This window comes from Rhizobium sp. BK181 (assembly GCF_014193305.1).
Classification (GTDB): Bacteria; Pseudomonadota; Alphaproteobacteria; order Rhizobiales; family Rhizobiaceae; genus Rhizobium.
The window spans coordinates 1-56313 of the sequence record NZ_JACHZA010000005.1 but is presented as its reverse complement, the minus strand read 5'-3'; the positions used below and the strand labels follow the sequence as shown (position 1 = coordinate 56313).

Genomic DNA, 56313 nt, shown 5'->3' with positions numbered 1-56313 from the left:
CTCGAACTGCTTGACCATTGTCGGCTGCGCGTTGGCGGAGATTGCGCCGGCAAGTGTGAAGGAGAGTACGAGAGCTATTCTTTTCATGGGCATTTTCCCCGCCGAAAGTGTGAGAGGTGCTGGCCTTAAGACAGACCGGCTGGAGCGAACGCGGGGCATTCAAGGCGGAGAGGGTTACCGAGACCTTAATGGCGGGCTGGGGGTAACGAACGTGTGACCGATCGATCGTCTGATGTGAATGGAAAGCCCAAAAACAAAAGAGCCGGCCACGTTTCCGGGACCGGCTTTGAATAAATGGTTGAAATAGATCAGGCCGAAAGCTTGGCCAGAACCTCTTCATCCACTTCGAAATTCGAGTAGACGTTCTGAACGTCGTCGTCGTCTTCGAGGCTGTCGATCAGCTTCAGCAGTGACTGGGCCCGTTCCTCGTCGACCGGCACGTTGTTCTGGGCGCGCCAGACGGCCTTGACGGTTTCGGCTTCGCCGAGCGAGGTTTCGAGCGCCTTGGCGACTTCGCCGAGGGCTTCGAAGCCGCAGGTGATGTAGTGGCCTTCCTCGTCGGTCTCGACGTCGTCGGCACCGGCTTCGATGGCGGCTTCCATCATCTTGTCGGCATCGCCTGCCTCAAGCTTGTAGGTGATTTCACCGACGTGGTCGAAGGAGAAGGAAACAGAGCCTGTTTCACCAAGAGCGCCGCCGGCCTTCGTGAAGATTGAGCGGACGTTGGAGGCGGTGCGGTTGCGATTGTCGGTCAGGGCCTCGACGATGATCGCAGTGCCGCCCGGGCCGTAACCCTCGTAGCGGACTTCATCGTAATTCTCGCCGTCGGCGCCGGCAGCCTTCTTGATGGCGCGGTCGATGTTATCCTTAGGCATGGACTGCGCCTTGGCGTTCTGGATCGCAAGACGCAGGCGGGCGTTCATCGAAGGATCAGGCAGACCGGCCTTGGCGGCAACGGTGATTTCGCGCGCGAGCTTGGAGAACATTTTCGACCGCACGGCATCCTGACGGCCCTTGCGATGCATGATGTTTTTAAACTGTGAATGGCCAGCCATGGCACCCCTGTTCACGTCATATTGTTAGGAATGGGCCGCCTTATAAGAGCGAAATGGGCCGTATTCAAGGGAAAACGGCTCCACCGCGCCTGTTGCTCATACAGCCCGAAAGGCGGAACAAAGCCCCGAAGTTGACGTTTCAAAGCACGGACCCTCGAAACGGAAGGAAGTGCTATGGCCAGTTTCAACGAAGCGCGGGAACACCCGGCACGCCAGCTCTGGGACCAGGTGAACGACATCCATGCAGGCATGCTCGGCGTGGATGGAGTGGACATGCACATGCAGCCGATGGCGCCGAATGCTGATCCGAAGACGAATACGATATGGTTCTACACGAAATCGGACGCAGCGATCGTGCGTGCCATCAAGCCGGGTACGCGGGCACATTTCTGCGTGGTCGGCAAGGATCACGACTACCATGCCTGCCTCGCAGGCAAGATCGAGGTGCGGCCCGACTCGTCAAAGATTGACGAATATTGGAACTCAGTTGTCGCCGCCTGGTATGATGACGGCAAGAAGGATCCGAATCTCACGATGCTCGCAATGCATGTCGACGACGCCGAGATCTGGGTTTCGACGGGTAGCAAGCTGAGGTTCGGCTGGGAGATCGCCAAGGCCAATCTCGACGATCACAAGATGCCCGATGTCGGCATCAGGCAGCACTTGCAGTTTGCTTGAAAGAACAGACCCGGCGCAGTCCGGGTCTTTTATTGCATGCCCTTTGCGACATAGATCAGCGGCTTTTTCGGCAAGGTGAGCAGCGACACGGAGATCGTGTTCGTCGGCGCGTAGCTGATGTCGAAATCGGGTCCGAACATCGACAGGAAGCTTTGCAGCGGGCGCGGTTGATGCATCGGCAGGATCAGCGAGGCGCGCAGGCGCTTGATGACGCGGCTCATGCTGTCGGAGCCCATTGTCAGGCCACCATCCACCGGCACCATCACGACATCCAGTCGGCCGATTTCCGTGTAGTGGGTTTCCGTCAGTTCGTAGTGCAGATGGCCAAGATGGCCGATGCAGAGGCCGGCAACCTCGAAGATGAAGATCGAGTTCCCATCCTGCTGCGGCGCGCCGAAACCGCCCCTGATATCGGTGGTGACATTGCGAATGTAGGTGTCGCCGACCACCAGGTTGATCTTGGCTTTTTCGCCCGGCACGTCACCCCATCCATGCAGCACATACTTGATGGCCGGGTCGGTCACCAGAGTATAGTGCGAGGAATGGGCGCGGTTCATGGTGACGACCATCGGCGCCTGCGGCGGCGAGTACCAGCCGCTGTAATCGGTCGCGATCGTCACACCGCCCGGCGTTTCAATGAGGAAGGTGGAGTGCCCAATGTAGTTCAGCGTAACCGATTGATTGGTGGCGCCGGCGTGGATGACTGGGGCCGGGCCTGTGAAACTCGCAAAGGTCGCTTGTGGGATCGATTGGGCGATAGCCTGGCACTGGCTGACGTTTCGCCGTTCCTCCTGAGCGGCGGCCACTTCCACGGCAACCAAGACCATCAGGCAGGCGATTGCGAAAACAAGAAAACGCGGCTTCATGCCACTTCCTCCAGCGCGCTCACGGGTAGGCTCGGGAGGATGCGGCAAGGCGCCGCAGTGGTCCAGTTGAAATGCCGGGACGCTGCTCACTTTTGCGTCATGGCAGACGCCTGCCTGAACTAGCGCCAGAACTCCGGAATGGTCTCCGCAAGCCGCGGGCCGAGCCGCAGTGGAGCGATCTTTTCAGCCAGGCCGGTCGCATCGGAGATCTCGACGCCGACGCCGCAGATGGTTGCCGGGCCGGTCGCCGCCTCCATGCGGCCTTTCGGCATCTTCGAGATGAACCGGTTCAGCGGCTCCTCCTTGTCCATGCCGAGCGAGGAATCGTAGTCGCCGCACATGCCGGCGTCAGACATGTAGGCGGTGCCGCCATTCAGGATCTGATGATCGGCGGTCGGGACATGGGTGTGCGTGCCGACGACGAAGCTGGCGCGGCCGTCGACGAAATGGCCGAAGCACTGCTTCTCGCTAGTCGCTTCGGCGTGGAAGTCGAAAATGATCGCATCGGCCTGTTCCTTGAGCGGGCAGGCGTCGAGGATCGCTTCGGCGGATTTGAAGGGATCGTCGAGTTCGGGATGCATGAAGACGCGGCCCATGACATTTGCGACAAGCACGCGTGCGCCGTTGCGGGCATAGAACAGCCCCGAGCCGCGACCCGGCGTGCCCTGCGGGTAGTTCGCGGGCCGCAGGAACTGGTCGTGACGTCCGGCAAAGGCAACGGCTTCCTTCTGGTCCCAGACGTGGTTGCCCGTCGTCACGACATCGGCACCGGCATTGATCGTCTCGAGGAAGATATCCTCGGTGATGCCGAAGCCGCCGGCGGCGTTCTCGCCGTTGACGACGACGAAATCTAGCTTGAGGTCGGAAATGAGGCCGGGGAGGCGGTTCCAGACGGCGGTGCGTCCGGTCTTACCCACCATGTCACCCAGAAAAAGCAGTCGCATTGCTATCCAATCCAAGAGGCAAAAAAGCGAAGTCCGCTTTCTGTCAGGAGGGCGTCCAGGCTGACATCGTGCGGCTCGTCGGGCACATGTGCCACTTCCTGGCAGTCGAATGCAATGCCGATCAGCTTGGGATGCTGGCCTTTTTGCCGCAAACGCTCGATGGCGCGGTCATAATAGCCGGCACCGTAGCCAATGCGGTGGCCGCGATTGTCGAAGGCGGAGAGCGGCACCAGCATGATTTCGGGATCGAGCACGGCGGCGTCCGCCGGCGGGCCGGAGGTGCCGAAGCCCGTGCTGACCAACGGCGCGCCGCGCACAAGTTCGCGAAACACTATCGTCTGCTTGTCGAGGATGGCAGGCACGCAAAGCCGGGCTCCACGTGCCTGGAAGCGCGCCAGAAGCGGCCGGATGTCGGCCTCCGAACGGATCGGCAGGAAGCCGGAGACGACAGTGCCCGGATCGAAGGCGACGGCCTCGCCGGCATGCTCGGCCATGGCCAGGCTCATCTCGATGCGCGTGGCCTCCGGGATCGCGTCGCGCAGTGTAAGCCGGCCGGCTCGCATTTCGGCTTTCTGTTCTTTTGGGGTCATACGGTCCATCACGCTGTTTTCAGCAGACGATAAAGGTCTTGCCGATCATTTCAACGGGACAATGCGACGTTTGGCCACCCGCCCAAGGCAAGCAGCTCAAATCGTGATGCTCGTCGGGATGGCAGAAGTGTCGGCCTGTGCCTCAACCGAATAGGCGTTTGCGCCTGACGCCTGCTGGCCGGTTCTTGCTCGCAAGTCACGCATCGCCTTGTCCATCAACTGCCGGACCTCCTGCAGGATGGCCTTGAACTCTTCCATCGTCTTTCGGTCTTCGGTGGAGATCCCTGCGGACGCCTGCTGTCCGTCTTCGACGACGCTCTGGTAGGCGTTGCGCGCCGCGGTTGCGCCGTCGGGTTCGTCCGTTTGGGCGGCGCTCGCGTCGGAGTTGTCCGCCGCCGCGGCCGCGTCTGTGCCTGATGTATCGGTTGCGGCAGCTGCCGACGCCGCTCCGGTATCGGCCGTTGCCGCAGAGGCATTGGCTGTGGAAGCAATGTTTATTGCACTAGCAGCAACAGCCGAGGCAAATTCCGCCGCAGCGGCGCTGATCTTGTGGGCAAGTTCGGCTGCAAGCCGGGCAACGACCTCCGGTGGGTAGCCGCCACTCTTCAGCATTTCGAGCTGCTGCTTGGCTTCCTCAAGCTTGCGTGCCGCACGGGCTTTGGCCGCTTCGGCCGATGTCGCCATGCTCTCACGCAGGCTTTCCTGTGCCCTTGCCGCATTCTGCAAGATCTTCAGGCGCGCGCTGGCGCTGTCGGTCGACGTAGTGAGATTGTCGGAGGAGTAAGTGGTGCGCAGGATGTTGAGCGCTGATGCGGAACCGACTTGCATACTATCCTCCGGATTGCACTATCCGGTGTAGTCTGCAACTTCAGGCTTGCGTGGGCCTGTGCCACCTATGTACGCGTGGCGAGCGTATGGATCGTTTGATTGAACAGCGGCATGCCGCCCGGTGACCAACCGAGGGCGCGGATTTTCGCCGTGTCCATCGGCGTCAGCTGTGACTTGTCGGCAGGAAGCGGCAGCCTGTTCAGGCAATCGCGCTCCCAGCGAATGTGTTCCAGGATGTCCCAGGTATCGAGCGTGACATCGGAGACGTTGAAGGTCTCGCCGGAGATACGATAGGTGTCCGCTTCCAGCATCAGCCGTACGGCCCCGCCGACGTCTCTTCCGTGAACCTCTGTTCCAGCACGTGATGGCAGATGGCGGCCAGCGAGGTAATCTTCAATCAGCTTGTCCCATTTGTTCGGCCGAAAGTCGCCGTAGACGCCAGTCAAGCGCAGGCTGGCCGTTGCGAAGCCAGGCGCCGCGAGATGCGCAAGGCTGCGTTCGGCGTCGAGCTTGACGTGGCTGTAGAGGGTCTCCGGCTTCTCAGCCATGCCTTCTATCAGCGTGGTTCCCGGTGCGTGCTCGCCATAGGCGGCGCGGCTCGAAATGAAGATGCAGCGGCGTGTACCGGCGCGTTTGGCCGCTTCGAAAAGCCGGACGCTTCCGTCAAGGTTAAGGCGCTTGAACGTCTCCGGGTCATCGCCCTCGCCGCCGCGGTATTTGCCGGGCAAGTGGTGGAAGGCGGCGTGCACGAAGAAATAGGCGTCGTCAAAGGCTTCGATATGATCACGCGTCGGATCGAGCGAGAGCGGGGCGAATTCGACCGGTCTTGAAAAGAAGCGGGGCAGGGGAGCGTGGCGGCCGCCGATGATCACGGTATAGCCGGCGGCGAGCAGTTCTTCGACGATATAACGTCCGACGAGACCTGTTCCCCCCGATACCAATACCTTCATGCCGCCTCGTCAGGGTTGGACATTGTCGATGGATCCGGCAGATCATCGTCGGCATAGAATGCATGCCAAAGGTCGATCAGCGGCCGCAGTTTATCGGCCTTCGGATGATTCGTCTCCCACGGCTTCTCATACTGGTAATGCAGGACGGAAATACTCCGCCAGTCCCAAAGCCGGGGCATGGTGAACCACACGTACTGGAGCATGTTGAAATAGACGGGCAGGCCGTGCCAATCCGGGAAAAACTCCTGCAGGAAGGTCTGGTCCGTCCGCTTCCAGAACACCCCCGGCCGATCCAGCCGTTCCAGCATTCGCTGGAATGTGTCTTCGGACGGCTGCGCGACGAAGACGCCGGAATTCAGCCGGTGGAAGTCCGCCAGGGATTCATAGACGTTCGGGGCGGCGGAAAACTCAGGATAGCGGAAGAGTTTGTCGATGTTTCGCAACACGATCGCGTCGGCGTCGATGAAGACGCAGCTGGCATATTCGGTCAATTGCCATAGGCGCAGCTTGCAGAAATTGTCGAGCGGCGAATGAAACGCAGGCTTGCGTCCCTTCGTGAAGGGAGCGGCGGCGTGCAGACTGGATCGAGCATGACGCTCATTGAACTCCGCTGACAGGGGCAGATGGTCGACCGGCACCAGGCGACAGCCGAGTTGCAGAAGCGGGTCAAGACTGGCTTGGTCGACGCCTGTCGTATGCAGGATGATGATGTCCGCTGGGGTGGCGGTTCGGCGCAACGATACCGCAAGCGCCTTGGCGCCCATGGCGTAATCGTCGTTGGTGACGAGCGTGACATAGGCGTGCCGAGGCTCACTCATGAAACGGACTTCAGTCTCTTGCCTTCCGGATCGCGGTTGATCGTCGCCGCAATGTCTTTCGTCCAGGCAGAGATCGCGGGGACGCGCGACCGATCGACGCGGTAGGCAAATTTCTTGGCGACGTCGACGATCTCGCTCAGAAGACCTGTCTGCAGGGTGATCGGATCGAGACCGAGCTTGCGGAATTTCTCGTTCTTGACGATGAGTTCGTTTTCCGGCGCTTCCTTGCGTGGGTTCGGCAGCCAGGCGATCTCGCCGCCGCTCAGCTTGGCGATCATTTCCGCCAGATCTCGCACCCGATGCGTTTCGGTCATCTGGTTGAAGATCTCGACACGGGCGCCTCGGGCAGGCGGGTTGTTCAAGGCAAGCTCGATGCAGCGGACCGAATCCTGGATGTGGATGAAGGCGCGGGTCTGGCCGCCGGTGCCGTGGACTGTCAGCGGATATCCGATCGCCGCCTGGATCAGGAAGCGGTTCAACACTGTGCCATAATCGCCGTCATAGTCGAAGCGATTGATCAGCTGCGGATGCCTACGCGTCTGCTCGGTGTGGGTGCCCCAGACAATGCCCTGGTGCAGGTCGGTGATGCGCAGGCCGTCGTTCTTGGCGTAAAAGTGGAAGAGCAGCTGATCCAGGCACTTGGTCATGTGATAGATCGAGCCTGGATTGGAGGGGTAGAGGATTTCCTGGCTAACGGTCTCGCCATTCGCCGTCTCGATGCCAACCGTCAGATAGCCCTCGGGGATCGCTGCGCCAACTGTCGAATAACCGTAGACGCCCATCGTGCCGAGGTGGATCAGATGGGCGTCGAGTTGGAGTTCGACAAGCGCATTCAGGAGGTTATGGGTGGCGTTGACGTTGTTGTTTACCGTGTAGTTCTTGTGGCGGTCGCTCTTCATCGAGTAGGGCGCCGCGCGCTGTTCGGCGAAATGAATGATGGCATCCGGCCGGTTCTCAGCTAGCCACTTCTTCAGCAGTTCGTAGTCCTTGGCGAGGTCGATCAGGTTGAAATGAATGCGCCGGCCGGTTTCGGCGTGCCAGATGCGCGTTCGCTCCTGGATCGAGTCCATCGGGGTCAGCGACTGAACCCCAAGTTCAGTGTCGATCCAGCGCCGCGAGAGGTTGTCGAGAATGTGAACGTCGTGTCCCGTGTCGGAGAGATGCAATGATGTCGGCCAGCCAATGAATCCGTCCCCGCCCATCACTGCAATCTTCATCGTGTCGTCTCCTGCTTGAATGTCTCTGTCAAAAATTACTTAGGAAGCGTGACAATTGTTCAATGCTTGCAAGGCGGAATGTCTTCCGCCAAAGAGGGCGCGTGACTTTGGAGAAAATTATGGCGGACAACGGTTTTTCGATTTCGGGTGAACTCACGGAAACGGGTCACCGGCTCCTGCAGCGGGTTTATTACGAGGACACCGATTTTTCCGGCCTCGTCTACCATGCGCGTTATCTTCACTTCCTCGAGCGCGGCCGCACCGATTACCTCCGTTGTCTCGGCGTCGAGCAGCGGGAGTTGATCAATGCCGACGAGGAAGGGCTTGTCTTCGTCGTCCACCGCATGGAGATCGACTTCAAGCAGCCGGCGCGGATGGATGATATCCTGACCGTCCTGACCCACACCGAAAAAGCCGGCGGCGCCAAGATGGTCCTCAATCAGGAGATCCGGCGCGGCGAAACGCTGCTCATCGCCGCCAAGGTGATCATCGCCGTCATCAATGCCAATGCCAGGCCGCGACGATTGCCGGAGACACTCGCCGAGAAATTTCTTGAAGGCAGCAAGCCGCTCCGCGGGCCCTGAGCCCTTGTCGCGCGCAATGTGATCGACACGGTTTGCGTGCGGCGATTCGCCTGGGTTGGTCGTGAACGCTGAAAAGACGCGGGATTCCGGCCTTGCATAAACATGAGTTTTGTGTGAAGGAATTTACGCGCTGGAAGATAAGCGCTGTTGTGGTCATCGAGCTAGATCTGACCAAGTAATCCAAGGGATAAATCTTTCTCCGATAGTTTCGCTGTCATGATCCGGCGCTAACGAACTGTTAACCATAATAGTGTCTTACTCGGATTGTCAGAGTTTGTGCGGTGCACGCCTTCCTTTGACCAAATTTGACGGCAAGGAAGGCGGATAAGAGCTTGGAAGCTTGACCAGGGCTTTGGGCGGCGGCCGCCAGACACTTCTTGCGAGATCACTTTGTGCCGCCCGGTCAAGTGCCGGGCGTTTGGATTCGGGGATTTTGGATCAATGGAACAAGTAGGATTGGCAGCAGCAACGGCCGACGTCAGCCTCTGGTCGCTGTTTATGCAGGCAGGTCTCGTCGTCAAGCTGGTCATGCTCGGGCTCATCGCAGCCTCGGTCTGGACCTGGGCGATCGTCATCGACAAATATCTGGCGTATGGTCGCGCACGGCGCCAGTTCGAGAAGTTCGAGCAGGTATTCTGGTCGGGCCAGTCGCTGGAAGAGCTTTATCGCACGCTATCGGAGCGCAACAATACCGGCCTTGCCGCGATCTTCGTTGCGGCGATGCGCGAATGGAAGAAGTCGTTCGAGCGCGGTGCGCGCTCCCCGATCGGTCTGCAGATGCGTATCGACCGCGCCATGGACGTTACGCTGGCGCGCGAATCCGAATTCCTCTCAGCCCGCCTCGGCTCGCTGGCAACGATCGGTTCGGCCGGCCCGTTCATCGGCCTCTTCGGTACGGTCGTCGGTATCATGACCTCCTTCCAGGCAATCGCCGGCTCGAAGTCGACGAACCTCGCGGTCGTTGCTCCGGGTATCGCTGAAGCGCTGCTTGCAACCGCAATCGGCCTTGTTGCCGCTATCCCGGCCGTTATCGCCTACAACAAGTTCACTGCCGACGCCGGCAAGCTTTCGGGCCGTATGGAAGGCTTCGCGGATGAATTCTCCGCCATCCTTTCGCGCCAGATCGACGAGAAACTGCAGCCGCGCCAGGCCGCGCAGTAATCGACGGGAACGGAGTCAACGATATGGGTATGGGTGCTCCAAGCGGTGGCGGTAGCGGCGGTGGTCGCGGTGGTCGTCGTCGCGGTGGCCACAGAGGTGGTGCCATCTCCGAAATCAATGTGACGCCGCTCGTCGACGTCATGCTGGTGCTTTTGATCATCTTCATGGTGGCAGCACCGATGATGACGGTCGGCGTGCCCGTCGACTTGCCGGAAACACAGGCCAAGGCGCTGAATTCCGAAACGCAGCCGATCACGATCTCGGTGAAGAACGACGGCCAGGTGTTCCTGCAGGAAACGCCGATCCCGGTGGAAGAGATTGCAGCGAAGCTCGAGGCGATAGCGACGACCGGCTACAATGAACGCATCTTCGTTCGCGGCGACGCGACCGCGCCCTATGGCGTGATCGCCGACGTCATGGCTCGCATCCAGGGTGCCGGCTACAAGAACATCGGCCTCGTGACGCAGCAGAAGAAGGACCAATAGCGAACGCTATGAAGGCCAGTATCGTCACATCTGCGGCTCTGCACTGTGCACTGCTTGCCTGGGCGCTGATCTCGATCGGCTCCCCGGAGCAGTTCAAGGTCGAGGATTTCGAGGCGATGCCCGTCGACCTCGTGCCCGTCGAAGAAATGACGCAGATGCAGCAGGGCGACAAGACGGCCAAGCCGAGTGAAAAGCCGGCGCCGAAGCCGACGGCCAAGCCGACCAATGTCGAAAACGCCGAGAACATGGGCGAGAACAAGGTCGACCTTAAGACGCCGCCGGTCCCGAACGCCAAGCCCAGCAATAACGAGAGCGCTGCTGCCCCCAAGGCCGTCGAAAAGCCTCTTCCTCAGAATGATCCCGTCCCCAACGACGTGAAGGAGATCATGAAGGAGGAGACGGACGTCGAGCCGAAGCAGGTCGCGTCCATTACGCCGCCGAAGCCCGAAATCACCCCGCCGACGCCGCCAAAGCCTGAGGAAACGCCACAGGAACAGCCGGAGCCACCGAAGCCGGACGCCGAGGCGCTGCCGGACAAGGTTCCGACTCCGGTCGTGAAGCCGCAAGCCAAGCCGCCGGAACAGAAGCCGGCCGAAAAGCCCCCGGAGAAAAAGACCGAGGATCAGGCGAAGGCGGACGAGAAGCCGACGGACAAGAAGAAGGCCGACAAGAAGCAGGAGAAGGCCAAGTCCGCCTCCTCCAAGCAGAGCGACTTCAACGCCGATGATATCGCGGCGCTGCTGAACAAGCAGGACCCGTCGAATGGTGGCGCCAAGAGTTCGACCGAGGTTGCATCGCTCGGTGCCAAGAAGGCTACCGGCGGCTCAAAGCTTTCGATGAGCGAGATGGATGCGCTGCGCAGCGCGATCGCCGGCAACTGGTCGGTTATTCCTGGGATGGAAGGTGCCAGCGACGTTCGCATCAAGGTCCACATGAAGCTGGACCCGGATGGCAACATCATCGGTTCGCCCGAGGTCGAAGCGGTTGGCGGCACCAACGAGGCGACGCGCATGGCGTTGGCAAGCGGTGCCAAGCGTGCCGTCATGAAGTCGTCGCCTTTCACCACTCTCCCAAAAGACAAATATGACGCCTGGGGCGAGGTTATCGTCAACTTCGATCCCAGCGATCTAGCCCTTTAAAATGCTGAAAGGCTTGTCCTCCATGACCAAGTGTTCCCTCATTCGCGCCTTGATGGTCGCCGTCGGCATGATAACCACTGCGGTTGTCGCCACGCCGGCCAACGCGCTTGTCGAAATCAACATCAACAAGGGTAACGTCGAGCCGCTGCCGATCGCGATCACGGACTTCCTGCAGGGCGACATGGGCGCGCAGGTTTCGCAGGTGATTGCCGCCGACCTTCAGCGCTCCGGCCTTTTCAAGCCGATCGACAAGAACGCCTTCATCGAGAAGATTTCCAACCCGGATTCCGCTCCGCGCTTCGAGGACTGGAAGGTCATCAATGCGCAGGCACTCGTGACCGGTCGTGTGACGCAGGAAAGCGACGGTCGTCTGCGCGCCGAGTTCCGTCTGTGGGACACGTTTGCCGGCACGCAGATGACAGGTCAGCAGTTTTACACGCAGCCTGAAAACTGGCGCCGCGTGGCCCACATCATCGCCGACGCGATCTACAAGCAGATCACCGGCGAGGAAGGCTACTTCGATACGCGTGTCGTGTTCGTTTCGGAGTCCGGCACCAAGCAGGAGCGCAAGCGCCAGCTCGCCATCATGGACCAGGACGGCTTCAACGTCCGCATGCTGACGAACGGCAGCGACCTCGTTCTCACGCCGCGCTTCTCGCCGAACCGGCAGGAAGTCACCTACATGTCCTTCGCCAACCAGCAGCCACGGGTTTACCTGCTGCAGCTTGAAACGGGACAGCGCGAAGTTGTCGGCAACTTCCCGGGCATGACCTTCTCCCCGCGCTTCTCGCCGGATGGCCAGAAGGTCGTGATGAGCCTTCAGCAGGAAGGCAACGCCAACATCTACACGATGGACCTGCGTTCACGCACGACGACGCGCCTGACCTCGACTGCGGCCATCGATACCTCGCCGTCCTATTCGCCGGACGGCGGACGGATCGTGTTCGAAAGCGACCGTGGTGGCAAGCAGCAGATCTACGTCATGAATGCCGACGGCTCCGGCCAGACGCGTATCTCCTTCGGCGACGGCAACTACTCGACGCCGGTCTGGTCTCCGCGCGGCGATCTCATCGCCTTCACCAAGCAGTCGGGAGGCAAGTTCTCGATCGGCGTCATGAAGCCGGACGGTTCGGGCGAGCGCATCCTGACGACGGGCTTCCACAACGAGGGCCCGACCTGGGCGCCGAATGGCCGCGTCATCATGTTCTTCCGCCAGGCCGCAGGTGCAGGTGGTCCGCAGCTCTACTCGATCGATCTGACGGGCTATAACGAGCAGCTCATCAAGACCCCGACCTACGCTTCCGACCCCGCCTGGTCGCCGCTTCTCGAGTAGAAAAGCCTGTGGATGTGCCTTTTTGTCGCCGCAAAAATCCCTGATTGGGGCGACTGAGGGACAAATCAACCATCTGTTAACCATAATTCTTGAATGCCGATTAACCCAATACGGTTACAGTCCGGCAACCTTAATCAAGTCGCAAGGAGACCGGCCATGAGCCGAATTCACACCCCGGCAATGAGCCGCATGCAGAATTTCGCCCGCAACCCCGTCATGATCGCGCTTGTCGCCGGTCTTGCTCTGGCCGGTTGCGCCAACAAGAAGAACATGGCCAACAGCGCCGGTGATCTCGGCCTTGGCGCCGGCGCCGCAACGCCGGGTTCGGCTCAGGACTTCACCGTCAACGTCGGCGACCGCATCTTCTTCGACACCGATTCCACCTCGATCCGCGCGGACGCCGCCCAGACGCTCGACCGTCAGGCTCAGTGGCTCGCTCGCTATCCGAAGTATGCCATCACCGTCGAAGGTCACGCCGACGAACGCGGCACGCGCGAATACAACCTTGCCCTCGGTGCTCGCCGTGCAGCCGCTACCAAGGATTACCTTGCTTCGCGCGGTGTTCCGGCTCAGCGCATGAAGACCATCTCCTACGGCAAGGAACGCCCGGTCGCCGTCTGCGACGATATTTCCTGCTGGTCGCAGAACCGCCGCGCGGTCACCGTTCTGGGTGGCGCCGGCATGTAATTGCCGGGAAATATTACAATTTCGAAAGGCGGCTCCATTGCGGGCCGCCTTTTCTTTTTGAACACACTTTGGCCAGTTTCCGTTGCTTTTTGAAAGCAATTGGAAAAATCTCCTGTTCGTGCCAAAGGGTGCGAAGAATCACTGGGACAGGACGAACCATATGAAAAAACTTGTCGTTGCGGGCATGCTGTGCCTCGCGGCCGTGGCCGGGGCGGGCCAATCGGCGAATGCGACGTCGATTTTGGGTTGGCAGATCGGCGGCAAAGCCGCGGATCGGCAGCCTCAGGCACCGGTCGTAAACGTGCAGGCCGGCGGAGCTGAAGTTCGCGTTCAGCAGCTTGAAGAGCAACTGCGCCAGCTGAACGGCCGCATCGAGGAGATGAGCTTCCAGCTGCTGCAGATGCAGGAAACGATCCGCAAGGCGCAGGAAGACAACGAATTCCGCTTCCAGGAGCTGGAAAAAGGCGGCGGTGGCAGCAGTGCCGGCGGTAGCACCAAGACAATGAAGAAGAGCGAGGCCGATGTGCCTCCTCCGGTTCAGGGTCAGAGCGGCGATGATGTCGCCCGCGTGATCCAAGCACCACAGGGAGCCGAAACGGCTCCCTCGACCGATGTTCCGACAAACGAGGGTCTCGGTCAGCCGCCGAAGCAGCTCGGCTCGATGGAGTTCGACAAGAACGGCAATCCGGTCGGCGGCTCGGTCAACGAGAATGCCACGGTTGGATCAGGCCCGGTTCCGGGTGTCGATTCCGGTCGTTCGTCGCAGACTGCGTCGCTCGGCAGCGAAGCCGATCAGTACAAGGCTGCCTACGGCCACGTTCTGTCCGGTGACTACTCGACGGCAGAGCAGGAGTTCACCCAGTATATCGCTCAGTATCCGAGCAGCGCACGGGCAGCCGACGCGAATTTCTGGCTTGGCGAGGCGCTCTACTCGCAGGGCAAGTATAACGAAGCCGCCAAGCGGTTTCTCGATGCGCACAAGAAGTACGGCAGCTCTGAAAAGGCGCCGGAAATGCTGCTGAAGCTCGGCATGTCGCTCGCAGCGCTCGACAATACGGAAACCGCATGCGCCACGCTGCGGGAAGTCCCGAAGCGTTACCCCAAGGCTTCGCGTGCCGTCATAACCAAGGTCGCCAGCGAGCAAAAACGCCTCGCCTGCTAAGGTCTTCCGGTTTTGTGCCCGGACGGCCCCCTTCTACCTGAGACGGCAGCGCGCCGTTTTCTTGCATCGCTGACCAAGCCCACGCGCATTCTTGTCGCGATTTCAGGTGGAAGCGATTCAACCGGCCTGCTTCTGGCGCTTGCCGAAGCTCTCAAGGCCACACCCAATTCAACAATCTCTCTTTGTGCTGCCACCGTCGATCATACCTTGCGAGCAGAATCGGCCGAGGAGGCGCGCGAGGTTGCAGCCTTCTGCAGCTCGCTTGGTATCCCGCACTTGGTCAAGGTGTGGCAGGGCGAAAAGCCCAAGGCAGGGATCATGGCGGCGGCGCGCGATGCTCGATACGCCTTGCTTGCCGATGCCGCCGAAAGCCTGAGCGCCGATATTGTCGTGACCGGGCATACGGCAGACGACCAGCGCGAGACGCTTGCCATGCGCAAGGAGCGCTCTCAGCAAGCCAGCACCGGTATTGCGGACCTCGTCCTTTTCGATCGAAGCCTCTGGATAGCTCGGCCACTGCTCAGCTGCAGACGGGAAGCTATTCGCGACTTTCTCCGTGCGCGACAGGTTGCCTGGATCGATGACCCGAGCAACGACGATCCGAAATATGAGCGCGTTCGGGTGCGCTTGCGGCTGGCGGGGGAAGCGGAGGTTGCGTCTGGCGCGGACGGGGCAATTGTGCGCGCGGCGCTCGCCACGTCGGCGGGCCGATGGTTGCATCAGTATTTTGCCCTGCATTCTCCTTGGATAGGTCAGGTGATGCCGGCCGGGCTCGCCGATCGAGAGACGCTTTGTTATGCCGTTCCACGCCTTGCGGCAGTGTTCGGCGGACAGGCATTCCCGCTCGGGCGAAAACAGACGGATGATGTGCTCGGTCTTGTTGAAAGTGGGAAGCCGGGCCGGATAACCGCGGGCAGGGTGGTCTTCGACCTTCGGCGCGACGGGCTCTTTCTTGTCCGCGAAAGCCGCGGCATTTTGCCGTTGACGTTGACGCCGGGTGCGCGCGGTCTCTGGGACAGCCGGTTCCTCGTTGAAAACGGATCTCCGGACGACATCACTATTCTTGCAGGTCAACACGGGCCCGTCAGCGGTCGACTGCCCAGGGATGTTGTTCGGCGAGCCTTGGCGGCGGCACCACGCATCGTTGATTTCGCAGGAGAAGATCCACTGGCGAGTGTTGGCGAGAAAGTACGGATCAGTCCCTATTTTTCGCCCTTCGACCGTTTTTTGACACGATTTGATTTCATCTTCGCAGATAGCCTTGCGGCTGCCTTTGGTACACGCCCCTATCCAAAACCGCCTTTAGGTCTTATTGACGGAAAATCTATCTAACAGTCCAGTTTGCCTTGGCATTCACCTGAGGCAATCCTATGTTAGAGGCCAAATAAGACGGTCGCCATGAGGCGGCTGTTCCAGTGCTGGGGAGTTCGATGAACCCTAACTTACGTAATTTCGCCTTGTGGGCAATCATAGCTCTGCTGCTGATTGCTCTGTTCAGCATGTTCCAGACGTCGCCGGCGCAGACCAGCTCCCGCGAAATCCCTTATTCGCAATTCTTGCGTGAAGTGGATGCGGGCCGCGTAAAGGAAGTCGTCGTCACGGGCAACCGCGTGTCTGGCAGCTATGTTGAAAATGGCACCACCTTCCAGACTTATACCCCTGTCGTTGATGACAACCTGCTCGATCGCCTGCAGCAGAAGAACGTCCTGGTTTCGGCGCGCCCGGAAACCGACGGTTCGTCGGGCTTCTTGAGCTATATCGGCACGTTGCTGCCGATGCTGCTGATCCTGGGCGTCTGGCTGTTCTTCATGCGGCAGATGCAGGGTGGTTCGCGCGGCGCGATGGGCTTCGGCAAGTCGAAGGCCAAGCTGCTCACCGAAGCGCATGGCCGCGTCACGTTTGATGACGTCGCCGGCGTCGATGAAGCCAAGCAGGACCTCGAGGAAATCGTTGAATTCCTGCGCGATCCGCAGAAATTCCAGCGTCTCGGCGGCAAGATTCCGCGCGGCGTGCTGCTGGTCGGCCCTCCCGGCACCGGTAAGACCCTGCTCGCACGCTCCGTCGCAGGCGAAGCAAACGTGCCGTTCTTCACGATCTCGGGCTCCGACTTCGTCGAAATGTTCGTCGGTGTCGGCGCAAGCCGCGTCCGCGATATGTTCGAGCAGGCCAAGAAGAACGCGCCTTGTATCATTTTCATCGACGAAATCGACGCCGTCGGTCGCCACCGTGGCGCCGGTCTCGGCGGCGGTAACGATGAACGCGAGCAGACGCTGAACCAGTTGCTGGTCGAGATGGACGGCTTTGAAGCCAACGAAGGCATCATCCTGATCGCTGCGACCAACCGTCCCGACGTTCTCGATCCGGCACTGCTGCGTCCGGGCCGTTTCGACCGCCAGGTCGTCGTTCCGAACCCCGATATCGTCGGCCGCGAGCGCATCCTGAAGGTTCACGCCCGCAATGTGCCGCTGGCACCGAACGTCGATCTCAAGGTTCTGGCTCGCGGGACGCCCGGTTTCTCCGGTGCTGACCTGATGAACCTCGTCAACGAAGCTGCCCTGATGGCCGCGCGCCGCAATAAGCGCGTCGTGACTATGCAGGAGTTCGAAGACGCCAAGGACAAGATCATGATGGGCGCCGAGCGCCGCTCTTCGGCGATGACCGAGGCGGAAAAGAAGCTGACGGCCTATCACGAAGCCGGTCATGCCATCACCGCGTTGAAGGTTCCCGTTGCGGATCCCCTGCACAAGGCAACCATCATTCCGCGCGGCCGTGCGCTGGGCATGGTGATGCAGTTGCCTGAAGGCGACCGCTACTCCATGAGCTACAAGTGGATGGTGTCGCGCCTCGTCATCATGATGGGTGGTCGCGTTGCAGAAGAGCTGACCTTCGGCAAGGAAAACATCACCTCCGGCGCATCGTCCGATATCGAGCAGGCCACCAAGCTTGCGCGTGCAATGGTCACGCAGTGGGGCTTTTCGGATGCGCTTGGCCAGGTCTCCTACGGTGAAAACCAGCAGGAAGTGTTCCTTGGTCACTCGGTTTCGCAGTCGAAGAATGTTTCTGAGGCCACCGCTCAGACGATCGACACCGAAGTCCGTCGCCTGATCGACGACGCCTATTCGGAAGCGCGCCGCATTCTCACCGACCACCACGAGGAGTTCGTGGCGATCGCCGAGGGGCTGCTCGAGTACGAAACGCTGACGGGCGAAGAGATCAAAGCGTTGATTCGCGGCGAGAAGCCGTCGCGCGATCTCGGCGATGACGCGCCGCCCAGCCGCGGTTCGGCCGTGCCGAAGACCGGCACGCGCCCAGCGACAAAGGGTGACGAGCCGGAGGCTGGCCTGGAGCCGCAGCCGCATTGATTTCTCTTGCAGAATGACCGAAAGGCCGGGTCCGTTAGGACGCCGGCCTTTCGCGTCGGTAACGCGATGTAATGGGTTTTCTTGCTAATTTACGTGATGGACACCGCGATTTATGTCATGCCGGTGACATAGCGAGGCCTCATTTGGGGCTCTTGTAGCGATAATTCCGCCTGTGGCGGCTCATTTTTACAAGCGGTAATGCGCAGCCCGAAGGCGCGCCAAGGCACAGGGGTGCATATGAAAAGACGCTATTTCGGTACGGATGGCATTCGCGGTCAATCCAACGTGTTCCCGATGACACCGGATCTTGCGATGCGAGTTGGTATCGCAGTTGGAACGATCTTCCGGAGAGGCAACCACCGTCATCGCGTCGTCATAGGCAAGGACACCCGCCTTTCGGGCTACATGCTCGAAAACGCAATGGTGGCCGGCTTCACCGCGGCAGGCGTCGATGCGTTCGTTCTCGGTCCTATACCGACACCGGCCGTAGCTATGCTGACGCGGTCCTTGCGTGCTGATATCGGTGTCATGATCTCCGCCTCGCATAATCCCTACGAGGACAACGGCATCAAGCTCTTTGGGCCGGATGGCTACAAATTGTCCGACGATCTGGAGTCGCAGATTGAGGATTTGCTTGAGAAGGATCTGTCCTCGCAGCTTGCGAAGTCGGATGACATCGGCCGCGCCAAGCGCGTTGACGGCGTTCACGACCGCTACATCGAGCACGCCAAGCGCACGCTGCCGCGCGACGTGACGTTGCAGGGATTGAGGATCGCGATCGATTGTGCCAACGGGGCCGCCTATAAGGTCGCTCCAGCTGTTCTCTGGGAACTCGGTGCCGATGTCGTGACCATTGGCAACGAGCCGAACGGCACGAACATCAATCTCAATTGCGGTTCTACCAGCCCGGTCGCGCTGCAGAAGAAGGTCGATGAAGTGCGCGCCGATATCGGCATTGCGCTTGATGGCGACGCCGACCGCGTCATCATCGTCGACGAGAACGGCGCGGTTGTCGATGGCGACCAGCTGATGGCTGTAATTGCCGAAAGTTACGCCGAGAGCCAGCAGCTTCGCGGCGGCGGCATTGTTGCGACCGTGATGTCCAATCTCGGGCTCGAGCGCTTCCTCGACGACAAGGGACTTGGTCTCGTGCGTACGATGGTCGGTGACCGCTACGTTGTCGAGCACATGCGTCAGCACAACTACAATGTCGGCGGTGAACAGTCCGGACACATCGTGTTGTCGGACTATGGCACGACGGGCGACGGCTTGGTGGCCGCGCTGCAGATCCTCGCCGCGGTCAAGCGGACCGGCAGGACGGTCAGCGAAGTGTGCCGTCGCTTCGACCCCGTGCCGCAGCTCCTCCGTAACGTGCGCATCTCCGGCGGCAAGCCGCTCGAGGATATTCAGGTGCAGAAGGCGATTGCCGATGCGGAGGCCGAGCTCGCAAAGAATGGCCGCCTGGTTATCCGCCCGTCCGGAACGGAGCCTCTGATCCGCGTCATGGCCGAGGGTGATGATCGCTCGCAGATCGAGCGGATCGTCAACGAATTGATCGGCACGATTTCGAACGTGCGCTCCGCGGCCTGAAGTCGACATTCACGCTTTTTGTCGGGTGCCGCCAGCGTCCCAGCTGGCGCGCGTCCGTTCCCGTAACATCATGATAAATATCTTGTAAATTTAATCGGACATTAACTCTAATTTGTAAGAGTCCAGGATGAATAAAGGTCAGACGCGGTCTAGTGGCGCGTGCTGGGTATTGATTGTTCCTGGAGAATACTATGAAGAGATTTTTGATTGCCGCGGCCGCGGCGCTGATGGGAGGTGTCCCGGCTTTCGCTGCCGATCTTTATGTCGACCCGGCGCCGCCACCGGTTCCCGTCTTTGGCGGATGGTACTTGCGCGGCGATATAGGCATGACCAATCAGCGTCTTGGCAGCATGCAGCACGAGCTGTTTGACGACGTTGATTTTCGCGAATTTGTCGATGACGGCAGCTTTGACAGCGGGCCGCTCGGTGGGCTTGGTGTTGGCTACCAATTCAACCAGTGGCTTCGTGGCGACGCGATCGTCCAGTATCGCGGCAAGACTGATTTCTCTGCGCTTGATCGTTATGGACACACCGATGCAACGGGCACGGCTGTCTGGGATGCCACGAATGACTACGACGGTGCCAAGTCGGAATGGCTGTTGATGGCCAACGCCTATGTCGATATCGGCACCTGGGAGGGCATCACGCCGTATGTGGGCGCCGGTATCGGTGCGTCACGCAATACGATCTCTCGTTTCCGCGATGTTAATGTCCCTACGCTCGGAGTTGCATACGGGGACAGCGACTCCACGTGGAACTTTGCATGGGCGCTGCACGCCGGGATCGGCTATCAAGTGACCGACCGCCTGACCGTCGATTTTGGCTACAGCTACGTTGACCTTGGTGACGCAAAAAGCGGCCGGCTCCGCTCCTATGATGACACCGTTAACACCGGCCCGATGCACTTCAACAACATTACCTCGCACGACTTCAAACTCGGCCTGCGCTACTCGCTGCAATAGCCAATTCGTTCATCGTTGCAGGAGCTTTCGACTTCAAGGCCGCCGTCACGGCGGCCTTTTTCGTGGTTTGAACCTCAATCGAAGTTAACAAATATGGTTAACCGCGCGTTAGCATCTCGCTGGAATAATACCGCATGGTCAGTCATGCGGGCACCGCTTTGCCCGGTCGGGAATTGCAATGAAATCGTCCATCACGATCCTCGCCACTGCGGCAAGCCTTGTCCTGCTTGGTGGGCGGGCGATGGCGGAGGAGCCCCCTATTGCTGAGGCACCGGAGATAAGCATTCCGGGCGACTCGTCCACGACCGGCTGGTATCTCCGCGGTGATCTTGGTTATGCTCCATGGACCGGCAACGAAACGCCGGACTACCGCTTCGATGACGGGGCTACCCACGAGTTCGATTCGGCACGCTTCTCGAAGCCCGTTTCTGGCGGTGCGGGGATTGGCTATCAATTCACCGACATCTGGCGCGCCGACCTGACGGGGGATTTCTTCAAAAGCGATTTTACCGGCACGGCCAACACAAATCTGCCTTGTGCCGCATCCTCGCCTGCCGGGACCGCCTGCACCTCCGGTGTGCGCGCCGATCTTCGGGCCTATGGCGTCATGACCAACGGCTATGCGGACCTTGCGACCGTTGCCGGCTTCACCCCATATGTCGGCGCCGGCATTGGGATAACCAACGTCAGATGGGGCAGCGTACGTTCGCAACCCGAGTGCGTCGATGCTGCTTCGGCCTGTTCGGCGGCAGCGTTTTCCCCCCAAGATTTTAACGGCGATAACAGCTGGCGCTTCACCTATGCACTGATGGCCGGCCTCAGTTATGAAATCACCAACAACATCAAGGTCGATTTGGGCTATCGCTTCTCCGATATTGCTGGCGGCAGCATGTTTACCGCCCCCTCCGGGACCAGCGGCCGCGACGACGGATTGACGCGGCACGAGATTCGTATCGGTTTGCGTATCGCCGGCTGGTAGTCCGCGACGCAGTGACGCGCGTAGACCAAAAAATCCTCCAGTTGCGACTCTTGCCCGTTGACTATGTCAGGCGCGATCTATATCCACGGCGGCGGGACACCTCTCCCCAACGAGAGGCTAATTACCTGGAAGGGTATACATATGGCCGCTGCCACCGCAAAGCCGGACGTCCGTCCGAATAACACCCATTTTTCTTCTGGCCCTTGCTCGAAGCGTCCCGGTTGGTCGCTCGAAGCCCTTTCCGACGCGCCGCTTGGCCGTTCGCACCGCGCGAAGATCGGAAAGACGAAGCTCAAGCAGGCCATCGATCTCACCCGTGACGTGCTCGAAGTGCCGGCGGATTACCGCATCGGCATCGTGCCCGCTTCCGACACCGGCGCCGTCGAAATGGCGCTATGGTCGCTGCTCGGCGAGCGCGGCGTCGACATGGTCGCCTGGGAAAGCTTTGGCGCCGGCTGGGTCACCGACGTCGTCAAGCAGCTGAAGCTGAAAGACGTCCGCAAGATCGAAGCCGGTTACGGCGAGCTGCCGGACCTTTCGACCATCGATTTCGACCGCGACGTCGTCTTCACCTGGAACGGCACCACCTCGGGCGTTCGCGTTCCGAACGGCGACTTCATCCCGGCCGACCGCAAGGGCCTGACGATCTGCGATGCCACCTCGGCTGCTTTTGCGCAGAACCTCGATTTTGCCAAGCTCGACGTTGTCACCTTCTCCTGGCAGAAGGTTCTCGGCGGCGAGGGCGCTCATGGCGTCATCATCCTGTCGCCGCGCGCTGTCGAGCGTCTGACGACTTACGCACCGGCCTGGCCGCTGCCGAAAATCTTCCGCATGACCTCGGGCGGCAAGCTGATCGAGGGCATCTTCACCGGCGAAACCATCAACACGCCGTCGATGCTCTGCGTCGAGGACTATATCGACGCACTGCTCTGGTCGAAGGATGTTGGCGGCCTGAAGGGCCTGATGGCCCGCGCCGACGCCAATGCCAAGGTCATCGCCGACTTCGTCGCCACCAATGACTGGATCGCCAACCTGGCCGTCAAGGCCGAGACGGCTTCCAACACCTCGGTCTGCCTGAAGATCACCGATAAGGACGTTCTGGCACTCGACGCCGACGGCCAGGCGAACTTCGCCAAGGGCATCGTCAGCCTGCTCGACAAGGAAGGTGTCGCCTACGACATCGGCCATTACCGTGACGCTCCGTCTGGCCTGCGCATCTGGGCCGGCGCCACGATCGAAACTGCAGACATGCAGAAGCTGATGCCGTGGCTCTCCTGGGCGTTCGAAACGCAGAAGGCGACGCTTTCCCAGGCTGCCGCCTGAGTTGATCGCATCCGGCTCCGCCGAACGGGCGGAGCCTCGCAATCCCGATTACATTCCATCGTTGAACCTTTTGAAGGAAGCCCCCAATGGCACCTCGCGTTCTCGTATCCGACGAACTGTCGGAAACTGCCGTCCAGATCTTCCGTGATCGCGGCGTCGAAGTCGATTTCCAGCCGCAGCTCGGCAAGGACAAGGACAAGCTTGCCGAAGTCATCGGCAACTACGACGGCCTCGCTATCCGCTCCGCCACCAAGGCAACGGAAAAGCTGATCGCCGCCGCGACCAACCTTAAGGTCATCGGCCGCGCCGGCATCGGCGTCGACAATGTCGATATCCCGGCCGCTTCCAAGCGCGGTATCATCGTAATGAACACGCCGTTCGGCAACTCGATCACTACGGCCGAACACGCCATCGCTCTGATGTTCGCCGTTGCCCGCCAGCTGCCGCAGGCGGATAGCTCGACCCAGGCCGGCAAGTGGGAAAAGTCGAAGTTCATGGGCGTCGAAATCACCGGCAAGACGCTTGGCGTCATCGGCGCCGGCAACATCGGCGGCATCGTCTGCAAGAAGGCGATCGGCCTTGGCATGCATGTTCTGGCATACGACCCCTTCCTCTCGGCTGAGCGCGCCCAGGAAATGGGCGTCACCAAGGTTGAGCTGGACGAGCTTCTGGCCAAGGCGGACTTCATCACCCTGCACGTGCCGATGACTGACAAGACCCGCGGCATCCTCGGCAAGGAAAACCTTGCCAAGACCAAGCCCGGCGTTCGCATCATCAACTGCGCCCGTGGTGGTCTGGTCGATGAGGCAGCGCTTGCCGAAGCCATCAAGTCCGGTCATGTCGCCGGAGCCGGTTTCGACGTTTTCGAAGTCGAGCCCGCCAAAGAAAGCCCGCTGTTCGGCCTGCCGAACGTGGTTTGCACTCCGCATCTCGGCGCGTCGACGACGGAAGCCCAGGAGAACGTGGCCCTGCAGGTTGCCGAGCAGATGTCGGACTATCTGGTGAAGGGTGCCGTTTCCAACGCCATCAACATGCCCTCGATCACTGCTGAGGAAGCACCGATCCTGAAGCCGTTCATCCGGCTCGCCGATGTTCTCGGTGCCTTCGTCGGCCAGGTGACGGAAGAGCCGATCAAGGAAATCGAGATCCTCTTTGACGGCGCGACGGCTGGCATGAATACGCGGGCGTTGACGAGCGCGCTGCTTGCCGGCCTGATCCGGCCGCAGGTCGCCGACGTCAACATGGTTTCGGCTCCTGTCATGATCAAGGAAAAGGGCATCGTCCTCTCCGAGGTCAAGCGCGACAAGACCGGCGTCTTCGATGGTTACATCAAGCTCACCGTCAAGACCGACACGATGACCCGATCGATCGCCGGCACGGTCTTCTCGGACGGCAAGCCCCGCTTTATCCAGATCAAGGGCATCAATCTCGATGCCGATGTCGGTTCGCACATGGTCTACCTCACGAACACCGACGTTCCCGGCATGATCGGCTTCATCGGCACCACGCTTGGTGCTGCCGGCGTCAATATCGCGAACTTCCAGCTCGGCCGCGACAAGCAGGGCGGCGATGCGATCGCGCTGCTTTATGTCGACGGTCCGATCGGCGACGAGGTGCTTGCCAAGCTGACGGCAAATCCGGCGATCCGTCAGGCAAAGCCGCTGGTTTTCGCAGTCGACTGAGTTTTGCTCCCAAGGCAATGAGAAAACCCGGCGCGGGAACCTGCGCCGGGTTTTCTCGTTTTGCCTGTTGATCACTCGCGTTGATAATCACTGTCGCGAGCGACTATCGTTCCTTTCACCTATTCGGGTGCGTCCATGACAAAGTCAGCCGTGATTATCGTCCTTGCGCTCTCATCTCTTGTGAGCCTGTCATCCTGCGCAAATACGGCGAATGGTCTTGCCAAGGACGGCCGGGAGGCGAGTAGTGCGCTGGATCAAAGCACGCATCGTATCCTGAGAGCCGGCGCGAACTGAGAGACGCTGCCGGCCTTCTACGCTTACGAAGCATCGGCCCGCCAGACCAAGCGGGCTTGCCGTTACTGCGGCGTGGCCGGAGCCGGAGCAGCGGGGGCCGGAGCGGCTGGAGCGGCAGGGGTCGCCGGAGCGCTCGCGGGCGCGTTTGCTGCAGGCGGTGATGCTGGTGCAGTCGACGCAGGCGGCGAAGCTGGCTCGGACGCCGTCGGCGCTGGTGCTGTCGAAGAACTCTGTGTTCTCGGCCAATATGTGGCCGCCAAGGCAACGATGACAACGATCGCTGCGAGCACAATCCAGATCGTCCTGCTCTTCGATGCCGGCGTGTTCACCGGGTTCGGCTTGTTGAAGTCATTCGTCATGTTACTCCTCCTCTAAACGTTAACTCCCAGACGGGTAAAATGTTCCGATACGCGCAAATCTTCGTGAAGGTTATGTGAGCCGCCAGGATGACGCGCTCGAATCCGCGAATGCTCATGGGCTTGCCGGTCCCATTGCAGGCAATTTTACAGTAACGTACTTCCAATTTACGCCTGCTCGTGTCTCGCTTCGGATCGCCTCTTCGCGTGGATTTGGATCTCGAGGGCGAGGCCGCGACCGGCTTGAGAGCCGTTGCAGAGAACCTTTCGATGTTGGAGGCCGGGTGCGAACGAGCATGATGGCAATTCCCTTTGCGGCCCTCTTCGCGCGCCACGTACGCGCACGCCTGCATGCCGCATTTCACCGGGGGCACTGGGCATTCGTCGCCGTGATGCTTTTAGCAGCGATGGGGAGCGAAAACGCTCACGCCCAAATGCCGCAGCCGTCCGACAGACAAGAGTTTCCACAGCGAGAGCTGGTGATCGGCACCAAGGAGGCACCACCCTTTGCGATGAAGGATGCCGATGGAAATTGGACAGGTATTTCCATCGACCTCTGGCGGGAAGTTGCCGAGAAGCTCGGACTGAAGTTTCGCCTTGCCGAGGAACCCAACGTCCAGAAACTCCTCGAAGCGACATCGCGAGGCGACTACGATGTTTCCGTGGCGGCGATCACCATCACCGCCGATCGCGAGCGTATCGTCGATTTCAGTCAGCCTTTCTACGACACAGGGCTGGGAATAGCTGTTTCGGTCAATAGCGTATCAGTATGGCGCGAGATCATCCGGACAATGATTTCGGCGGGCTTCCTGCAGGCGGCAGGAGCATTGATCGGCATCTCTCTGCTTGTCGGCGCGTTGGTGTGGCTGTTCGAGCGGCGTCATAACGACGATTTCGGCGGGCCGCTTGGACGTGGTTTGGGAGCAAGCATCTGGTGGTCGGCGGAGGCCATGACCCAGGCAAGCACCGGTCACCGCGGGCCGATCACGATCGCGGGCAGGGCGCTCGCGATTATTTGGATGGTGGTCTCGATCATCACGATCGCGGTCTTTACGGCCAGCGTCACCTCCGCGTTGACAACAAGGCAGATGCGTGGGCTCGTCAACGGCGTCGAGGATCTGCCGGGCGTGCGCGTCGGGACGCTTGCCAACTCGGCGACCATCGGTTTCCTGGACGGCGAACGCATCAAGCATCGGACATTTCCCCAGGTGGCAGACGGGCTGAAGGCGCTGGAAGCAGGATCGATCGATGCTTTCGTGTACGACAAGCCGTTACTTGCCTGGACCGTCGAACAACGCTTCTCCAGCACGGTTCAAGTGCTGGATGTCGATTTCGAACCTCAGAGCTACGGGCTCGCGATGCCCCTTGGACGGCCCTATCGCAAGGCGATCGATGTCGCCGTCCTTCAGGCGGTTCACGATCAGCGTTGGAAGCGGACGCTGTTTCAGTATCTGGGCGAGAAGCAGTAGCGCGGGCGACCGACGTCTCCGTTGTTGCCGTTCGCCGCGCGGTCTACTTCGCCGGCTTCAGGAGCCTCAGTGCGTTGATTGTGACGAGCACTGTCGCACCGGTATCGGCCAGGATCGCGGGCCACAAGCCGGTGATGCCAGCGATGGTCGTCACCAGGAAGACGGCTTTCAAGCCCAGCGCGATGCTGATGTTTTGGACGATATTGCGCATGGTGCGCTTCGAGAGTTCGATCATTGCCGCCACATCGCTGACACGTCCATGAAGGATGGCGGCGTCGGCAGTTTCCAGCGCCACATCGGTGCCGCCCCCCATGGCGATGCCGACATCGGCGGTTGCAAGGGCAGGAGCATCGTTGATGCCGTCGCCGACCTTGGCAACGATCAGTCCGCCGCGCTTCAGCTCGTTCACGATGCGCTGCTTGTCCTCCGGCATCAGTTCGGCTCGGACTTGGATGCCGAGTTCTTTGCCGATGGCCTCGGCAGCGCGGTGATTATCGCCCGTGAGCATGACAGTCTTGATACCCGCCACAGTCAGCGCTTCAAGACCGGACTTGGCGTCGCCGCGCGGCTCGTCGCGCATGGCGATCGCTCCTGCCAGCGTGTCGCCGACGATCAGCACCGAAACTGTTTTCCCATCGTCATTGAGTGCAGTGATACGCGCGGTCTGATCGGATGAGAGCGGAACTTGCTCGCCGGCAGCTTTCGGAGATCCGAAGAACACAGGCTGACCCTCGACTGTCCCGGCGATGCCTTTCCCTCCCAGGGCCTTGGCGCCGTTCACTGCGGGTACCGGGATACCTACAGCTGTTGCCCGTGCCAGGATCGCCAGCGCCAGCGGATGGCTCGAGCCTGTCTCAAGGGCGGCAGCATACCTCAGAACATCCGCTTCATCCTTTGCGAAAGCGATTACATCGGTGACCTGCGGCTTGCCTTCGGTTAGCGTGCCGGTCTTGTCGAGGGCGACGGCGGTGACTTTGCCGAGCGTCTCGAGCACTGCGCCGCCCTTCAGCAGCAAGCCGCGGCGCGCTCCCGAAGAAAGCGAGGCGGCAATCGCGGCTGGGGTCGAAATCACAAGGGCGCAGGGGCAGCCGATCAGCAGTATGGCGAGGCCCTTGTAGATCCATTCGTCCCAAGCGGCTCCCATAAGAAGCGGCGGCAGGATGGCAACCAGAGCAGCAACGACGACCACACCAGGCGTGTAGTAGCGCGAGAAACGATCGATAAAGCGTTCGGTCGGAGCCTTCGACTCCTGTGCCTCCTCCACGAGTCGGACGACACGCGCGATTGTATTGTCGGCGGCCGCTGCGGTCACCTTTACCCGCAGTGCTGCGTCACCGTTGACCGTGCCGGCAAAAACCGCGTCGCCTTCACCTTTGCGCACTGGTGTGCTTTCGCCGGTGACAGGGGCTTCGTCGATGGCGCTCTCGCCAGACAGGATGGCGCCATCTGCCGCGATGCGGTCACCAGGTCGAACCAGAATGATCGCGCCGACGGCGAGGCTTTCGGCCGGCACTTCCCGGGTCGTGCCACCTTCCTCAATAAAGGCCCGTTTCGGAACCAAAGTCGTCAGAGACTGAATGCTTGCCCGTGCCTTGCCTGCGGCGACGCCTTCCAGCAGTTCGCCAACCAGAAACAGGAAAACCACGGTTGCGGCTTCCTCGCCGGCATGAATGATCACCGCGCCGACTGCCGCGATGGTCATCAACATTTCGATCGAAAACGGTGTGCCCGACAAGGCAGCCGTGACTGCGCGACGAGCGATCGGAACAAGCCCGACGAGCATCGCAACGACGAATGCATAAGGCGCAATGGAAGGCACAAGGTGGCCGATGACGTAGGCGACCACGAGCGCCACACCGGAGAATATGGTCAGGCGACCTTTCCTGCTTTGCCACCAGGGACCAACCATCGGCGCGTCGTGGCCGTGGAGCCCCTCCAGTGCATCCGGCGCCTGCTCCGCCGCATGATCGTGAGCCTGATGGTTGTGCCCGGCGTGATCGTGGTCACCATGGTCATGGTCATGGTGGGAACGGCCTGCCTGCTCCGTATCCACCGGCAACCTGCCGGCCGCTTGCGAGACGCTATAGCCTAGGCTCGTGACTTTCTTTTCGATGGCGATAAGGTCGCTGCTGCCGTCGTGGCGTACGGTCATCGTTCCGGCGGTCACCGAAACCGAAACGTCTTCGACGCCGGGCATACGTCGGACGGCCGTGTCGATCTTGGCTGCGCAGCTCGCGCAGTCCATGCCGCCGACCCTGTATCGCTTCTCGACCGTTTCGCCCATGATCCGCTTCCTTGTCAGTTCGAAGCATCTTTCCTACATCCTCTAGCGACTAGAGGTGCAAGAGGAAAATCATGAAAAAGATCACGATCGGGGAAGCGTCCCGGAAAAGCGGCGTCAAGGTACCGACAATCCGCTACTATGAGAGCATCGGCCTCCTTGCGGAGCCAAATCGTAGCGAGGGCAATCAACGCTCCTACGAGCCGGCCGATCTGCGCAGGCTTGCCTTCATCCGTCACGCCCGCGAGCTTGGGTTCGAGGTGGAGGCGATCCGCACTCTCCTCACCCTGCAGGACGATCCGCACCAGTCCTGCGCGTCCGCAGATGCGATCGCCAAGGCTCGCCTAATCGAAGTCGAGCAGAGGATCCGGAGCTTGATGGCGTTGAAGGCTGAGCTTGAGCTGATGGTTGAAGGCTGCGGGCACGGGCGCGTCGATCAGTGCCGCGTCATCGAGGTGCTGGCCGATCACGGTCAGTGCAGTCATGCTCATCACTCGCGGTGGAATGAAATCGGAAGGCTCCAGGGAGCCTGAATCTTTCAGCCTTGCACAACACCCAGGCGTTTCGCCTATAGCTTCTGCGATTTATAATTTTGATCGTATTTAGATTTTCTGTGCGCGCCCGACCGATCCCTGCTTTTAGGATCAAAACCGAAGAGCAGTCGCAGAAGGTACCGCTGAAGGTGCATGGCTCCTACTGGGCCGCCGCCCGATGCTGCAGGCTGGACGAAGTTTTGATTGACGGCGGCGTATTTACCTCTGCTCGCCGGCATCGGCTGCTGACGCCATAGCGTCAAACGCGTCCGCCGCCTTGCTGCGGTAGCGCTCCTGATGGCGGAGCAGAAAGAACGGCCGGGGCAAGGGAGGAATGTTCGCTTCCTTGAGAGTTCCGGCCCGGAGAAACGGGGTGGCGATGCTTCGTGATATCAGCGTTGCACCCAGTCCGGCCTCGACAGTGCCAATCACCGTCTCGTTGCCCGGCAGAGACATGGGAACATCCAGCTTCGCGACCGTCAGTCCGGCTGTTTGGAGAAGGCTCTCGAAAGCGCGTCGGGTTCCGGAACCTGTCTCGCGCAGGATCCACGCGGTTTGGGTGAAATCTCTGATGGTTCGCGGTTTTCCGTCGGCCCAGGCGTGCCCGGGCGCTACGACGACAATCATCTCGTCGGTGGCAATGTTTCTCATCGACAGGCCCCGGCGCTGCTGTGGCCATTCGATGAGGCCGATTTCTGCTCGCCCTTCCGCTACAGCATCCGTCACTTCCTCCGTATTGCCGATCTTGACGTTCAACGCGATGCCGGAATGATGCCTGCGATATTCCGCGAGACGCGATGCAAGCCAGTAGCCGGCGACAGTCTGGCTCGCCATGATCGATAGTTCGCCGTGCATCAGGCCGGAAAGATCCATCAAGGCAGCTTCGGCGGCGCGTGCGCTCGCGAGGACCGCGTGCGCTTCCTTGAGGAACATCCGCCCAGCTTGGTTCAGCACGATCGAGCGACCGACACGGTCAAACAGCGCAACGCGATGCCTGCTTTCGAGCGCGGTGATTGCTGCGCTGACGGCCGATTGCGTCATGTTGAGGTCGGCAGCCGCCTGAGTGATGTGCTCTCGCGCGGCGACTGCAACGAAGATTCGAAGCTGTTCAAGGGTCAAAGGAATACCGGTCCTCAATTGATCATTCGATTTTGTCGAACAAAATTATAATTATAATTCGTTGGAGTCGATTGATCTAGCGGCGTATCCAAGCGCGATAACGAAGGATACAGCCATGACCGCATTTTCCGTTCCAGGCATTCGACCCACGCCGTCCGAAGGACACTGGCGCATCCTGCATTTTACGCCGAACTGGTTCGCGGCAACGATGGGTACGGGCATTTTTGCCATCTGTCTCGCGCAGTTCCCGAATGCGCCGGCATTGTCGATCTTCGGGGAAGTGTTGTGGCTGGCGAACATCGTGCTGTTCGCCAGCCTTTCGGCTCTCTATGCAAGCAAATGGATCCTGTACCCGCGGGATGCCCTGCGTGTGTTCGCCCACCCTGTCGTGTCGATGTTTTTTGGGTGCGTCCCGATGGGGCTGGCGACCATCATAAATGGAACGGTGATCTTTGGCGCAGCGTGGTTTGGCCAAGCCGCCATCTCGGTGGCGGTTGGCCTGTGGTGGTTCGATGCGGCGCTTGCGGTGCTTTCCGGTCTTGCGATTCCGTTCGCGATGGTCACCCGGCAGACGCATGTGCTCGAAGAGATGAGTGCGGTGTGGCTGTTGCCGGTGGTTGCCTGCGAAGTCACCGCGGCAAGCGGCGGGTTGCTGCTTCCTCACATTCCCGGCGCGGGTAACCAGATGACGGTGCTGTTTGCGAGTTACGTGCTCTGGGCCGCTTCCGTGCCGCTGGCGCTTGGGCTGCTCAGCATCCTCTTCCTGCGGATGGTGCTTCACAACTTGCCTCCGGCCAGCATGGCGTCGACCGCTTTCCTGTCGCTCGGCCCGATAGGGACCGGGGCGCTCGGACTGATCCTTTTTGCGTTGAACGGGAACGCGGTGCTCGCCGCCAATGGTCTCGGCCTCTTTGCCGGCGCAATGTCGGGTGCCGCATTCCTCGGCGCGATCTTGCTTTGGGCCTATGGGTTGTGGTGGTTGGGCATGGCGCTGGCCATAACTGCCCGCTACGTGGCGAATGGCCTGCCATTCAACCTCGGCTGGTGGGGATACACCTTTCCGATCGGTGTCTACGCGGTTGCAACGCTGCGTCTTGCGGCGGCGGTCCATTTTCCGGCGCTCGCGATGCTCGGTGCCGTTCTTGTGATCGTGCTCGCGGCGATCTGGATTGTCGTTGCGGTCAGAACCTGCTTCGGGGCCGTGGACGGCACACTATTTGTAGATCCTAGTTTGGCTGACGGGGCTCCGTCGGGCCTCACTCGGTAAGGCTTGAGTTCATCGGTCGAAGCGACTCACCTCGATTCCGCTGCCGACCGGCAAAAGCACGCTGGTAATGCCGGGCCTGGCCCGGATCGCTTTGCCGTATTGCCTGACGTTCTCGTCGCCGGGACGCAGCATGTTGTCCGCAACGATGATCGCGCCGGGTTTGAGCTTGGGATAGAAGGCCTCGAGGCAAGGTAGATACAAGTCCTTCCAGAGATCCACGAGGACAAAGTCGATGCCATCGGTGAGGTCACCGATCATTTCGACCGCGTCACCGATCCGGAAATCGATCCAGTCAGCGAGCCCAGCCTTTGTCGCCATCTCTTTGGCATGTGCGGACTTATACTCGTGCAACTCCATGGTGATCAGCCTGCCGCCTGCCGCCCGCGCCGCTTCCGCCAGCCAGATGCCGGAATAGCCGAAGGAAGTGCCAAGCTCGAGAATGACCGGCTTTTCGAGGCTCTTGGCGAGAATGTTGATAAGTTGCCCGGTTTCCCGACCGACCGCGCGCAAACGCATGTCCTGCCCTCGTCGCGGCCGCCGGGCACAAGCTGGCGAGGGCTGTTCTGCTCCTCGCGGATCATGACATGGTAGGTATCAAGCACGTCTTGAATCTTGCTGTCCATCTTCGACTCCTCGAGGGGTGCCCGCGTTGAGACACCCACATGCGCGGCCCTGCTGACAAGATTTGCTCGGTAGTCGCCGGCATGAAAGTTAAACTTTGGCAACAATCGCCATTTACCGCCAAGCGTTGTTGCACGGCCCTGAGATGTCGGTTACATCCGGCGCGTCAACGGTCGGGCGTCGCTCGGCCGCGTAAGCGTTAACGTCACTCAACGCGTATGATCGAACGGCTCTGCGGCTTCGATCTGCGCGACTGTGTCCTGCGGATCGAGGTGAAGAGCCTCTGAAGGACACGATGGATAGCAATCAGAACTCAACTTTCAGCCTGCCGGCTCCACAGATCAAACGGGTTCGTCATGAACTACGTCGCCGCTCCCTGACGGTCGCCGAAGTCACGGACATCACGCCGGGCATGCGCCGCATCGTCCTGACGGGCGACGACCTTGCGGACTTCATCAGCCTAGCGCCGGATGATCACGTGAAAGTCTTTGTGCCTGCGCTCGAGGGCGAGGCCCGTCGCGACTATACGCCACGGCGGTACGACAACGATGCCCGCACGTTGACGATCGACTTTGCCTTGCATGAAGCCGGCCCGGTGACCCAGTGGGCGATTGAGGCATCCGTGGGCGATACGCTTGCGATCGGCGGGCCGCGAGGCTCAGCGGTGGTGTCCTCAACCGTGACCCGGTGGCTGCTGATCGGCGACGAAACCGCGCTGCCTACCATGGGACGCCGGATCGAGGAAAGCGATGTCGGCATGGTGATCACCGCGATCGCGGCGGTGGCAGGGCAGGCGGAGAGGCAGATCTTCGAAACCAAGGCGGATCTACATCTGCATTGGGCGGAACGATCGCCTTCGGATGCGACGGATGCCGGACCGCTTCTGAGCATATTGCGGGGAGTCGATATTCGGCCGGAAACTTTCGTCTGGGTCGCAGCCGAGGCGTCGGTTGCCCGCGCAATCCGCGCCTATCTTGTTACGGAGCGGGGCTATCCGTTGCACTGGATCAAGGCTTCCGGGTACTGGGTCAAGGGCAAGGCCGATACCACGGAGAAGTTCGACTAGGTTCTGTTCAGGAGGCGCGCGTCACTCAGACGCCTCGCTCCCTGCTCCTACGGCCTCTGAAGGGCCCTTTCCAGCGTGAAATCCGTGTTCGCAACGTCGCTGCATCTCGGATCTTCGCAAGCAACGCGCGGTTGGAAAGTGTTTGACATACCCGGATCCACCATGGATCATACGCCTCATGGGGTCGCGATCACCCCACGAGGCGCCAGCCGAAGAGTCGCGTCCAACGAAGCCGCTAACACGGAGGGACGCGCGATGCCGTCATTCACCGAAATCTCAGCCGACAAACTCAACCGCCTCATTGGCACGCCCGGTGCGCCGGTGTTGATCGATGTGCGCAACGATGAGGATTTTTCTGCCGATCCTCGTCTCATTCCCGGGTCAATCCGCAGGCCGTTCAGGAATGTGGACCAATGGGGCCATGAAATCCAGAGTCCAGCGGTGATCATCTGCCACCATGGCGCCAAGCTCAGCCACGGCGTTGCCGCGCATCTTCGCTTCATGGGCGTGCAGGCCGAAACGCTGGAAGGCGGGTTCGAAGCATGGATCAAGACGAGCGGCCTTGCTGTGCCCTCGGAGAAGTTGCCGTCTCGTGATGCCAAGGGACGAACCGTTTGGGTCACGCGCGCGCGCCCGAAGATCGACCGTATCGCATGCCCCTGGCTGATCCGTCGCTTCGTCGATCCGTCGGCCGTCTTTCTGTTTGTTCCGACCGCGGAGGTCTTGATGGTCGCCGACCGTTTCGGGGCGACACCCTTCGATATCGAGGGTGTCTTCTGGAGCCATCGCGGCGATCGCTGCTCCTTCGACATCATGGTGGCGGAATTTGCCATTCAATCCGACGCGCTCCTCAGGCTTGCGACGGTTGTCCGGGCGGCCGATACCGCAAGACTCGATCTTGCGCCTGAAGCAGCCGGATTGCTGGCAGCTTCACTCGGTCTTTCGCGGATGTTTGCCGACGACCTTGAGCAATTGGAAGCAGGCATGACCCTATACGATGCCTTCTATCGATGGTGCCGGGACGCGACCGACGAGACGCACAATTGGCCCTCGGCGAAGAAGGGAGGCTGAGATGGCCAACCTTGTCACGGATACACCCGCCGACAACATGACGGGCGGGACGGGTCACGGTGTCTCCTTCGGCGAAGCCTTCCGCGTCTGGTTGCGGGTGGCGGCGCTGAGCTTCGGCGGCCCGGCCGGGCAGATCGCCGTCATGCACAGGATCGTCGTCGACGAAAAGAAGTGGATCGGCGAGCATCGTTTTCTGCATGCCCTGAACTACTGCATGCTGTTGCCGGGACCAGAAGCGCAACAGCTCGCCATCTATATCGGCTGGCTCATGCACAGGACGGCAGGCGGGCTTGTCGCCGGCATCCTTTTCGTTTTGCCTGGTTTCCTGTCCATCCTTGCCCTCAGCTACGTCTACGTACTGTTTGGAAACGTCGACGCCATCGAAGGCATGTTCTTCGGTCTCAAGGCGGCTGTTCTTGCGGTCGTTTTGCAAGCCGTCATCCGGATCGGCGGCAGGGCGCTGAAAAATCCGGCGATGGTCGCCATCGCGGCCGCGGCGTTCGTGGGGATCTATATTCTGCATATCTCGTTCCCGTTGATCATTCTGGCGGCGGCGATCATCGGCTTCTTGGGTTCGGCAACCGGCTCGAAGCCCTTCCAGACAGGCAATGGCCATCATGCCGCTGCCGGTCGCGTGCTGGCGGACGTCGATTCCGCGCTCGGAGAGGAAACGCCGCTCCACGCGCGGCCGAACCTGCTATGGTCGTTGAAAATTTCGGCCATCATGCTGGCGTTGTGGCTCGGACCGCTCTTGCTGCTTTACGTGTTCCGAGGCGGCGATGATGTGTTTACGCAGATCGGCGTCTTTTTCAGCAAGATGGCCGTGGTGACCTTTGGGGGCGCGTACGCCGTGCTTGCCTATGTCGCGCAGGAGGCGGTTCAGCACTATGGCTGGCTGCGCCCAACGGAGATGCTGGATGGGCTCGGCATGGCTGAGACGACGCCCGGCCCCCTGATCATGGTCCTCCAGTTCGTCGGCTTCATGGGAGCTCACCGCGATCCAGGCGGTCTCGATCCGATGGTGGCCGCGACGCTGGCCGCAATCCTCACGACCTGGGTGACCTTCGTGCCGTGCTTCCTGTGGATCTTTCTGGGTGCGCCGTTCATCGAAAAGCTCAGGGGAAATGCAGCGCTCGCAAGCGCGATGTCGGCCATTACCGCTGCTGTGGTCGGCGTCATCCTGAACCTCGCAATCTGGTTCGGCTTGCATTTCCTGTTTACCGAGACGCGCATCCATCGGCTTGGCCTCATATGGATTGAGGTACCCGTCTGGTCATCGCTGGCTCTGCCGTCGCTCGTTCTCAGCATCGCGGCTGCCGTTGCCATCTTCCGGTTCAGACTGTCGGTGATCCCCACATTGCTCGCTTGTGCCGTGGCCGGAATGCTTTGGAAGCTGCTCGGGGCGGCGCTGTAACAGCGGCAGCACAGGGCATGTGCCAAGCGACACTTCACTGATGAAACGTGCATCCTCTTGCGCCGGAACCCAATCCTTTCTATATCCTCGCCAACGAAAGTCCGGCGGCCGATCCCGCGCGGACGCATGAAATCCGCCGCATCTTATGGGTGGATCACAACAAGCTTAGAATTGGCAGTCACCCGTGAACACACTGGATTTTGAAAAGAAGCCGGAAGATACCCGCGTTGTCGTCGCCATGTCCGGCGGCGTCGATAGTTCCGTGGTGGCAGGCATTCTCAAGCGCCAGGGCTATGACGTGCTCGGCATTACGCTGCAGCTTTACGATCACGGCGCCGCCGTTCATCGCGCAGGCTCCTGCTGCGCGGGCCAGGATATCGACGATGCCCGTCGGGTCTGTGAGACGCTCGGCATTCCTCACTATGTACTGGACTATGAGAAGCGCTTCCGCGACACGGTGATCAATCCATTCATGGAAAGCTATGTCGCCGGCGAGACGCCGATCCCCTGTGTCTCGTGCAATCAGACGGTCAAGTTCGCGGATCTGCTGGCGACGGCCAAGGAGCTTGGCGCCGATGCACTTGCGACCGGCCACTACATTCGCTCGCGGCCCAATCCGGCGCCTGGCGACCCCGGTCGTCGCGCGCTCTATCGTCCGGCCGATTCCGATCGCGACCAGAGCTACTTCCTTTTCGCGACGACGCAGGAGCAGATCGACTATCTGCGCTTTCCGCTCGGCGGCCTGCCGAAGGCCGAAACCCGAAAGCTTGCCGAGGACATGGGTCTTGTGGTCGCCAAGAAGGCGGACAGCCAGGACATCTGTTTCGTGCCGCAGGGCAAGTATTCCGACATCATCAACAAGCTGAAGCCGAACGCGGCGCTCGCAGGTGAGATCGTCCATCTCGACGGCCGCGTTCTCGGTCAGCATGACGGCATCCTGCACTACACCATCGGCCAGCGCCGCGGCATCGGCATTGCCACCGGCGAGCCGCTTTACGTGGTCTACCTTGATGCTCGCTCCCGCCGGGTCATTGTCGGCCCGAAGGAAGCATTGGAGACTCATCGCGTCTACCTGCGCGATGTCAACTGGCTGGGCGACGAGCCGCTCGCCGCGGCTGCCTCGGGTGAAGGTTTTGCGTGTTTCGCCAAGGTCCGCTCCACGCGCGCACCGACGCCCGCGGTGTTGCATGCCGATGCGAGTGGGATTTATGTCGACCTCGCAGTCGGCGAAGCCGGTGTTGCACCGGGCCAGGCCTGCGCGCTCTATTCGGCGCCCGGCGACGACGCACGCGTCTACGGCGGTGGTTTTATCGAACGCTCCGAGCGCGAACCGGCGGCGGAGGCTTCGCTGAAGGCGTTGCTGGCAAGCCCTATCGCGGCCTGAAAAAGCCTGTGGTATTTTCTCGATCATGCGCTTGACACAAAGCCGAGGCGCACCTTATAAGCCGCTCATCCCACGGGCCGCCGCAACGCGAACGGCACCGTTGACCAGTGGCGGAGTAGCTCAGTAGGTCAGAGCAGAGGAATCATAATCCTTGTGTCGGGGGTTCAAATCCCTCCTCCGCTACCATCCTTATCAACGACGGCTCCGTATCAGCCAACTTGGACAGTAGCCGTTAATCCGACTTAGTAGTGCTTGCTTGTTGTCGGTCGGTTGGACGACAACGGCGGCGCCTTCCTACCGATGGTAGTGGTGCGGAACTGTAACACTCTTCTTCCGACAGGCACTTAACGGCAACTCGCGTCTTCTTAGTGGAAGACATCCCACCAGTCTTTCTCTTCCGCTTCGTTCATGATTTCCAAACTCTCGATTATCTCGATTAGCTTGGCGGCCGTCATATCTTGAACCTCAGAGATTGTGTCCTCGCTGACAATCATGACAGTCCAGGTACCATCAGAGTACCGGAATGCGAGAAAGGCGGGTTTGTCGTTCACGACTGTTTCTCCCTCTGACTTGCAGGATGAGCAGGACAGCAGGCCAGATCAAGGATATCTACTCGCAGTCAAAAAGGCGGTTCCCGGATACTGTGGAGGGATCAGTCCGCAATATCCGGGATGCACTGTGTCCTAGGGTATGAGGACGTTTGGAAGGCTACAGTATCAATGGCTCCTTGCCGTCTTTCGAAAGTCGAACGATTTGTTGGACTTAGGTCGGAGCGAAAGTCGCCCTAGGCCTCATTTCAGACTAAACAGGGCGCCATCGTTATTTGCCTGGTCTTAGTGGCAGTGCAGTCTGCTCGCGCGGCCGCAAGAGCCCGATTTCGCGCAGATGATCGGTCTGCGGCTGGTTACATCTCCGGTGACGCGGCCCGAACCAGGCGATCGAGCGTGACGAGAAGCCGCACTGGTAGAGCACTATGGATCGTCCCATCTCTAAAGCATGAGTAAGAAGCAATTCGTCGGTCTAAGCATTACGGTGTTGGTCGGTCTTACCTGCGTGCTGTTGGTGACGGCTTCGATCCTCGGCCCTACGGTCGCGGTTCCGCCTCTCTAACGGCATCGGTCAATTCATTCTGCCGATATCGCGCAGCCAGACGCCGTCAATCTGCCTCGGAACCTTCATGACGAAGGGTGCGGCGCTGTTGTTGCGGCGGCGGATTGTCGTGGATATTGAGATGACGGATATCCGGTAACAGCTATGCACGCACCTTGCTGGCCCCTGGTAAAGGTAATCCCTCTTGGGGCTGTGGGCTCTCTTCATCAGGGTGGATTTGACAGTCAGTAGTGGCAGCTCGAAGGGGCGCCGGATTTGAAGCCTTGGTCGCAAACCGGATTCATAGAGCGCTTGCGATCCATCATCCGGGGAGTCAGAAACCGATTGGTCATCGGTGTGGTGGATCCAGTCGTTTGCTTGCTCACTGCTGTTGGGGTGCCTTTCTTCGCAGCCGATGACGCCGCCGCAGCAGGCGCAAAGTTCGAAAGACCAAAGAGTGCAGCGACCGCCGCAGCCATGAGAGCGCGGTTCATTGGCATTCTCCTTCGTACGACGGTTATCAGCGCGCTATCACCGCATACGCGCAGTCGGACTACCGTACGCGGGCAGCCCATGGTGCCAACGGTGTATGAACTAATGATGTCACCGGGAGGCAGCCTTGGCCGCAACGCGGTTGCCAAGCGGATGTTTCCGCCTATCTCAAAGGGTCCGCAAACAAGGAGTTGGCATGAATAGTCGTAACGGTCTCTTCCTAATTATCGGTGCTTTGCTCGTCGTCGTGGTGGGCCTGGGGGTCTACATTTATCGCGAGCAGAGCAAGCCCTCGGGCGTGGACATTTCTATTGGTGAAAAAGGAATTTCGGTCGAAGAAAAATAGGGATTGGGGTCCGGAATACTCCGGTGCGCCCGCTGGGGCAATCCGGAGCATTCCGGTGTCCATGGGTTTGGACAGCGCACGATTACGTCGTCTAGGCTCGATTGGATAGTTGGACCAAAGTCCCGAGAGTTGCAGCTCACATAGTGCTCCCGGAGACATTCAAAAATCTATTTCAATTATTTTGGAGGTCGCTAATGTGACCTCATGGCAAACCGAACGGTGCGGCTTACACAGGGCGCAGCGGGGACCGAGCATCCTGTACAGGACGAAATCTCGAATGCCAGAGGGAGAGAAGCTTAGCTCTTCGGAGGCAACGCCTGAGCTTCTCTCCCGATCATGGAACTGAGGCTCTCACCAAAAGCGACGACGACACTCAGAATTACCTTCAGCTACGGAGCCACGGCCGCATGTCCAGGCTGCGCGTTTCCACGCAAAAGGGACCAAAGCGGTCGAAGCTCGAAAATTTGCGTGCGTTGATTGATCGGGGTTTGATCGCTGTATAGCCCGGCTCGCACCCGCCTGTGTAAAGCACCGCATATTCTTCCGTGGAACCTTCAATAAACTTCGGCCCTACGCCTTTCTCATTCGGCCACGATATGCACGATAGCAGCGCGCAACACAGATCGGGTTTGAGAATGGCAAAGAAACCGAAACTGGAACATTCCGAGCTCGCCGGCGAGTTTACGGAGGATGGTGTGACAGTACTCGTCGATATCTTCCGCCCGGCCGGCTCGAAAGGCGACTGGAAGATGGAGGTGGTCACCCAGCACGAGGATCTCATCGAATGGGAAGAGCCCTTCGCGACCGATCGCGAGGCTTTCGACGAGTTTCTGGCCACGGTCGCCCGTGAGGGGATCAAGACATTTCTGGAAGACGAAGACCCGTCGGTCCACTAGCTCCTTTGGGGTCGTGTAGGTATGCGGGTGGCTAGGCAACGGAGGATCGCGCCCCAAGAATAGCGCGCGCATGCGGAAGGAAAGCCAAGCGGCGCTCCGATCGAACGCGATGCGTGAAGGGCGTGGCGGCAACCAGGGTGGCAACAGCCAGGGTGGCGGCGGCCAGGGTGATGGCAGCCGCGGTGGAAACCACTAGACTAAGAACGGACTGCCGTTTACGGCGACCGCTGTCAAGTCAGAGCCCGGGCATTCGCCCGGGCTTTGTCATTTCCTGCCACTTGCTTGGGCCGGCGCTCTCAGAATTTGTAGCCAACGCCGACGGTCACGACGTTTTGGTTGAAGTCGGTATCGACGCCGCGAAGGTCCTTGCTGCCATAGTCGTTGTAGCGATATTCGACCCGCCCGAAGATATTGTTGGTGAAGGCATAGTCGAGACCGGCTCCAACGGTCCAGCCGGAGAACGTCGCATCATCATCGCCAACAGGGGTGCTTACGTGGCCCCTGGCGCCGGTCCAGCCGGCAGCGCCATAAAACAGCGCGTGATCGAGAGCGTAACCGACGCGGGCGCGAACGGAGCCTGTCGTGTCGAACTTGTATTCATTGCCGCCGACCGTTTCCTCGTCCCAATTGTAGGAAGCGTCGCCTTCGACGCCGAGGACGATGTTGTTGTCGAGCTGCCAGTTATATCCGGCAAAGCCGGTGACAAGGCCGCCGTTGAGGTTGGCGTCGCCGATGCCGGAGAAGTCACCGTTGCCCCACGCGCCGCCACCCTGCAGGCCGAGATAAAAGCCGTTCCAGGTGAATGCGGGCGCCGCTTCGGCAACCGGGGCCGCCGGCGGTTCGCTGACAAGGTCCGCGGCGGATGCGGTTCCCGCGAGAGCAATCATAGCTGCGGAGACGCCAACTATACGGAAATACATGATAAATCCCTCTCCTATGACAAGGGTCCACTCAAGTTACACGCCGACCAAGGCCAGCCCCGATCGATAATCGTGGCCATGCGGCATGCATTACACTTTCAGCGGAAATGTCCGCCCATAGGACCAAGGCGCTAACGCCGCCCTATCCGAGAAGGTTCCATCACGAATTTCTGATGTGCTGGAATGCTAGCAGTACGGATGTGGCGTACGTTGCGCTTTGCTCATCCGTTGGCCAGCGCCGCGTCCCGATCGAAGATGAAAGAGCGTGTGTCTTCTGCGGGCATAGGCTTTCCGAAGAGATAGCCCTGGCCAACATCGCAGCCGAGCTGAAGCAGGTGACCGAGTTGGCGATGCTCCTCTATGCCTTCGGCGGTCGTTTGTATGTTGAGGCTGCGACCGAGGCCAAGCATGGCGCGAATGATCTTCTCCTGGCGCTCGTCATCGCGGTAGGTCGCAATGAAACTCTTGTCGATCTTGATCTTGTCGAACCGGTATCGGGCGAGTTGGGCGAGGCTGGAATAGCCCGTGCCGAAATCGTCCAAGGCGATCTGCACGCCGGCGTCGTGGAGTTCATCCAGAATGATGGCGGCAACCGCCGGATCCTGGATCAGCGCATTCTCGGTGATCTCGATCTCCAGGCGGCGTGGCGGCAGGCCGTTTGCCGAGAGCACCTTGAAGATGCGCGAGGCTAGCAGCTTATCTTCCATCTGTACCGGAGAGACGTTGAACGACAGCATGACGTGATCATCCCAAGCCAGGGCATCGCGGCAGGCATGCGCAAGAAGATCCTCGAAGAGCTCGGTGATCATGCCGGTTTCTTCGGCAATGCTGATGAAGACCGGCGGCGGAATGGCAACGCCCTCTTCATCCGTCCAGCGCGCCAGCGCCTCGAAGCCGCAGACTGTGCCGGTCTTGAGATCGATCAGCGGCTGATAGAACGGCCGGATAGCCTTCTTTTGGATCGCAATCCGGAGCTTCGATTCCAGAGTAGCGCGTTTTGCCACCTTATCCTGCATCGAGGCTTCAAACGGCATGTTCTGATTGGGGCCGCGTGACTTCGCCTCGTACATGGCGAGGTCGGCACGGTGGGCGGCGTCCTCCAACGGCTCCCGACCCTGTTGCCAGCGATCATAACCGACACTGGCGCCGACTTCGACGGCAAAGCCATTGATATGGATGGGGCGCGTTACGGCCTGGATAAGCAGGCACGCGAAGCGCTCCTCGTGCCGCGGGGAGAGGCCAAGCGCGACGACGACGAACTCGTCGCCGCCAAAACGGTAGACGCAGTCAGCGTTGCCGATCGCGCAGATGCGCTTTGCCACTTCGATCAGCAGCGCGTCGCCGCCATTGTGGCCGACAAGGTCATTGACCTTCTTGAAGCCATCGAGGTCGACGGAGAAGATTGTAACATTCTGCTCCCATTCGTCGCCCTCGACATCGGTCTTCGTCCTTCGCGGAAGGACTTTACGCTCGAAGGCATAGCGATTGGGAAGCTTGGTGAGGTGATCGTGGGTTGCCGTCCAGTCGGCCTTGGCCTGGGCGCTGGCCCGCAGCTCCATCTCCTTGCGAAGGTCGACGATGCGCAGGATCGAATAGACGAAGCTCATCGCGCCGCCGATGCCGAGCGCGAGGACGAGTTTGTCTGCACCATAGTTCTCGTAAGCGCCGACGAAGGCGACGAGCCAGTTATCCAATTCCAGGATCGCGCCGACGAGCCACAGCGTTACTCCCAACGCCATGACCAACAGGCATTGCCTTCCGGCTCTGCTCTGGAAGAATACCGGCATGCTTCACTCCATCTCCACCCGAGCGCCGGTGTATCATTGAAGTCTGAAGCGTTTGTTGAAACCAAAGGGCGAATTCTTGGTATCTGCGCCTACCGTGAGAGGAGGTCGGCTCGACAGGCGAGCGGTACAGCCGCCCGCCTGTCGCTCTCAACGGATCAATAGGGATGCGGCAATGACGAGCAAGAGCAGTGTCACGGCGGCGGTCATGCGTAGCAGGCGCGTGCGCCGCATCTGCGCTCCGCTCCAATCATAGGGCATGCTTGGTCCTCCTTGGGGCAAGGAACACGGCCCGACTGTGTCGGGTCGGAAAGCTATGGCACGCTTCGCTTGCGTAAGGCTGATCTAAATTAAAGCTCAGAAAATTAAGCTGGCGGGCCTTCCACGCGCAGCGACCACCGACTGCCGTTGCTGGTCATGTGGACAATAGCGAGCGGTTCGATATCGGCGATCCAGAAGGAGGACACCGGAGCTTGTAGCGTGTTGATGATCGCTGCCCTGATGACCGCGGCATGCGTGATGGCGACGATATGACCACCGGCCTGCAGGCGCTCGCTCATCCAGGCGTTTACACGCATGCACACGGCGGCGATTGCCTCGCCACCATGCGGCGCTTCTTCTGGCCGCGCCATCCAGGCCGCCAGATTTTCCGGTTCCGCCTGCTGGATCTCCGCAATCGTGCGTCCCGCCCAGCGGCCGAAGTCGCAATCGGCGAGTGCCTCCGAAAATTCCGGTCGCAGACCAAGCGCCTCGGCCGTCTGCCGCGCGCGTAATGTCGGGCTCGCAACGACGTTATCGGCGCGCCGGAGGCGGGGGGCGATTGCCTTCGTCGCAATGATTGCCTTGTCGTTCAGAGGTTCGTCCTGCGGGAACCGCGCCTCGCGGTTGGCGGCGGTCGAACCATGGCAGATCCAGGTGAGGCGCGTCATCACGTTGATCGTCTCCGGATAACGGGGAAGGGGGCCCGCCGCTCTATGAAGTTTCGTTGACAGGCTCGAAGCCGCAGATATAACGGTTATGTTGTGGGTTTGGAAACCGGTGAAATTCCGGTGCGGTCGCGCCACTGTGATCAGGATGAGGATACCTCAAACTGGAAGTCAGACCCTACCACGCAACGATTCTCGACTGAACGCGTCATTCCAGGAGGAATACATGTCTGACTCTGCTTTTGCGCCCGTCGCCGTACCCGCTCCGATTCCGGTTGGTGAGCTTTTGCCCTGGGCGATCTTCGGCGGTCTGCTGATGCTCATCGCCATCTATTTCGTCGGCACCGAAGAGGGCGCGATGGCGCTTTTCAACGGTATGTACGTGCACGAGTTCGTGCATGACGGCCGACATCTTCTCGGCTTCCCCTGCCACTAAGGGAGTTCCGAACATGGTTGGAAATCTTTTGCTTCGCGGGATGCTCGCGGGCCTGATCGCTGGCATCCTCGTGTTTGCCTTTGCCCACACCTTCGGTGAGCCGCTGGTAGACCAGGCGATTGCGTTTGAGGAAGCCGCTGCGCAGGCAGCCGGCGAAACGGCCGAACCCGAGATCGTCAGCCGCGCCATGCAGGCCGGCATTGGTCTCTTCACCGGCGTAATGGCTTACAGCATCGCTGTCGGTGGGCTGTTCGCATTGGTTTTTGCCTTTGTCCAAGGCCGCTTCAGTGGTCTCGGGGCACGTGGAACGTCGGCAGTCATCGCGGTTGCGGCCTTCGTCTCCGTTGTTATCGTGCCGAATATCAAATACCCGGCCAATCCGCCGGCGGTCGGCAATCCGGATACGATCGGCGTCAGGACTGAGCTGTTCTTCCTGATGATCGTCGTTTCGATCGCCGCGCTCGTTGCCGCAATTGCGTTTGCACGCCGTCTCACGCCACGGTTCGGTGCCTGGAACGCGGCGATCACAGCGGGTGTCGCCTATATCGTCTTCATCGGTGTCGTGCAGTATCTGCTTCCGCCGATCAACGAGGTGCCGGAGAACTATTCGGCGGCGGTCCTTTGGCGTTTCCGTACGACCTCGATCGGCATGCACGTGATCTTGTGGAGCGTCCTCGGTGTGGCCTTCGGTGTGCTCGCCGAGCGCAAGCTTGGCGCCGTTGCAAAGCTGCGCGCTCGCGCGCCGGCCTTCCATTGATCGGAGGGGCTCCGGAGCGATCCGGGGTCCCATTCAAGCGATGATCTTTCGGCACTCAATTTTCCTTTTGTCCCTGCTTGCGCTTCTGCTGTTTTGCTCGGTTGCGAAAGCACACCAGCGCAGCGGCAACGGACCTCATACCGGCATTGCGATTGCCGAAATCTCACATGGTGAAATGATCATGTTCGCCGAGTATCGCGATCGGATCATCGGTCTCGCGGCCCGCGCGACGGACACGACAGAGCCATTCCGGCGTGTGCTGAACTACGCCCAAATTCAGCACGCCTACTGTTTGTGGGGCAAAATGCCTGGTGGGGTGACCGACGAGGCCAGCCCGTTCAACGAATGCTCGCACGCCTATCTCGCGGCAACGAAGGCCGTGCTGCTATCTATGCGGAGCATGGGCGGCGAGGCTGTCGAAGCCGAGGCCATCGTCTCGGCAATCGATGCCGGCATGGTGCTGCGCGGCTTGGCGTTGATCACCTGCGAGTTTAGCGGAGAGGCGTTCAACACTGCAGATATCGTTCGTCCCTCCTGGAGCGCTGTTCCGCGGCATCCCGCTAGTCTGGCGACGTTGACGGCGCTTGCGGCGGCGCTGCTGGCTGCGCTCTATGGCGGGCGGCGCCTGCTTCGACGGATCGCACCCTAACTTTTCTCGACATCGCGGTCGAAGTGCGTTGCAACCAGCATCGCCGTAAGGTGCACGGTGTTCTTCGCGCCGTAGCGCTCTTTCATGCGCTCCAGCCGATGCTCGACGGTTCGATGCGAAATACCGAGATCGGCTGCGATCTCCTTGGCCGTAGCCCCTTCGGTCAAAAGCTGGATCACCGCTTCGTCGGTCGCATCCATGCGCGCCTGCTGCTGAGGCGGGTTGAACATGAATCGCCCGTTCGAAACTGTCAGCAGCCAGGACGGGCGCCGCGCCATTGTCTTTTGGGGAAGGATCAGTCGTTCATATCCGAGATTGACGCCCAGGACCCTCGTTTTGACGAGTTCCATCGACGGTTTCTGCGTTGCAATCACCTCACGATAGCGCGGGATGACAGCCGTTTCCATGTACGTACGGTCCTTGAACTCGCCGATGCGTTGATCAGCGAACAGCTTGTTGATGTTCAGCAGACGTGAGCTGAAGCCAGAGGAGCGTACGACCTTGAGATACCATTGCAGCGGGTCCTCTCCATCGAGAACCACAAGTGTCATCCTCATTCTGATCGTTAGGAGATCGACAACGTCGCGATAGATGTCTTCCGGCGCAGCAGGCGGCTGCGGCGTGGTATGCAGCCACGCGTCCAGCAGTTTCTGCGTGACAGTGTGAAATGAGGTGTGCTTGTTCATCAACTCATACGCGATATCTGGAATCGACATGCAACAACAACCTAAAATGGGTGCAGGTTCAATAGTGACAGCATTCAAATTGTCATAAGGCATTAATTTGAAAATGCATTACTTCCAATCTCTATTCTGAGGTGAATTTCGGTTCGCGCCAATTGCCCGCTATGCGCGTCTTGCTTGTCGGTTTGATGAGGCCCCGAGAGGGCGTCTCGCGAAACTATAGCGAGCAAGCGACAGGCGTAGTCCTGTCGTCCAGCGCGGAGTAGCAATCGCTACTGGTATCAATCCTCGGAATAGCGCTGCTCCCGCCACGGGTCGCCATGCATATGATAGCCGTTCTGTTCCCAGAAACCCGCGGCGTCGGCCGGCAGCAGCTCGATACGACGCAGCCACTTCGCGCTCTTCCAGAAATAGAGGTGCGGAACCACGAGCCGCATTGGGCCGCCATGGTCACGCGTCAGAGGCACGCCTTCCCAGGACGTTGCCAGGATCGCATCCTCGGCGGCAAAATCCGCGAGCGGCAGGTTCGTCGTGTAACCGTCATAGCTCGTCAGCATCACATAGGAGGCTTCCGGCTTTGGCATCGCCTGATCGAGCAGATCACGGGTCGACACGCCCTTCCACTTGTTGTCATAGCGCGACCACGTCGTCACGCAGTGAATGTCGGTGACCTTGACGCTTTGCTCCAGCGCGTGGAAGGCGGCCCAGGAAAGATCAAGCGGCGTTTCGACAAGCCCCCGGACTTCAAGGCGCCAAGTATCCGTCGAGATGATTGGCTGCTGACCCAGATCAAGGACCGGCCAATCCTTGACGAGATGCTGGCCGGGTGGCAGTCGCTCGGCTTCCGGGCGGCTGATGCGGCCGGTGAGGAACTTTCCTTCTGCTGCCCAGCGGCGCTTCGACGTCGTGAGCTTGCTGTCGGTCGGAGTTTGCTCGTCGCTCATTGCTGGCCTTTCGCGTTGCAGCGATTAGGCCATTCACCTCCGCGCACTGTCAAGCGTCGCTCCTAGATCGTCGCATGGATCCGGGCCATCGGCTGCGGCGAGAGCATCGAAGAGGTTGAATTTCCGGGGTATTTGCTGAATAAGAGGGACCACCATGGCGCAGTTTTGACGCCTGCGCGCTTTTACAGGACATCCGGCACATGCCCATTCCCGCCCGGATCGAGAACGATCTGCCATTCTTGACCTCGCTGCGTCGCGATCTGCACGCGCATCCCGAACTTGGCTTCGAGGAGGAGCGCACGAGCGGCATCGTCGCGCAGCTATTGGAAGAGGCGGGCATCAAGGTTCATCTGGGCCTAGGCCGCACCGGCGTTGTCGGTACGTTGCAGGTCGGCAGCGGGACGCGCACGATCGGGCTGCGTGCCGATATGGATGCGCTTGCAATGCCGGAGACCGCGGATCGCCCGTATAAATCCAAATTTGCGGGCAAGATGCATGCCTGCGGGCATGACGGACATACGACCATGCTGCTCGGCGCGGCACGGCATCTGGCGGCAACGCGCGCGTTTTCCGGAACCGTGCATTTCATCTTCCAGCCAGCCGAGGAGGGCAGAGGCGGGGCGCGCAAGATGGTCGAGGACGGCTTGTTTAAGCACTTCCCATGTGATGCCGTCTATGGCCTTCACAACATGCCTGGCCTCGCCGTTGATGAGATCGCCGTGGTCGAAGGGCCGCAACTGGCGTCTTCGGACAGTTGGCGTGTGACCTTCCGGGGTACCGGAACGCATGGTGCCAAGCCGCACCTCGGCAAGGATCCGATCACGGCAGCCGGCACCTTCCTGACCTCGTTGCAGACGATTGTCGGACGTGTCGTCGATCCGTTGCAGCCGGCGGTCGTCAGCGCCTGTTCGCTGCAGGCGGGCGATCCCAAGGCGTTGAACGTGATCCCCGATATCGTCGAAATCGGGGGGACCGCCCGGGCCTATTCGCCTGAGGTCCGCGACCAACTCGAGGAAGAGATCGGACGGCTTGCGAAGGGCACGGCGGCGATGTTCGGCATTGCTGTCGATTACCAGTTCGAACGGCGCATCCCGCCTGTCGTCAACGACAGCGATGCGACCGTGCGTGCGCTCGGCGCTGCCGGAGCTGTCTTCGGGGAGAAGGTGCGCACCAGCTTCCCACCGTCAACGGCAGGCGATGATTTCGCCTTCTTCGGCCAGAGTGCGCCGGGATGTTACGTCTGGCTCGGAAACGGTCCTGCTGTCGATGGCGCCCTGCACCACAACACCGCCTATGATTTCAACGACCATGCGCTTGGTTATGGCGCGGCCTTCTGGACGGCTCTGGTCGAGCGTGAGCTTAACACTTAAGCCCGCTATCGTTGGGGCGGGCGCAGCCTGGCACAGCACCCGGATGCTGCAGCTATTCGCTCTCGAGAATCTCGATCACGGGGCTTTCGAGCACTTTGCCGGTCAGAACGTCTGATATCCCTCGGTCCGTCTGATGCGGGCCGACGTTGCAGGCAAGCGTGGCGCCGAAGCAGGCCTTGAAAACAAGGTAGGGCGGCTTCCAGTCGACGATCCTTTCCATCGCCTTCCGGATCGCTCGGAAGGACGCCGCCGTTTCTTCCAATGGCGCCTCGGTGACGAGGCCGGACACCGGCAGAGGCAGAAGCGCTTCAATCTGGCCATCTTTGGCGACGGCCATGCCGCCGCCCGCTGATATCACCGCGTTGGCGGCGACTGCCATGTCGCGCGGGTTGCCGCCAAAGACGGTAAGGTTGTGGCTGTCGTGCGAGACAGTCGTGCAGAAGGCCCCTCGCCATTCTCCCCAACCGGTGAGGAAGCCGACCCGAGGCCTGCCGTCGACCATGCCGTGCCGATGCGCGACCGCGATCAGGGTGCTTCCGGCCGGCGGAACGACGAAACCGCCGTCGACGCCAGTTTCCGCCTCGCCCCACTGTGTGAAACGGGGGCGGTCAATCGTGGCGACGCGAACGCGCTTGCCGGTGGCTGGGACCCTGAAGTCATCGTCCGTCAGGGCTGTCAACTTGACCGAGTTCTGCAGCGCGACCGTCTCGAACGAGCGCAGCTGGGGGTTCATTTCGCCCGATGTCGAGACGATTGCGCCATTGGCGATGACGGCCTTCGTAGCGAAACCAACGAGGTCTTTGAAGAGCACGATATCGGCGCGCCGGCCGGCAGCGATCAGGCCGAGATCCGAGCGCTTCAATCGCTGCGCCGCGTTGAAGGTCGCGGCTCTCAGCGCCCATTCTGGTTTCATGCCATAGCGGACGAGCCGGCGGATGACGTCGTCGAGACCACCGCCATTCTTCAGTTCGTCGGGGAAGACGTCGTCGGTGCAGAGCGTGACCGTCGACGGCAGATGGCCGATGTCGTTGAGCGCGGTTACGAATTCCTGCAGCAGATGGTCATGCGAGCCCCGTAGCTCGATGGTCAGCCCGGCGGCCAGCTTCTGCAGCAGGTCGGCGCTGGATGTCAGTTCGTGATCGGAGCTGACACCGGCAGCCATGAAGGCGTTCAGGTCGGCGCCTTCAAGTCCGCGCGCGTGGCCGCAGACCAGCTTTCCAGAAGCGAGGCCAGCATTCACAATGTCGGTCATGCGCGGATCGCCGTCGATGACACCGCGCATGTTCATCACTTCGGCCACACCGCCGATGCCAGGCCACGGCAGCATTTCGGTGATAACAGATGCGTCGAAATCCGCGCCGGCGACTTCAAGCCCCGGAGCGGAAGGAACGCAGGAAGGCGCGAGAACAATGGTCCGGAGCGGCAGGCAGCGGGACGCTTCGATTGCCCAGCGCACGCCGTTCAGGCCATGCACGTTACCGAACTCATGCGGATCCCAGACAATAGTCGTCACGCCGCGCGGAACGACGGCTGCCGCATAGGCGGCAGGGGTCACCATCGAGCTTTCGATATGCATGTGCGTATCGATGAGGCCCGGCGAAACGATGCTGCCTGTCGCATCGACGGTCTTTGCAGCGTCGGTGCGGCTGCCCGGTGCGTGGACGCTTGCGATGAGCGGTCCAACGACGCCGATGTCGGCGTCGCGGGTCAGGCCGGTGACGACATCGAGCAGGCGTCCGCCCGAGATCAGCAGGTCGAAAGGCGCGTCGCCACGCGCGGCGGCGACGGCGCGCGCGCGAAGTACCGGATCGTTGAGATCCTTCGGTTCCGCGGCACTCATCGGCGGGCCTCATCGATCAGTGCGCCGAGGATTAGCGCGCGCGCCTTTTCAGCGTCGATATCGACGGCGTATTCGGCATTGAAGGTCGCATGCGTCGCGCGGGTCTCGACCACGGTGCGGCCACGCGTATGCTGACCCTGCAGTTCGGCATCGATGCGCGCCGGACGGAACGTAACAATATCGGATGCGACGAAGGCGGCTGCGGCTGATGGGTCGTAGATCGCCATTCCCGGCCTGCCTCGGCTCGTTCCGATGCCGATGTATCCGTCAAGCATATCTGCGATAAGTACCGCATTGGCGCCACCGGCGTCTCGCACCGGGCTGACGTCGTCAGGAGTCGCGATAACCTTGCGGCAAAGATCGAGATCGACCATGCGCAGCGGCAGATTGTGGGCGAGGATGATGGCGAGGGCTTCCGGGTCGGCCAGCGCGTTGAACTCGGCGGATGCCGTGTGATTGCCCGCCGTGACGCCCCCGCCCATCCAGGTCAGTTCGGTGATGCGGGCTGCGAGGTCCGGGCGTGCCAATGCGAGGGCAGCGAGATTGGTCAAGGGACCGAGCGCGAGGATTCGATGGGGGCCATCGGTCTCCAGCCAGCGGCAGAGGGCGGTGAAAGCGTCGCTCTCCACCAGCGGCGCGGCGGTGGGTAGGCTTTGGCCTGATGTCGGAATGCCTGTTTCGCCGAGGATCGCCTGCGCGGTTTCGAGCGAGCCGAGGACGGGCGTTGCGCGACCGCTGTGGATCGGGAAAGTCCAACCGAAGGCCTTGGCAGCACCTGAAGCATTGACGCGCACCTGCGGCAGCGGCGTGTTGCCGAAGACGAGCGAGATGCCTGATATGTCGAGCTTCGCATTGGCCACCACGAGGATCGCGGCGATATCGTCAAAGCCCATGTCGGTGTCGATCCAGACGCCCATGATGTTACCTGTAGCGTGAGAGCGGCGCTGCTGCGGCAAGCGGCAGGTCGAAGGCAAGTGTGGAGCCGATCGCATGCGTCGGCAGCTCGGCATCGACCTCGGCCTTGATGGGGCCAAGCGGTGTGTCGAGCAGATATTCGCGGGTGTTTCCGGCAAACGAGGTGCCGCGCACGGTGCCCTGGTAAGGACCTGAACCAAGGTTCACCATGCGCGGACGCCAGGCCAGGCCCTTTGCGGCCTGCGGCGCTGGACCGGAAAGCTCGACTGATGTGGTGGATGTCGCGAGCTTGCCGTTTTCCAGCGCAAAGACGTTTTCGAAGCCGACGAAATCGGCGACGAAGGCCGAGACGGGCTTGTTGTAGATTTCCTCCGGTGTACCGATCTGCTCGATGCCGCCGTTCAGCATCACCACGATCCGGTCGGCGAGCGCGAGCGCCTCGATCTGATCGTGGGTGACGAAGATCATCGTGACGCCGGTTTCCTTATGGACGCGCTGCAGCTCGGCGCGCATTTCGAGGCGCAGGCGGGCATCGAGGTTGGAGAGAGGCTCATCGAGCAGCAGAACCTTCGGCTCCATCACCATGGAGCGGGCAAGGGCCACGCGCTGTTGCTGGCCGCCCGAAAGCTCTGCAGGTTTGCGATCGGCAAACTTGGCAAGGCCGACAGACTTGATGCCGGCGCTGACCTTGGCATCGAGATCCTTGCCGCCGATACCCTTCAGACGCAGGCCGAAGGCGACGTTCTCATAGACCGTCAGATGCGGGAACAGCGCGTAGGACTGGAAGACCAGACCGACATTGCGCTTGTTGGCGGAGACGCGGGTGATCTCGGCTCCATCGAGTGTGATGCGGCCGGAGGCCGGATTGAGCAGGCCGGCGATCGAGCGCATCGTTGTCGTCTTGCCGCATCCGGAGGGGCCGAGCAGAGCGACGAGCTCGCCCTTGGCGATCGTAAGATCTAGATCCTTCACCGCGACCGTATCGCCGTAGGCAAGCGTCAGCTTGTCGAGTGTGAGATAGGCGTCAGACATAGCGAGAGAATCCCAGGAAGCGTTCGGCAAGGAAGACGATGCCGATGGAAAGGAAGGCGAGCAGCGAGGAGAGTGCCGCGATCGACGGATCGTAGGTGGTCTCCATGTAGCCCAGCATGTCGATCGGCAGCGTGCGCACGCCGGGACCGGAGAGGAAGAGCGAGACCGGCACCTGATTAAAGCTGGTCACGAAGCCGAGGATGAAGGCAGCCAGGATGCCGCCGCGGATATTCGGCATGACGACGCGGAAGAAGGCGCCGACGCGTGAGGAGCCGAGCAGGACGGCTGCTTCCTCCATATCCGAGCGCAGGTTGTTGAGGCTGGCCGAGACGACACGCACGGCGTAGGGCAACACCAGCGCGGTGTGCGCCATGAAGAGAGCAAGCGTGATGTTGAAGCCGAAAGGCACGACGAGGTAGCGCAGCAGCGCCAGGCCGACGATGATGCCGGGCACGATGATCGGCAACGATACGATGGTGCGGACGGTTTCGCCGAAGGGCAGCTTGTAGCGCGACAGTGCGTATGCGGCGGGAATGCCGAGCACGAGCGCTGTCAGCGTACCGAAGACGGCAAGGAACATCGACATGGCGAAGCTTTCGCGGAAGCTGTCGATGGTGAATACCTTGGCGACCCATTTCAAGGAAAGACCCTGCGGCGGGAAGGCCAGCGTGTCGCCGGCCGAGAGCGATGCGGCGATGATGATCAGGAACGGGCCGATCAGGAAGATCAGCAACAGGCCGAGAACCAGCGGCGACAGAATGCGTGCGGTCATCGCTTGTTCCTCGCGGTCGCAAGGCGCTTGAGCAAGATGTTGGCGGCAAAGCTCATGACGATCAGCATGAAGGCGATGACGCTTGCCGAGACGAAGTTGTTAGCAACCGACACCTGCTGATAGAGCAGCGTTTCCAGCATCAGCACCTTCGAGCCGCCAAGCACGGCGGGGGTAATGTAGGCGGTCAGCGATCCGGTAAAGACGAGTGTGCCGCCGACGACGAGGCCCTCGCGGGTGAGCGGCAGGATCACTTTCCAGAATACCTGGAACCAGTTGGCGCCGAGCACACGGGCAGCGGGAATGGCGTCCTTCGGCATGTTCTCGAGGGCGCTGATCAGCGACAGGATCATCAGCGGCAGGAAGAGCTGCAGCAGGCCGATGAAGACGGCGGTCTCGGTGAAGAGCAGGCGCAGCGGGCCGTCGCTGAGGCCGAGACCCTGGATCGCCTGGTTGACGATCCCGGTGCGGCCGAGAATGACGATCCAGGCATAGGTGCGGGCAACCGGCGAGATCATCAGCGGCAGGGTGATGAGGCCGATCATACGGCCCTTGCCCTTGGGTGGCAGGTTGACGATCACGAAGGCTGCGGCATAGCCGATGACGGCCGATACCGCCGTAACCTCAAGCCCCAGGCGAAAAGTCCGCAGAAAGACGGTGCGGTTCAGCTGCTCGGAAAAGAAGTCGGTATAGGCGCTGAGCGTCCAGCTGCCGTCGATGCGGAAGCCTTCGGAGAGGAGGACGACAACGGGCAGCAGGAAGACCAGCGCGGCAAAGACTGCTGCGGGCAGGGCAAGCGCCAAGGCTTCTGCGCGGTTCTGAAACATGAAACGACTTTCGACGGATGGAAGGGCCGGCTCCGGTAGGTTCCGGAGCCGGCCTCGGAAATTACTGACCGACCTTCTCGTTCCATTCCTTCAGCCAAGCGGCGCGGTTGTCGAGCGCGGCTGCCGACGGGATGAGCTTCAGGCTCTTGGCGGTTTCTTCGCCGTAGGTGAGGTTGTTGGCGGCTTCCTCGGAGAGCTTGACCTCCTTGTTCGCCGGGCTGTCGACGAGCTTTTCAGCAAGCTTCGTCTGGATTTCGGTGGAGAGCCAGAAGTCCATGAACTGCAGGGCGAGATCACGGTTCTTCGAGCCCTTGGTGACGACCATCACGTTCATGCCGCCGGTCTGGCCTTCTTTCGGCGTTGCCCAGGCGACGGGGACGTCGAGCTTGGTGAAGCCGGCCCAGGAGAAGCGGCCGATCGGGGCGGCCCAGATTTCCTCCTGCTGCATCAGCTGCACGAGTTGCGAGGACTTCTCATAGAAGGTGACGATCTCGTCCTTCTTTTCGCCGACCGCCTCGATCGGCGTCTTCAGATCCGGGTTGTCGCTGCCAAGCGCCTTGCCGAGCATGAAAAGCGCCGGAGGGCCCTGGTTGGTGGTGACGTTCGGGAAGGCGACGTGGCCGACATATTCAGGCGTCAGCAGATCGGCCCAGGATTCGATCTTCATCTTATCGGAACGATAGGCGATCGAGGTGGCGTAGAAGGTGTAGCCGACGCTCATGCCGTCGCCGTTCGGGTCCTTGGCGAGGTCGTAGAGCCTGCCGAAGTTGGACAGCTTCGAGGTATCGACATTGTCGATCAGATCCTTGCGGCTGGCCGACAGGGCATCGGCCATGGAGACGACGGCCATGTCGATGACGGGGCTCGCCTTGTTGGCCTCCATCTTGGCAAGCCGCTCGACGCTGTTGCCGGTCTCGACCACAAGCTTGCAGCCGCACTTCGCCTCGAAGGGATCGTAGACGATCGACTTGAAGTCATCCTGAGCAAAGGCATAGACGGAAATCGTAAGCGTCTTTTCTTCTGCCTTCGCGGCGAGGGGCGACAGCGCCAATAGCGCGGCCGAAGCGATGAGGGCATTCTTCATGTCAGCTGTTCTCCGTCTGTCAGGATATTCGTGTCGGGTCCGCCGGCCCGGAGGACTGGCGAACGATCAGTTGCATTGGAACTCGGTCGGTCTCAGACGTGACAAGCACGCCCTCGCGGCTGCCGCGCGTCTGTATGGTCTGCAGCAATGACGTAATGGCGATCTCTGCGATGGTATGCATGTCCATCGCCACCGTCGTCAGGGATGGGGTGATGACGGCTGACCAGATGAGGTCATCGAAGCCGGTTACGCTTGCGACGCTTGGCACATCAATGCCGTCGCGCTGCAATTCTGTGAGGGCTCGCAAGGCCTGCAAATCCGACAGCGCTGCGAACGCCGTGTAGCCCTCGCGCACCTTCTCAGCGAGTCCCAAACTGCACCCGCTGCCGTTTTGCCGCTCCAGCGTCTCGATCCAGAGTGTTGCCGAACTCATTCCGGGGCGGAGACCTGAGCGGATGCCGCCCACGCGATCGTTCTGAACGTTTGAGCCGGGGTTGTTGCCGATGATGAGGATGCGCCGATGTCCAAGCTCGGCCAAATGGTTGGCGATCGCCGAGCCGCCCTGCATGTGATCGGCAGCCACGGTGTTGCCAGGGGTGGAGGCTGTGTCGATGACGGCGACCGGGCAGGCGGCGGCGGAAATTCGGGTCGCGCGGCGCGGTATGATCACCATGCCCTCGACGCCGCGCTCGACCAACCGGTTGATCGCCTCGGTCTGGGTGGCGACGTCCCCCCGGGAGTCGGCGATGAGCACGCCGTAACCGGCGGCAGTGGCGGCGAATTCGATCGCTTGGGCGAGCTTCGGGAAAAGTGGGTTGGCGATGTCAGGCAGAACAAGGCCGAGGACGCCGCTGCGCCCGGTACGAAGCGCGCGTCCGGCCTGGCTCGGAACGTAGCCGAGTTCGGCGGCGTGTTCCTTGATCCTCTCTGCCAGTTGTTCGGAAACGCGGCCTTTGCCAGAGAGCGCATTGGAAACCGTCGCGACAGATACGCCGAGCGACGTCGCAATCCTGCTCAGGTTCGGTCCAGGTCGCGTTGGAGGCATGGTTTCCGACATACGGAGATTAATCGTTTAATCATTGCGTACATCAGGGCGGGGAACTTGTCGAATCCAAAATCGCCGCTGCCGTCATTATCGGCTTTGGCTACCGATAGCGGCCATAAAAAAGCCCCGCGATTGCGGGGCTTCCTGTCTCGTGTGGCTCAGCTCGCCTTGGGCGGTGTTGTCGTGCGCGGTGCGCCCGGATTGTAGCCGCCGCCGATGGCGACGTTGAGGGCGACATA

The 56313-nt window shown here is 60.7% G+C and carries 55 protein-coding genes, 1 tRNA gene, 1 pseudogene and 1 riboswitch (1 of these 58 only partly in view); of the genes and pseudogenes, 31 read left to right on the top strand and 26 right to left on the bottom strand.

Annotation, left to right across the window (positions count from 1 at the left end; genetic code table 11):
- Positions 1-87, bottom strand: the 5' end (the start) of a protein-coding gene (locus FHT77_RS14650) for an invasion associated locus B family protein (RefSeq protein ID WP_183755715.1). Its footprint begins 402 nt before the window's first position; the window shows 87 of its 489 coding nt (coding positions 1-87); it begins with the start codon at positions 85-87; its stop codon lies off the left edge, out of view.
- Between the two features lie 221 nt (positions 88-308).
- Positions 309-1055, bottom strand: a complete 747-nt coding sequence (locus FHT77_RS14645; protein ID WP_183755714.1) for a YebC/PmpR family DNA-binding transcriptional regulator — start codon at positions 1053-1055, stop codon at positions 309-311.
- A 174-nt stretch (positions 1056-1229) separates the two neighbouring features.
- Here FHT77_RS14645 and FHT77_RS14640 point away from each other — a divergent pair, with 174 nt between their 5' ends.
- Positions 1230-1733, top strand: a complete 504-nt coding sequence (locus FHT77_RS14640; protein ID WP_183755713.1) for a pyridoxamine 5'-phosphate oxidase family protein — start codon at positions 1230-1232, stop codon at positions 1731-1733.
- A gap of 29 nt (positions 1734-1762) precedes the next feature.
- On the opposite strand, the gene FHT77_RS14635 is transcribed toward FHT77_RS14640, so the two are convergent.
- The 7 genes from FHT77_RS14635 to FHT77_RS14605 form a co-directional block, all read right to left on the bottom strand.
- On the bottom strand, positions 1763-2599 hold the full coding sequence (locus tag FHT77_RS14635; RefSeq protein WP_183755712.1) for an MBL fold metallo-hydrolase: 837 nt from the start codon (positions 2597-2599) through the stop codon (positions 1763-1765).
- 119 nt (positions 2600-2718) lie between these two features.
- Positions 2719-3543, bottom strand: a complete 825-nt coding sequence (locus tag FHT77_RS14630) for a TIGR00282 family metallophosphoesterase (RefSeq protein ID WP_016557201.1) — start codon at positions 3541-3543, stop codon at positions 2719-2721.
- A 2-nt stretch (positions 3544-3545) separates the two neighbouring features.
- Complete coding sequence (locus tag FHT77_RS14625; RefSeq protein WP_183755711.1) at positions 3546-4133, bottom strand: 5-formyltetrahydrofolate cyclo-ligase; 588 nt, start codon at positions 4131-4133, stop codon at positions 3546-3548.
- A gap of 96 nt (positions 4134-4229) precedes the next feature.
- On the bottom strand, positions 4230-4961 hold the full coding sequence (locus FHT77_RS14620; RefSeq protein ID WP_183755710.1) for a hypothetical protein: 732 nt from the start codon (positions 4959-4961) through the stop codon (positions 4230-4232).
- 65 nt (positions 4962-5026) lie between these two features.
- The gene (locus tag FHT77_RS14615; protein WP_183755709.1) at positions 5027-5911 is read right to left on the bottom strand and encodes an NAD(P)-dependent oxidoreductase; all 885 of its coding nucleotides are present in this window, start codon (positions 5909-5911) and stop codon (positions 5027-5029) included.
- A complete protein-coding gene (locus FHT77_RS14610) occupies positions 5908-6729 on the bottom strand; it encodes a glycosyltransferase (RefSeq protein WP_183755708.1) in 822 nt (273 codons plus the stop codon). Before FHT77_RS14610 ends, FHT77_RS14615 begins: the two co-directional genes overlap by 4 nt.
- Positions 6726-7946 carry an NAD-dependent epimerase/dehydratase family protein gene (locus FHT77_RS14605; RefSeq protein WP_183755707.1) on the bottom strand — a complete coding sequence of 407 codons (1221 nt, stop codon included), beginning with the start codon at positions 7944-7946 and terminating at the stop codon, positions 6726-6728. Before FHT77_RS14605 ends, FHT77_RS14610 begins: the two co-directional genes overlap by 4 nt.
- Before the next feature lie 119 nt (positions 7947-8065).
- On the opposite strand from FHT77_RS14605, the gene ybgC reads away from it, so the two are divergent.
- The 16 genes from ybgC (at position 8066) to FHT77_RS14525 (ending at position 26514) form a co-directional block, all read left to right on the top strand.
- On the top strand, positions 8066-8530 hold the full coding sequence (gene ybgC, locus FHT77_RS14600; RefSeq protein ID WP_016557207.1) for a tol-pal system-associated acyl-CoA thioesterase: 465 nt from the start codon (positions 8066-8068) through the stop codon (positions 8528-8530).
- A gap of 441 nt (positions 8531-8971) precedes the next feature.
- Positions 8972-9691 (top strand): protein TolQ, encoded by a 720-nt coding sequence (gene tolQ / locus FHT77_RS14595; protein ID WP_016557208.1) that lies wholly within the window; start codon positions 8972-8974, stop codon positions 9689-9691.
- A gap of 29 nt (positions 9692-9720) precedes the next feature.
- Positions 9721-10176 (top strand): protein TolR, encoded by a 456-nt coding sequence (tolR, locus tag FHT77_RS14590; RefSeq protein WP_025660914.1) that lies wholly within the window; start codon positions 9721-9723, stop codon positions 10174-10176.
- A gap of 8 nt (positions 10177-10184) precedes the next feature.
- Positions 10185-11315: a cell envelope integrity protein TolA gene (locus FHT77_RS14585; RefSeq protein WP_183755706.1), complete on the top strand. Its 1131-nt coding sequence runs from the start codon at positions 10185-10187 to the stop codon at positions 11313-11315.
- 22 nt (positions 11316-11337) lie between these two features.
- Positions 11338-12648, top strand: coding sequence for a Tol-Pal system beta propeller repeat protein TolB (gene tolB / locus FHT77_RS14580; RefSeq protein ID WP_183755705.1), 1311 nt, complete (start codon positions 11338-11340; stop codon positions 12646-12648).
- A 156-nt stretch (positions 12649-12804) separates the two neighbouring features.
- On the top strand, positions 12805-13335 hold the full coding sequence (pal, locus tag FHT77_RS14575) for a peptidoglycan-associated lipoprotein Pal (protein WP_040675631.1): 531 nt from the start codon (positions 12805-12807) through the stop codon (positions 13333-13335).
- 160 nt (positions 13336-13495) lie between these two features.
- Positions 13496-14497: a tol-pal system protein YbgF gene (gene ybgF / locus FHT77_RS14570; RefSeq protein ID WP_183755704.1), complete on the top strand. Its 1002-nt coding sequence runs from the start codon at positions 13496-13498 to the stop codon at positions 14495-14497.
- Positions 14498-14509: 12 nt separating this feature from the next.
- Positions 14510-15829 (top strand): tRNA lysidine(34) synthetase TilS, encoded by a 1320-nt coding sequence (tilS, locus tag FHT77_RS14565; protein ID WP_183755703.1) that lies wholly within the window; start codon positions 14510-14512, stop codon positions 15827-15829.
- 98 nt (positions 15830-15927) lie between these two features.
- Positions 15928-17859 carry an ATP-dependent zinc metalloprotease FtsH gene (gene ftsH / locus FHT77_RS14560; protein ID WP_016557215.1) on the top strand — a complete coding sequence of 644 codons (1932 nt, stop codon included), beginning with the start codon at positions 15928-15930 and terminating at the stop codon, positions 17857-17859.
- A 237-nt stretch (positions 17860-18096) separates the two neighbouring features.
- Entirely contained in the window at positions 18097-19449 is a 1353-nt protein-coding gene (glmM, locus tag FHT77_RS14555; RefSeq protein WP_114714619.1) for a phosphoglucosamine mutase, read from the top strand.
- A gap of 191 nt (positions 19450-19640) precedes the next feature.
- Positions 19641-20411, top strand: coding sequence for an outer membrane protein (locus tag FHT77_RS14550; RefSeq protein ID WP_183755702.1), 771 nt, complete (start codon positions 19641-19643; stop codon positions 20409-20411).
- Positions 20412-20589: 178 nt separating this feature from the next.
- Entirely contained in the window at positions 20590-21390 is an 801-nt protein-coding gene (locus FHT77_RS14545) for an outer membrane protein (RefSeq protein WP_183755701.1), read from the top strand.
- A gap of 141 nt (positions 21391-21531) precedes the next feature.
- Positions 21532-22713, top strand: a complete 1182-nt coding sequence (locus FHT77_RS14540; protein WP_183755700.1) for a phosphoserine transaminase — start codon at positions 21532-21534, stop codon at positions 22711-22713.
- 86 nt (positions 22714-22799) lie between these two features.
- Complete coding sequence (gene serA, locus FHT77_RS14535; RefSeq protein WP_183755699.1) at positions 22800-24395, top strand: phosphoglycerate dehydrogenase; 1596 nt, start codon at positions 22800-22802, stop codon at positions 24393-24395.
- Positions 24396-24761: 366 nt separating this feature from the next.
- A complete protein-coding gene (locus tag FHT77_RS14530) occupies positions 24762-25064 on the top strand; it encodes a hypothetical protein (protein WP_183755698.1) in 303 nt (100 codons plus the stop codon).
- Positions 25065-25452: 388 nt separating this feature from the next.
- Positions 25453-26514, top strand: coding sequence for a transporter substrate-binding domain-containing protein (locus FHT77_RS14525; protein ID WP_409527457.1), 1062 nt, complete (start codon positions 25453-25455; stop codon positions 26512-26514).
- Positions 26515-26557: 43 nt separating this feature from the next.
- Here FHT77_RS14525 and FHT77_RS14520 read toward each other — a convergent pair whose 3' ends face one another.
- A complete protein-coding gene (locus tag FHT77_RS14520; protein ID WP_183755697.1) occupies positions 26558-28798 on the bottom strand; it encodes a heavy metal translocating P-type ATPase in 2241 nt (746 codons plus the stop codon).
- A 71-nt stretch (positions 28799-28869) separates the two neighbouring features.
- On the opposite strand from FHT77_RS14520, the gene FHT77_RS14515 reads away from it, so the two are divergent.
- Complete coding sequence (locus tag FHT77_RS14515; RefSeq protein WP_183755696.1) at positions 28870-29328, top strand: MerR family transcriptional regulator; 459 nt, start codon at positions 28870-28872, stop codon at positions 29326-29328.
- A 219-nt stretch (positions 29329-29547) separates the two neighbouring features.
- Here FHT77_RS14515 and FHT77_RS14510 read toward each other — a convergent pair whose 3' ends face one another.
- Positions 29548-30447, bottom strand: coding sequence for a LysR family transcriptional regulator (locus tag FHT77_RS14510; RefSeq protein WP_183755695.1), 900 nt, complete (start codon positions 30445-30447; stop codon positions 29548-29550).
- 115 nt (positions 30448-30562) lie between these two features.
- Here FHT77_RS14510 and FHT77_RS14505 point away from each other — a divergent pair, with 115 nt between their 5' ends.
- Complete coding sequence (locus FHT77_RS14505; RefSeq protein WP_183755694.1) at positions 30563-31714, top strand: TDT family transporter; 1152 nt, start codon at positions 30563-30565, stop codon at positions 31712-31714.
- Between the two features lie 9 nt (positions 31715-31723).
- Here the strand turns inward: FHT77_RS14505 and FHT77_RS14500 are convergent.
- Positions 31724-32337: pseudogene (locus tag FHT77_RS14500) on the bottom strand (O-methyltransferase).
- Between the two features lie 293 nt (positions 32338-32630).
- Here FHT77_RS14500 and FHT77_RS14495 point away from each other — a divergent pair.
- The 5 genes from FHT77_RS14495 to FHT77_RS14475 all read left to right on the top strand — a co-directional run bounded on the left by FHT77_RS14495 (position 32631) and on the right by FHT77_RS14475 (position 37456).
- The gene (locus FHT77_RS14495; RefSeq protein WP_183755693.1) at positions 32631-33401 is read left to right on the top strand and encodes a siderophore-interacting protein; all 771 of its coding nucleotides are present in this window, start codon (positions 32631-32633) and stop codon (positions 33399-33401) included.
- Positions 33402-33656: 255 nt separating this feature from the next.
- The gene (locus tag FHT77_RS14490; protein ID WP_183755692.1) at positions 33657-34472 is read left to right on the top strand and encodes a chromate resistance protein ChrB domain-containing protein; all 816 of its coding nucleotides are present in this window, start codon (positions 33657-33659) and stop codon (positions 34470-34472) included.
- A 1-nt stretch (position 34473) separates the two neighbouring features.
- Positions 34474-35886 carry a chromate efflux transporter gene (gene chrA, locus FHT77_RS14485; protein ID WP_183755691.1) on the top strand — a complete coding sequence of 471 codons (1413 nt, stop codon included), beginning with the start codon at positions 34474-34476 and terminating at the stop codon, positions 35884-35886.
- Positions 35887-36070: 184 nt separating this feature from the next.
- Positions 36071-37270, top strand: a complete 1200-nt coding sequence (gene mnmA, locus FHT77_RS14480; protein WP_183755690.1) for a tRNA 2-thiouridine(34) synthase MnmA — start codon at positions 36071-36073, stop codon at positions 37268-37270.
- 109 nt (positions 37271-37379) lie between these two features.
- Positions 37380-37456, top strand: a tRNA-Met gene (locus tag FHT77_RS14475).
- 179 nt (positions 37457-37635) lie between these two features.
- Here the strand turns inward: FHT77_RS14475 and FHT77_RS14470 are convergent.
- Entirely contained in the window at positions 37636-37821 is a 186-nt protein-coding gene (locus tag FHT77_RS14470; protein ID WP_183755689.1) for a hypothetical protein, read from the bottom strand.
- Positions 37822-38604: 783 nt separating this feature from the next.
- On the bottom strand, positions 38605-38853 hold the full coding sequence (locus FHT77_RS14465; protein ID WP_183755688.1) for a hypothetical protein: 249 nt from the start codon (positions 38851-38853) through the stop codon (positions 38605-38607).
- Positions 38854-39047: 194 nt separating this feature from the next.
- On the opposite strand from FHT77_RS14465, the gene FHT77_RS14460 reads away from it, so the two are divergent.
- The 3 genes from FHT77_RS14460 (at position 39048) to FHT77_RS31910 (ending at position 40289) form a co-directional block, all read left to right on the top strand.
- Positions 39048-39197 (top strand): hypothetical protein, encoded by a 150-nt coding sequence (locus FHT77_RS14460; protein WP_183755687.1) that lies wholly within the window; start codon positions 39048-39050, stop codon positions 39195-39197.
- Positions 39198-39832: 635 nt separating this feature from the next.
- Positions 39833-40093, top strand: coding sequence for a hypothetical protein (locus FHT77_RS14455; protein ID WP_183755686.1), 261 nt, complete (start codon positions 39833-39835; stop codon positions 40091-40093).
- 70 nt (positions 40094-40163) lie between these two features.
- Positions 40164-40289: a hypothetical protein gene (locus FHT77_RS31910; RefSeq protein ID WP_281412560.1), complete on the top strand. Its 126-nt coding sequence runs from the start codon at positions 40164-40166 to the stop codon at positions 40287-40289.
- A 100-nt stretch (positions 40290-40389) separates the two neighbouring features.
- On the opposite strand, the gene FHT77_RS14450 is transcribed toward FHT77_RS31910, so the two are convergent.
- The 3 genes from FHT77_RS14450 to FHT77_RS14440 form a co-directional block, all read right to left on the bottom strand.
- Positions 40390-41013 carry an outer membrane protein gene (locus FHT77_RS14450; RefSeq protein ID WP_183755685.1) on the bottom strand — a complete coding sequence of 208 codons (624 nt, stop codon included), beginning with the start codon at positions 41011-41013 and terminating at the stop codon, positions 40390-40392.
- A gap of 221 nt (positions 41014-41234) precedes the next feature.
- The gene (locus FHT77_RS14445; protein WP_183755684.1) at positions 41235-42800 is read right to left on the bottom strand and encodes a putative bifunctional diguanylate cyclase/phosphodiesterase; all 1566 of its coding nucleotides are present in this window, start codon (positions 42798-42800) and stop codon (positions 41235-41237) included.
- A gap of 362 nt (positions 42801-43162) precedes the next feature.
- Complete coding sequence (locus FHT77_RS14440; RefSeq protein WP_210280920.1) at positions 43163-43726, bottom strand: histidine phosphatase family protein; 564 nt, start codon at positions 43724-43726, stop codon at positions 43163-43165.
- A gap of 101 nt (positions 43727-43827) precedes the next feature.
- Positions 43828-43900: riboswitch (cobalamin riboswitch) on the top strand.
- A gap of 49 nt (positions 43901-43949) precedes the next feature.
- Here FHT77_RS14440 and FHT77_RS14435 point away from each other — a divergent pair.
- From FHT77_RS14435 to FHT77_RS14425, 3 genes are read left to right on the top strand one after another with little or no spacing between them, the layout of a single operon-like run.
- On the top strand, positions 43950-44159 hold the full coding sequence (locus tag FHT77_RS14435; protein ID WP_183755682.1) for a CbtB-domain containing protein: 210 nt from the start codon (positions 43950-43952) through the stop codon (positions 44157-44159).
- Between the two features lie 13 nt (positions 44160-44172).
- The gene (locus FHT77_RS14430) at positions 44173-44916 is read left to right on the top strand and encodes a CbtA family protein (protein WP_183755681.1); all 744 of its coding nucleotides are present in this window, start codon (positions 44173-44175) and stop codon (positions 44914-44916) included.
- Between the two features lie 40 nt (positions 44917-44956).
- Positions 44957-45565 carry a hypothetical protein gene (locus tag FHT77_RS14425; RefSeq protein ID WP_183755680.1) on the top strand — a complete coding sequence of 203 codons (609 nt, stop codon included), beginning with the start codon at positions 44957-44959 and terminating at the stop codon, positions 45563-45565.
- On the opposite strand, the gene FHT77_RS14420 is transcribed toward FHT77_RS14425, so the two are convergent.
- Positions 45562-46281: a response regulator transcription factor gene (locus FHT77_RS14420; protein WP_246719858.1), complete on the bottom strand. Its 720-nt coding sequence runs from the start codon at positions 46279-46281 to the stop codon at positions 45562-45564. The two genes, FHT77_RS14425 and FHT77_RS14420, sit on opposite strands and share 4 nt — an antisense overlap.
- Positions 46282-46529: 248 nt before the next feature.
- Positions 46530-47192 (bottom strand): sulfite oxidase-like oxidoreductase, encoded by a 663-nt coding sequence (locus tag FHT77_RS14415; protein WP_183755679.1) that lies wholly within the window; start codon positions 47190-47192, stop codon positions 46530-46532.
- Between the two features lie 200 nt (positions 47193-47392).
- Between FHT77_RS14415 and FHT77_RS14410 the strand changes: the two genes are divergently transcribed.
- Positions 47393-48562, top strand: coding sequence for a M20 aminoacylase family protein (locus tag FHT77_RS14410; protein ID WP_183755678.1), 1170 nt, complete (start codon positions 47393-47395; stop codon positions 48560-48562).
- A 52-nt stretch (positions 48563-48614) separates the two neighbouring features.
- Here the strand turns inward: FHT77_RS14410 and FHT77_RS14405 are convergent, their stop codons facing one another.
- From FHT77_RS14405 to FHT77_RS14375, 7 genes are all read right to left on the bottom strand, one after another.
- Positions 48615-50402, bottom strand: a complete 1788-nt coding sequence (locus tag FHT77_RS14405; RefSeq protein WP_183755677.1) for an adenine deaminase — start codon at positions 50400-50402, stop codon at positions 48615-48617.
- Complete coding sequence (locus FHT77_RS14400; protein ID WP_183755676.1) at positions 50399-51319, bottom strand: nucleoside hydrolase; 921 nt, start codon at positions 51317-51319, stop codon at positions 50399-50401. The genes FHT77_RS14405 and FHT77_RS14400 overlap by 4 nt, the downstream gene beginning before the upstream one ends.
- Positions 51320-51323: 4 nt before the next feature.
- Complete coding sequence (locus FHT77_RS14395; protein ID WP_183755675.1) at positions 51324-52349, bottom strand: ABC transporter ATP-binding protein; 1026 nt, start codon at positions 52347-52349, stop codon at positions 51324-51326.
- On the bottom strand, positions 52342-53121 hold the full coding sequence (locus FHT77_RS14390; protein ID WP_018859249.1) for an ABC transporter permease: 780 nt from the start codon (positions 53119-53121) through the stop codon (positions 52342-52344). The genes FHT77_RS14395 and FHT77_RS14390 overlap by 8 nt, the downstream gene beginning before the upstream one ends.
- On the bottom strand, positions 53118-53945 hold the full coding sequence (locus FHT77_RS14385; RefSeq protein WP_183755674.1) for an ABC transporter permease: 828 nt from the start codon (positions 53943-53945) through the stop codon (positions 53118-53120). The genes FHT77_RS14390 and FHT77_RS14385 overlap by 4 nt, the downstream gene beginning before the upstream one ends.
- 61 nt (positions 53946-54006) lie before the next feature.
- Entirely contained in the window at positions 54007-55029 is a 1023-nt protein-coding gene (locus FHT77_RS14380) for an ABC transporter substrate-binding protein (protein WP_183755673.1), read from the bottom strand.
- Between the two features lie 19 nt (positions 55030-55048).
- The gene (locus tag FHT77_RS14375; RefSeq protein ID WP_183755672.1) at positions 55049-56074 is read right to left on the bottom strand and encodes a LacI family DNA-binding transcriptional regulator; all 1026 of its coding nucleotides are present in this window, start codon (positions 56072-56074) and stop codon (positions 55049-55051) included.
- Between the last annotated feature and the right edge of the window lie 239 nt (positions 56075-56313).

Coding starts and splice junctions, on each gene's coding strand:
- FHT77_RS14645 (WP_183755714.1), bottom strand. CDS start 1,055: ATGGCTGGCCATTCACAGTTTAAAAACATCATGCATCGCAAGGGCCGT.
- FHT77_RS14640 (WP_183755713.1), top strand. CDS start 1,230: ATGGCCAGTTTCAACGAAGCGCGGGAACACCCGGCACGCCAGCTCTGG.
- FHT77_RS14635 (WP_183755712.1), bottom strand. CDS start 2,599: ATGAAGCCGCGTTTTCTTGTTTTCGCAATCGCCTGCCTGATGGTCTTG.
- FHT77_RS14630 (WP_016557201.1), bottom strand. CDS start 3,543: ATGCGACTGCTTTTTCTGGGTGACATGGTGGGTAAGACCGGACGCACC.
- FHT77_RS14625 (WP_183755711.1), bottom strand. CDS start 4,133: ATGACCCCAAAAGAACAGAAAGCCGAAATGCGAGCCGGCCGGCTTACA.
- FHT77_RS14620 (WP_183755710.1), bottom strand. CDS start 4,961: ATGCAAGTCGGTTCCGCATCAGCGCTCAACATCCTGCGCACCACTTAC.
- FHT77_RS14615 (WP_183755709.1), bottom strand. CDS start 5,911: ATGAAGGTATTGGTATCGGGGGGAACAGGTCTCGTCGGACGTTATATC.
- FHT77_RS14610 (WP_183755708.1), bottom strand. CDS start 6,729: ATGAGTGAGCCTCGGCACGCCTATGTCACGCTCGTCACCAACGACGAT.
- FHT77_RS14605 (WP_183755707.1), bottom strand. CDS start 7,946: ATGAAGATTGCAGTGATGGGCGGGGACGGATTCATTGGCTGGCCGACA.
- ybgC (WP_016557207.1), top strand. CDS start 8,066: ATGGCGGACAACGGTTTTTCGATTTCGGGTGAACTCACGGAAACGGGT.
- tolQ (WP_016557208.1), top strand. CDS start 8,972: ATGGAACAAGTAGGATTGGCAGCAGCAACGGCCGACGTCAGCCTCTGG.
- tolR (WP_025660914.1), top strand. CDS start 9,721: ATGGGTGCTCCAAGCGGTGGCGGTAGCGGCGGTGGTCGCGGTGGTCGT.
- FHT77_RS14585 (WP_183755706.1), top strand. CDS start 10,185: ATGAAGGCCAGTATCGTCACATCTGCGGCTCTGCACTGTGCACTGCTT.
- tolB (WP_183755705.1), top strand. CDS start 11,338: ATGACCAAGTGTTCCCTCATTCGCGCCTTGATGGTCGCCGTCGGCATG.
- pal (WP_040675631.1), top strand. CDS start 12,805: ATGAGCCGAATTCACACCCCGGCAATGAGCCGCATGCAGAATTTCGCC.
- ybgF (WP_183755704.1), top strand. CDS start 13,496: ATGAAAAAACTTGTCGTTGCGGGCATGCTGTGCCTCGCGGCCGTGGCC.
- ftsH (WP_016557215.1), top strand. CDS start 15,928: ATGAACCCTAACTTACGTAATTTCGCCTTGTGGGCAATCATAGCTCTG.
- glmM (WP_114714619.1), top strand. CDS start 18,097: ATGAAAAGACGCTATTTCGGTACGGATGGCATTCGCGGTCAATCCAAC.
- FHT77_RS14550 (WP_183755702.1), top strand. CDS start 19,641: ATGAAGAGATTTTTGATTGCCGCGGCCGCGGCGCTGATGGGAGGTGTC.
- FHT77_RS14545 (WP_183755701.1), top strand. CDS start 20,590: ATGAAATCGTCCATCACGATCCTCGCCACTGCGGCAAGCCTTGTCCTG.
- FHT77_RS14540 (WP_183755700.1), top strand. CDS start 21,532: ATGGCCGCTGCCACCGCAAAGCCGGACGTCCGTCCGAATAACACCCAT.
- serA (WP_183755699.1), top strand. CDS start 22,800: ATGGCACCTCGCGTTCTCGTATCCGACGAACTGTCGGAAACTGCCGTC.
- FHT77_RS14525 (WP_409527457.1), top strand. CDS start 25,453: ATGGGGAGCGAAAACGCTCACGCCCAAATGCCGCAGCCGTCCGACAGA.
- FHT77_RS14520 (WP_183755697.1), bottom strand. CDS start 28,798: ATGGGCGAAACGGTCGAGAAGCGATACAGGGTCGGCGGCATGGACTGC.
- FHT77_RS14515 (WP_183755696.1), top strand. CDS start 28,870: ATGAAAAAGATCACGATCGGGGAAGCGTCCCGGAAAAGCGGCGTCAAG.
- FHT77_RS14505 (WP_183755694.1), top strand. CDS start 30,563: ATGACCGCATTTTCCGTTCCAGGCATTCGACCCACGCCGTCCGAAGGA.
- FHT77_RS14495 (WP_183755693.1), top strand. CDS start 32,631: ATGGATAGCAATCAGAACTCAACTTTCAGCCTGCCGGCTCCACAGATC.
- FHT77_RS14490 (WP_183755692.1), top strand. CDS start 33,657: ATGCCGTCATTCACCGAAATCTCAGCCGACAAACTCAACCGCCTCATT.
- chrA (WP_183755691.1), top strand. CDS start 34,474: ATGGCCAACCTTGTCACGGATACACCCGCCGACAACATGACGGGCGGG.
- FHT77_RS14465 (WP_183755688.1), bottom strand. CDS start 38,853: ATGAACCGCGCTCTCATGGCTGCGGCGGTCGCTGCACTCTTTGGTCTT.
- FHT77_RS14460 (WP_183755687.1), top strand. CDS start 39,048: ATGAATAGTCGTAACGGTCTCTTCCTAATTATCGGTGCTTTGCTCGTC.
- FHT77_RS14455 (WP_183755686.1), top strand. CDS start 39,833: ATGGCAAAGAAACCGAAACTGGAACATTCCGAGCTCGCCGGCGAGTTT.
- FHT77_RS31910 (WP_281412560.1), top strand. CDS start 40,164: ATGCGGAAGGAAAGCCAAGCGGCGCTCCGATCGAACGCGATGCGTGAA.
- FHT77_RS14450 (WP_183755685.1), bottom strand. CDS start 41,013: ATGTATTTCCGTATAGTTGGCGTCTCCGCAGCTATGATTGCTCTCGCG.
- FHT77_RS14445 (WP_183755684.1), bottom strand. CDS start 42,800: ATGCCGGTATTCTTCCAGAGCAGAGCCGGAAGGCAATGCCTGTTGGTC.
- FHT77_RS14440 (WP_210280920.1), bottom strand. CDS start 43,726: ATGACGCGCCTCACCTGGATCTGCCATGGTTCGACCGCCGCCAACCGC.
- FHT77_RS14435 (WP_183755682.1), top strand. CDS start 43,950: ATGTCTGACTCTGCTTTTGCGCCCGTCGCCGTACCCGCTCCGATTCCG.
- FHT77_RS14430 (WP_183755681.1), top strand. CDS start 44,173: ATGGTTGGAAATCTTTTGCTTCGCGGGATGCTCGCGGGCCTGATCGCT.
- FHT77_RS14425 (WP_183755680.1), top strand. CDS start 44,957: ATGATCTTTCGGCACTCAATTTTCCTTTTGTCCCTGCTTGCGCTTCTG.
- FHT77_RS14420 (WP_246719858.1), bottom strand. CDS start 46,281: ATGTCGATTCCAGATATCGCGTATGAGTTGATGAACAAGCACACCTCA.
- FHT77_RS14415 (WP_183755679.1), bottom strand. CDS start 47,192: ATGAGCGACGAGCAAACTCCGACCGACAGCAAGCTCACGACGTCGAAG.
- FHT77_RS14410 (WP_183755678.1), top strand. CDS start 47,393: ATGCCCATTCCCGCCCGGATCGAGAACGATCTGCCATTCTTGACCTCG.
- FHT77_RS14405 (WP_183755677.1), bottom strand. CDS start 50,402: ATGAGTGCCGCGGAACCGAAGGATCTCAACGATCCGGTACTTCGCGCG.
- FHT77_RS14400 (WP_183755676.1), bottom strand. CDS start 51,319: ATGGGCGTCTGGATCGACACCGACATGGGCTTTGACGATATCGCCGCG.
- FHT77_RS14395 (WP_183755675.1), bottom strand. CDS start 52,349: ATGTCTGACGCCTATCTCACACTCGACAAGCTGACGCTTGCCTACGGC.
- FHT77_RS14390 (WP_018859249.1), bottom strand. CDS start 53,121: ATGACCGCACGCATTCTGTCGCCGCTGGTTCTCGGCCTGTTGCTGATC.
- FHT77_RS14385 (WP_183755674.1), bottom strand. CDS start 53,945: ATGTTTCAGAACCGCGCAGAAGCCTTGGCGCTTGCCCTGCCCGCAGCA.
- FHT77_RS14380 (WP_183755673.1), bottom strand. CDS start 55,029: ATGAAGAATGCCCTCATCGCTTCGGCCGCGCTATTGGCGCTGTCGCCC.
- FHT77_RS14375 (WP_183755672.1), bottom strand. CDS start 56,074: ATGCCTCCAACGCGACCTGGACCGAACCTGAGCAGGATTGCGACGTCG.